Annotated in this window: 50 protein-coding genes, 1 tRNA gene and 4 pseudogenes; 15 read left to right on the top strand and 40 right to left on the bottom strand. The window is 43.3% G+C overall.

The features are described 5' to 3' along the window. Window positions 1–944: pseudogene (gene hag / locus V7126_RS08505) on the top strand (flagellin Hag); the annotation flags it as partial. A 21-nt stretch (window positions 945–965) separates the two neighbouring features. Here hag and V7126_RS08500 read toward each other — a convergent pair. Next, entirely contained in the window at window positions 966–1,469 is a 504-nt protein-coding gene (locus V7126_RS08500; RefSeq protein ID WP_175075104.1) for a MarR family winged helix-turn-helix transcriptional regulator, read from the bottom strand. Window positions 1,470–1,672: 203 nt separating this feature from the next. Between V7126_RS08500 and V7126_RS08495 the strand changes: the two genes are divergently transcribed. Further along, window positions 1,673–3,115, top strand: coding sequence for an MDR family MFS transporter (locus tag V7126_RS08495; protein WP_236809501.1), 1,443 nt, complete (start codon window positions 1,673–1,675; stop codon window positions 3,113–3,115). 43 nt (window positions 3,116–3,158) lie between these two features. Here V7126_RS08495 and V7126_RS08490 read toward each other — a convergent pair whose 3' ends face one another. The 6 genes and pseudogenes from V7126_RS08490 to abc-f all read right to left on the bottom strand — a co-directional run bounded on the left by V7126_RS08490 (window position 3,159) and on the right by abc-f (window position 11,299). Further along, a complete protein-coding gene (locus V7126_RS08490) occupies window positions 3,159–4,265 on the bottom strand; it encodes a spore germination protein (RefSeq protein WP_216898605.1) in 1,107 nt (368 codons plus the stop codon). 41 nt (window positions 4,266–4,306) lie between these two features. Further along, window positions 4,307–5,473 (bottom strand): Ger(x)C family spore germination protein, encoded by a 1,167-nt coding sequence (locus tag V7126_RS08485; RefSeq protein ID WP_175075195.1) that lies wholly within the window; start codon window positions 5,471–5,473, stop codon window positions 4,307–4,309. Then, a pseudogene (locus V7126_RS08480) lies at window positions 5,469–6,571 on the bottom strand (spore germination protein). The gene V7126_RS08485 and the pseudogene V7126_RS08480 overlap by 5 nt, the downstream one beginning before the upstream one ends. Window positions 6,572–6,607: 36 nt before the next feature. Next, window positions 6,608–7,708 (bottom strand): spore germination protein, encoded by a 1,101-nt coding sequence (locus V7126_RS08475; protein ID WP_175075101.1) that lies wholly within the window; start codon window positions 7,706–7,708, stop codon window positions 6,608–6,610. Window positions 7,709–7,732: 24 nt separating this feature from the next. Further along, window positions 7,733–9,298: a spore germination protein gene (locus V7126_RS08470; protein ID WP_335497527.1), complete on the bottom strand. Its 1,566-nt coding sequence runs from the start codon at window positions 9,296–9,298 to the stop codon at window positions 7,733–7,735. Between the two features lie 300 nt (window positions 9,299–9,598). Further along, a complete protein-coding gene (gene abc-f, locus V7126_RS08465) occupies window positions 9,599–11,299 on the bottom strand; it encodes a ribosomal protection-like ABC-F family protein (RefSeq protein ID WP_216898601.1) in 1,701 nt (566 codons plus the stop codon). 543 nt (window positions 11,300–11,842) lie between these two features. Between abc-f and bla the strand changes: the two genes are divergently transcribed. Beyond that, window positions 11,843–12,637, top strand: a complete 795-nt coding sequence (gene bla, locus V7126_RS08460; RefSeq protein ID WP_175075098.1) for a subclass B1 metallo-beta-lactamase — start codon at window positions 11,843–11,845, stop codon at window positions 12,635–12,637. Window positions 12,638–12,674: 37 nt separating this feature from the next. On the opposite strand, the gene V7126_RS08455 is transcribed toward bla, so the two are convergent. From V7126_RS08455 to V7126_RS08440, 4 genes and pseudogenes are all read right to left on the bottom strand, one after another. After that, window positions 12,675–13,181 carry a ClbS/DfsB family four-helix bundle protein gene (locus tag V7126_RS08455; protein ID WP_175075097.1) on the bottom strand — a complete coding sequence of 169 codons (507 nt, stop codon included), beginning with the start codon at window positions 13,179–13,181 and terminating at the stop codon, window positions 12,675–12,677. Window positions 13,182–13,380: 199 nt separating this feature from the next. Continuing rightward, window positions 13,381–13,920, bottom strand: a complete 540-nt coding sequence (locus V7126_RS08450) for a GNAT family N-acetyltransferase (protein ID WP_175075096.1) — start codon at window positions 13,918–13,920, stop codon at window positions 13,381–13,383. 620 nt (window positions 13,921–14,540) lie between these two features. Then, entirely contained in the window at window positions 14,541–15,443 is a 903-nt protein-coding gene (locus V7126_RS08445; RefSeq protein ID WP_335497526.1) for a helix-turn-helix transcriptional regulator, read from the bottom strand. A 2-nt stretch (window positions 15,444–15,445) separates the two neighbouring features. Beyond that, window positions 15,446–17,702: pseudogene (locus V7126_RS08440) on the bottom strand (ATP-binding cassette domain-containing protein). A gap of 273 nt (window positions 17,703–17,975) precedes the next feature. Here V7126_RS08440 and tlpB point away from each other — a divergent pair. Next, the gene (gene tlpB, locus V7126_RS08435; protein ID WP_438823799.1) at window positions 17,976–19,964 is read left to right on the top strand and encodes a methyl-accepting chemotaxis protein TlpB; all 1,989 of its coding nucleotides are present in this window, start codon (window positions 17,976–17,978) and stop codon (window positions 19,962–19,964) included. A 42-nt stretch (window positions 19,965–20,006) separates the two neighbouring features. On the opposite strand, the gene csaA is transcribed toward tlpB, so the two are convergent. Next, window positions 20,007–20,339, bottom strand: a complete 333-nt coding sequence (gene csaA / locus V7126_RS08430) for a chaperone CsaA (protein ID WP_046132895.1) — start codon at window positions 20,337–20,339, stop codon at window positions 20,007–20,009. Between the two features lie 222 nt (window positions 20,340–20,561). Between csaA and V7126_RS08425 the strand changes: the two genes are divergently transcribed. After that, on the top strand, window positions 20,562–21,890 hold the full coding sequence (locus V7126_RS08425; RefSeq protein ID WP_335497525.1) for a S8 family peptidase: 1,329 nt from the start codon (window positions 20,562–20,564) through the stop codon (window positions 21,888–21,890). Between the two features lie 58 nt (window positions 21,891–21,948). Here the strand turns inward: V7126_RS08425 and V7126_RS08420 are convergent, their stop codons facing one another. The 7 genes from V7126_RS08420 to V7126_RS08390 form a co-directional block, all read right to left on the bottom strand. Then, complete coding sequence (locus V7126_RS08420) at window positions 21,949–22,359, bottom strand: DUF5367 family protein (protein ID WP_046132893.1); 411 nt, start codon at window positions 22,357–22,359, stop codon at window positions 21,949–21,951. A gap of 10 nt (window positions 22,360–22,369) precedes the next feature. Then, window positions 22,370–22,969, bottom strand: a complete 600-nt coding sequence (locus V7126_RS08415) for a TetR/AcrR family transcriptional regulator (protein WP_046132892.1) — start codon at window positions 22,967–22,969, stop codon at window positions 22,370–22,372. A 174-nt stretch (window positions 22,970–23,143) separates the two neighbouring features. Then, window positions 23,144–23,629, bottom strand: a complete 486-nt coding sequence (locus V7126_RS08410) for a DinB family protein (RefSeq protein ID WP_046132920.1) — start codon at window positions 23,627–23,629, stop codon at window positions 23,144–23,146. 302 nt (window positions 23,630–23,931) lie between these two features. After that, on the bottom strand, window positions 23,932–24,504 hold the full coding sequence (locus V7126_RS08405) for a TetR/AcrR family transcriptional regulator (protein ID WP_335497524.1): 573 nt from the start codon (window positions 24,502–24,504) through the stop codon (window positions 23,932–23,934). Window positions 24,505–24,509: 5 nt separating this feature from the next. Next, window positions 24,510–25,226 (bottom strand): MBL fold metallo-hydrolase, encoded by a 717-nt coding sequence (locus tag V7126_RS08400; RefSeq protein ID WP_046132890.1) that lies wholly within the window; start codon window positions 25,224–25,226, stop codon window positions 24,510–24,512. Window positions 25,227–25,308: 82 nt separating this feature from the next. After that, complete coding sequence (locus V7126_RS08395) at window positions 25,309–25,764, bottom strand: GyrI-like domain-containing protein (RefSeq protein ID WP_046132889.1); 456 nt, start codon at window positions 25,762–25,764, stop codon at window positions 25,309–25,311. Further along, entirely contained in the window at window positions 25,761–26,048 is a 288-nt protein-coding gene (locus V7126_RS08390) for a zinc ribbon domain-containing protein (RefSeq protein WP_046132888.1), read from the bottom strand. Before V7126_RS08390 ends, V7126_RS08395 begins: the two co-directional genes overlap by 4 nt. 338 nt (window positions 26,049–26,386) lie before the next feature. Here V7126_RS08390 and V7126_RS08385 point away from each other — a divergent pair, with 338 nt between their 5' ends. Further along, on the top strand, window positions 26,387–26,545 hold the full coding sequence (locus V7126_RS08385; RefSeq protein ID WP_157759339.1) for a hypothetical protein: 159 nt from the start codon (window positions 26,387–26,389) through the stop codon (window positions 26,543–26,545). Between the two features lie 197 nt (window positions 26,546–26,742). Here V7126_RS08385 and V7126_RS08380 read toward each other — a convergent pair whose 3' ends face one another. Both V7126_RS08380 and V7126_RS08375 read right to left on the bottom strand, forming a co-directional pair. Continuing rightward, window positions 26,743–26,910, bottom strand: a complete 168-nt coding sequence (locus tag V7126_RS08380; protein ID WP_335497523.1) for a hypothetical protein — start codon at window positions 26,908–26,910, stop codon at window positions 26,743–26,745. Beyond that, a pseudogene (locus tag V7126_RS08375) lies at window positions 26,894–27,812 on the bottom strand (helix-turn-helix transcriptional regulator). Before V7126_RS08375 ends, V7126_RS08380 begins: the two are co-directional and overlap by 17 nt. A gap of 83 nt (window positions 27,813–27,895) precedes the next feature. On the opposite strand from V7126_RS08375, the gene V7126_RS08370 reads away from it, so the two are divergent. Then, a complete protein-coding gene (locus V7126_RS08370) occupies window positions 27,896–28,489 on the top strand; it encodes a sporulation protein (protein ID WP_231947350.1) in 594 nt (197 codons plus the stop codon). A 40-nt stretch (window positions 28,490–28,529) separates the two neighbouring features. Here V7126_RS08370 and czrA read toward each other — a convergent pair whose 3' ends face one another. Both czrA and V7126_RS08360 read right to left on the bottom strand, forming a co-directional pair. After that, a complete protein-coding gene (gene czrA / locus V7126_RS08365; RefSeq protein WP_046132918.1) occupies window positions 28,530–28,862 on the bottom strand; it encodes a Zn(II)-responsive metalloregulatory transcriptional repressor CzrA in 333 nt (110 codons plus the stop codon). 645 nt (window positions 28,863–29,507) lie between these two features. Then, a complete protein-coding gene (locus tag V7126_RS08360) occupies window positions 29,508–29,759 on the bottom strand; it encodes a YnfE family protein (protein ID WP_046132887.1) in 252 nt (83 codons plus the stop codon). 161 nt (window positions 29,760–29,920) lie between these two features. On the opposite strand from V7126_RS08360, the gene V7126_RS08355 reads away from it, so the two are divergent. Together V7126_RS08355 and V7126_RS08350 are read left to right on the top strand one after the other, a co-directional pair. Continuing rightward, window positions 29,921–31,267, top strand: coding sequence for an APC family permease (locus tag V7126_RS08355; RefSeq protein ID WP_046132886.1), 1,347 nt, complete (start codon window positions 29,921–29,923; stop codon window positions 31,265–31,267). Between the two features lie 81 nt (window positions 31,268–31,348). Beyond that, window positions 31,349–31,999: a lysozyme family protein gene (locus tag V7126_RS08350; RefSeq protein WP_046132885.1), complete on the top strand. Its 651-nt coding sequence runs from the start codon at window positions 31,349–31,351 to the stop codon at window positions 31,997–31,999. Window positions 32,000–32,135: 136 nt separating this feature from the next. On the opposite strand, the gene V7126_RS08345 is transcribed toward V7126_RS08350, so the two are convergent. The 6 genes from V7126_RS08345 to V7126_RS08320 form a co-directional block, all read right to left on the bottom strand. Beyond that, window positions 32,136–33,122 (bottom strand): polysaccharide biosynthesis protein, encoded by a 987-nt coding sequence (locus V7126_RS08345; protein WP_335497522.1) that lies wholly within the window; start codon window positions 33,120–33,122, stop codon window positions 32,136–32,138. Between the two features lie 41 nt (window positions 33,123–33,163). After that, window positions 33,164–33,802 (bottom strand): DUF1796 family putative cysteine peptidase, encoded by a 639-nt coding sequence (locus V7126_RS08340; protein ID WP_335497521.1) that lies wholly within the window; start codon window positions 33,800–33,802, stop codon window positions 33,164–33,166. Window positions 33,803–34,002: 200 nt separating this feature from the next. After that, entirely contained in the window at window positions 34,003–34,830 is an 828-nt protein-coding gene (locus V7126_RS08335; protein ID WP_335497520.1) for a hypothetical protein, read from the bottom strand. Continuing rightward, on the bottom strand, window positions 34,827–36,053 hold the full coding sequence (locus V7126_RS08330; protein ID WP_216898591.1) for a glycosyltransferase family 4 protein: 1,227 nt from the start codon (window positions 36,051–36,053) through the stop codon (window positions 34,827–34,829). The genes V7126_RS08335 and V7126_RS08330 overlap by 4 nt, the downstream gene beginning before the upstream one ends. A 153-nt stretch (window positions 36,054–36,206) precedes the next feature. Continuing rightward, complete coding sequence (locus V7126_RS08325) at window positions 36,207–36,740, bottom strand: DUF420 domain-containing protein (protein WP_175075079.1); 534 nt, start codon at window positions 36,738–36,740, stop codon at window positions 36,207–36,209. Window positions 36,741–36,888: 148 nt separating this feature from the next. Continuing rightward, window positions 36,889–37,869, bottom strand: a complete 981-nt coding sequence (locus tag V7126_RS08320) for a hypothetical protein (protein ID WP_175075078.1) — start codon at window positions 37,867–37,869, stop codon at window positions 36,889–36,891. A 256-nt stretch (window positions 37,870–38,125) separates the two neighbouring features. Here V7126_RS08320 and V7126_RS08315 point away from each other — a divergent pair, with 256 nt between their 5' ends. Continuing rightward, a complete protein-coding gene (locus tag V7126_RS08315; RefSeq protein WP_175075077.1) occupies window positions 38,126–39,088 on the top strand; it encodes a S66 family peptidase in 963 nt (320 codons plus the stop codon). Between the two features lie 95 nt (window positions 39,089–39,183). Here V7126_RS08315 and V7126_RS08310 read toward each other — a convergent pair whose 3' ends face one another. Further along, window positions 39,184–39,720, bottom strand: coding sequence for a GNAT family N-acetyltransferase (locus tag V7126_RS08310; protein WP_175075076.1), 537 nt, complete (start codon window positions 39,718–39,720; stop codon window positions 39,184–39,186). Window positions 39,721–39,918: 198 nt separating this feature from the next. On the opposite strand from V7126_RS08310, the gene V7126_RS08305 reads away from it, so the two are divergent. Then, a complete protein-coding gene (locus V7126_RS08305; protein ID WP_175075194.1) occupies window positions 39,919–40,416 on the top strand; it encodes a hypothetical protein in 498 nt (165 codons plus the stop codon). 227 nt (window positions 40,417–40,643) lie between these two features. Here V7126_RS08305 and V7126_RS08300 read toward each other — a convergent pair whose 3' ends face one another. The 4 genes from V7126_RS08300 to V7126_RS08285 all read right to left on the bottom strand — a co-directional run bounded on the left by V7126_RS08300 (window position 40,644) and on the right by V7126_RS08285 (window position 44,873). After that, a complete protein-coding gene (locus tag V7126_RS08300) occupies window positions 40,644–40,895 on the bottom strand; it encodes a hypothetical protein (protein ID WP_236809483.1) in 252 nt (83 codons plus the stop codon). A gap of 527 nt (window positions 40,896–41,422) precedes the next feature. Next, on the bottom strand, window positions 41,423–42,244 hold the full coding sequence (locus tag V7126_RS08295) for a LysM peptidoglycan-binding and 3D domain-containing protein (RefSeq protein WP_046132877.1): 822 nt from the start codon (window positions 42,242–42,244) through the stop codon (window positions 41,423–41,425). A 219-nt stretch (window positions 42,245–42,463) separates the two neighbouring features. Next, window positions 42,464–44,239, bottom strand: coding sequence for a DNA helicase RecQ (gene recQ, locus V7126_RS08290; protein WP_216898589.1), 1,776 nt, complete (start codon window positions 44,237–44,239; stop codon window positions 42,464–42,466). Between the two features lie 115 nt (window positions 44,240–44,354). Next, window positions 44,355–44,873 carry a hypothetical protein gene (locus V7126_RS08285; RefSeq protein ID WP_046132875.1) on the bottom strand — a complete coding sequence of 173 codons (519 nt, stop codon included), beginning with the start codon at window positions 44,871–44,873 and terminating at the stop codon, window positions 44,355–44,357. Window positions 44,874–44,952: 79 nt separating this feature from the next. Between V7126_RS08285 and V7126_RS08280 the strand changes: the two genes are divergently transcribed. From V7126_RS08280 to V7126_RS08265, 4 genes are all read left to right on the top strand, one after another. Then, the gene (locus V7126_RS08280; RefSeq protein WP_164918161.1) at window positions 44,953–45,099 is read left to right on the top strand and encodes a hypothetical protein; all 147 of its coding nucleotides are present in this window, start codon (window positions 44,953–44,955) and stop codon (window positions 45,097–45,099) included. Between the two features lie 154 nt (window positions 45,100–45,253). Beyond that, window positions 45,254–45,436, top strand: coding sequence for a YjfB family protein (locus V7126_RS08275; RefSeq protein WP_373687983.1), 183 nt, complete (start codon window positions 45,254–45,256; stop codon window positions 45,434–45,436). Between the two features lie 114 nt (window positions 45,437–45,550). Continuing rightward, window positions 45,551–45,624, top strand: a tRNA-Arg gene (locus V7126_RS08270). Between the two features lie 438 nt (window positions 45,625–46,062). Beyond that, a complete protein-coding gene (locus tag V7126_RS08265) occupies window positions 46,063–46,374 on the top strand; it encodes a hypothetical protein (RefSeq protein WP_175075073.1) in 312 nt (103 codons plus the stop codon). A 613-nt stretch (window positions 46,375–46,987) separates the two neighbouring features. On the opposite strand, the gene V7126_RS08260 is transcribed toward V7126_RS08265, so the two are convergent. The 6 genes from V7126_RS08260 to V7126_RS08235 all read right to left on the bottom strand — a co-directional run. Beyond that, a complete protein-coding gene (locus V7126_RS08260) occupies window positions 46,988–47,266 on the bottom strand; it encodes a hypothetical protein (protein WP_175075029.1) in 279 nt (92 codons plus the stop codon). A gap of 185 nt (window positions 47,267–47,451) precedes the next feature. After that, window positions 47,452–47,868 carry an HIT domain-containing protein gene (locus tag V7126_RS08255; RefSeq protein WP_236809500.1) on the bottom strand — a complete coding sequence of 139 codons (417 nt, stop codon included), beginning with the start codon at window positions 47,866–47,868 and terminating at the stop codon, window positions 47,452–47,454. Between the two features lie 149 nt (window positions 47,869–48,017). After that, a complete protein-coding gene (locus V7126_RS24055) occupies window positions 48,018–48,221 on the bottom strand; it encodes a Rok-like winged helix domain-containing protein (protein ID WP_419761770.1) in 204 nt (67 codons plus the stop codon). A 339-nt stretch (window positions 48,222–48,560) separates the two neighbouring features. Then, window positions 48,561–48,824, bottom strand: a complete 264-nt coding sequence (locus V7126_RS08245; protein ID WP_309245899.1) for an EndoU domain-containing protein — start codon at window positions 48,822–48,824, stop codon at window positions 48,561–48,563. 551 nt (window positions 48,825–49,375) lie between these two features. Continuing rightward, window positions 49,376–49,903 carry a hypothetical protein gene (locus tag V7126_RS08240; RefSeq protein WP_175075071.1) on the bottom strand — a complete coding sequence of 176 codons (528 nt, stop codon included), beginning with the start codon at window positions 49,901–49,903 and terminating at the stop codon, window positions 49,376–49,378. Between the two features lie 9 nt (window positions 49,904–49,912). Next, on the bottom strand, window positions 49,913–50,432 hold a 520-nt coding region (locus tag V7126_RS08235), incomplete at its 5' end, for an EndoU domain-containing protein (protein ID WP_335497519.1).

Raw genomic sequence — 50,432 nt, 5'->3', positions numbered from 1 at the left:
CGCTTAACACGCTGAACCGGTTGTCTGCAAACAGCAATGCAAGCTAAAAGAACATGGAAAAGCTTTCTTCAGGACTCCGCATCAACCGCGCCGGAGACGATGCAGCAGGACTTGCGATTTCGGAAAAAATGAGAGGACAGATCAGAGGTCTTGAAATGGCTTCTAAAAACGCTCAAGACGGGATATCTCTTATTCAAACGGCTGAAGGGGCGTTAACCGAAACCCACTCCATTCTTCAGCGCATCCGCGAGCTGACTGTTCAGGCCAACAACACCGGCACGCAAGATACGACCGATCTCAGCGCGATCCAGGACGAAATCAGCTCTTTGCTTGAAGAGATCGGCGGGACAGAAGGCGAAAATGCGAGCAAAGGGATTTCCGACCGGACGCAATTCAACGGAAAGAACCTCCTGGACGGCACGTTCAAATCTGACGGAGGAGAAAAACTGCAATTCCAAATCGGAGCGAACAGCGGGCAAACGATCAGCGTGAACATCGAGAACATGTCCGTCACTGCTTTAGGACTTGCAGACGGCACATCAAAGGATGAAGACGGGAACACGGTGACGGCTGCCGGGTTTAAAATCGCCGAAATCGATGTCACGAAATTAACCGGAAAAAATAAGGACGGTACGGATTTAAGCGAAGATGACAAGAAGAAGTACTCTTTTGAAAACCAGCTTGCAGCCATTGACGCTGCGACGAAACAAGTATCTGCACAGCGTTCGAAGCTCGGAGCCGTTCAAAACCGCCTCGAACACACGATTAACAATCTCAGTGCTTCATCTGAGAACTTAACGGCTGCCGAATCCCGGATCCGCGACGTGGACATGGCGAAAGAAATGAGCGAGTTTACAAAAAACAACATTCTTTCTCAAGCATCCCAAGCGATGCTTGCCCAAGCCAATCAGCAGCCGCAAAACGTGCTTCAGCTTCTTCGCTGAATATGAAATAAAGGCTCCGGCTCAGACGCCGGGGCCTTTTTCATTGTTATGTCCCGATTCCCTCAGCCGTTTTGCATAGTTCGCAGCAAATTCGGCGCTGTTTTTCACAAAATCGGTGATAATGCTCAGCTCTTCATCTGTATATCGCTTGAAGAACTTGACGGAAGCTTCAGTCAGGTTTTCAAATAAATTGTAAATGTCCGTCATGTTTTCCGGGATGAGCTCGATCAAAAGCCGCCTTCTGTCTGCTAAATCTCTCATCCTTTTGACATAGCCCGCCCTTTCAAGACGGTCGATGACTCCCGTGATCGCCCCGGTCGTCAAGTTGCTTTTTTCCGCCAGCTCACCGGCTGTTAACTTCCCGCTCCTTGCGATGATTTCCAAGCATTTGTGATCCGTTTCGTTCAGTTCGAATTTTTCGGCGATCGCCTGATGCATGAAAACGGTTGCCGTACTGTTGAATCTCAGCTGCCGGATCAGCTCTTTGATCAGTTCCTCTCTTTTCGTTTGATTTTTTCTTGACATCTGAAACACCCTTCATTAAAATCATAATATCTTAGCAGCTAAGATATTTACCTCCTAATATAATTTAATTATAACAGGATTGATTTTCTTATGCCAAACCTATGCTAAGGCCGAATATTTATTAAAGGAGAAAGATGATTTTGTCACATACACAGCATCAGCGATTAGGGTTTATTATAGCAGGATTGCTGCTGGCCATTCTCATGGCATCGATGGATAACACGATTGTCGTTACCGCAATGGGTACGATTGTCGGCGACCTCGGCGGACTCGACAGCTTTGTCTGGGTCGTATCTGCTTTTATGGTCGCCGAAATGGCAGGTATGCCGATTTTCGGGAAATTGTCGGATATGTACGGCCGAAAACGCTTTTTTCTCTTCGGCAGCCTCTTATTTATGGCCGGCTCTGCGCTCTGCGGTACGGCTGCGAGCATTGAACAGCTCAGCATCTACCGCGCCATTCAGGGAATAGGCGGCGGGGCTCTCATACCGATTGCCTTTACGATTATTTTTGATATCTTTCCGCCTGAAAAACGCGGCAAGATATCGGGTCTGTTCGGTGCCGTCTTCGGGCTGTCAAGCATTTTCGGGCCGCTGATCGGCGCTTATATTACAGATTACATCAGCTGGCATTGGGTGTTTTACATTAACTTGCCGCTCGGCTTTATTTCTTTCATTTTGATACTCTTATTTTATCAAGAAGCAAAGCAGCGCAAAAAGCAAAAGATCGACTGGTTCGGTGCTATTACGCTTGTGGGTGCAGTTGTATGCCTCATGTTCGCGCTTGAGCTCGGCGGTGAAACATACGATTGGAATTCAAACGTCATTCTTCTGCTCTTTGGAGGTTCAGCTTGTTTTTTCATTTGTTTCTTCCTGATTGAACGAAAGGCGGCTGAACCGATCATTTCTCTTGACATGTTTAAAAATCGTTTGTTTGCGGCGAGCACCCTTGTCGCATTATTTTACGGCGCGACCTTCATTTCGGCGACCGTCCAGATTCCGATATTTGTTCAGGGCGTATACGGAGATTCGGCCACAAATTCTGGGCTCATCCTTCTGCCGATGATGCTCGGCTCAGTCATTTCCGCGCAGATCGGCGGTTTTTTAACGACGAAAATGAGCTACAGGAACATCATGCTCATTTCAGGCTTGTTTTTAGTTGCAGGTTTTTCTTTGCTGAGTACGATGAATACCGATACTCCCCGCCTCTTGTTGACGGGGTATATGATCGTCGTCGGCCTGGGGGTTGGTTTTTCCTTCTCCGTCTTAAGCATGGCGGCCATTCATCATTTCGGTCCAAATCAGCGCGGTTCTGCGACTTCAACAAGCAACTTTCTGCGCTCGCTCGGGATGACGGTCGGCGCCAGCATTTTCGGCATGCTGCAGAAAAACAGCTTTTCAGAACAAATGTCAGATCTTTCTCAAGGTGGAGAAGTGCCGGGGGCTGCTGCCCAGCATGACGCAAATCAAATTTTATCAAGCGCGAGAGCTTCGATTCCGCCTGATGTTCTAAAGCAGATAACAGAAGCGCTGTCAAACTCTATTGTCCATACGTTTTCATGGGCGATTTTATCAGCGGCCATCGCCTTGTTTCTGGTGCTCCTTATGCCGAAGGATCGGATGAACATAAGCGCGAAAAGCAAGTAAACGAAGCCGGAGAGTATTTTCTCCGGCTTTTCTATGTCTTCCATTAAGGTGTGGCAGAGGATTTAGCTCTTTTTTTTCTTATTTTTGAGATCATAAGGAGCGGAATCGGCACCAAGACAAATAAGATAACGGCCAGCCGGCTGATGAAGTCTCCAAATTGAAATATGCCATTCAAATTCTTGGGTGTCATCGCTATTACATACATGACCGGAAGCAAGGCATACATCACCGTGTGGATATTTTTATGAAACAGCTGGGACAGGCCCAGCGATGCCGCGTAATATGAAATAGCAAACGTTGCGAACAGCTGCATAATCCAGATGGTGAGCAGCAAAGATTCAAATCTTTCAAATACCAAACCGGGAATTTCAAAGCTTCGCATCAGATCAAGCGTCGGCCAGGTCCTTGTAACGACACCGTCAACAGAAAGCGCACCGATAACAAATATGACGGTAACCAAGTAAAAAATCAGGGAAATGCTTATCCCCACCACAACGACCTTTACGCCTTTCTGAGGCTTTTTCATAAACGCCAAAAGGAACAGCATCACTTCCGCACTGGTTAAAGAAAGAACGGTTGCTTTGGTTCCTTGCAGCACCGGCATCACTCCTTTTCCCAGCACAGGCCGCAAATTATCCAGTTCAAATATTCCGCTGCTCATCAAAACAACCGTCAAAAAAATAATCACCGTTATAGGAAATATGATTTCAAACAGACGCGCAATCGCTCCCATGCCGGCTTTCACTGAATAAAGGCCGACCCACATCATCGTGATCGTGATCGCCCAGAGCGGGGTTCCTTCAAGCAAAAAAAAGCTGGTAATTTCGGCCATTATCCTTGCTTCAAATGCCGCAATCGTAATGAAATGCTCGATAAAAAACAAGCCGATCAGAATGCCCATCCATTTTCCAACAATATCGCCGCCGTATTCAAAAAATGTTTTTCCAGGGTAGCCCTGGCTTAATTTCGTCATGACTACCCCGGCTGCCATCGTAATCATCCCGCCGAATATGACAGCCAGCCAGACGTCCGGTGTTCCCATCTCTTGCACGGCTGTCCGAGGCAGACTAAGTATACCCGCCGCCAAAATATAATTCACAAAAACAACGATAGCCTGAGAAGTCGTAATTTTGTCAAATGCACTGCTCATTGAGATCAACCGCCTTGTTATCTCTTTTTTTGCGACTAATGCTATCCAAGGGTGCCGTAGTCCTTTATCGTAAACTGAACATGGATTGTAATCGGAATCTCTGTAAATGTCTCATCCCAGTTATTCTTCAGCTTATCCCAAAGCCGGGGATGTTTGATTCTCAGTTCATTTCCGAATCCTGCAAGGTCTGCTTTGTATACTGTCTGCATTTTTCGAGTCGCTTTCTCCACCAGCTTTTCAACGGTTTGGGCTGACTTTCTTTCTGTTCGCTCCAAAAATTTGTTGTCAAAAGCTTTATCAGCTGCGCTCCATTTTTCGGCAAGGTGCCCTTCAGATGTAATATGAACTTGAAATGAAATACGATTTCCTTTCACAATCGGCTTGATCTCGCTTTTGATCGATTCCACCGAAAAAGCCAGCAGCTTTTTTGTTTTTGGATCATAGCTTTTGACAGTGCCGCCTCTTCCCTGTCCGATAATCCACATCACCCCGTCTAAATCCTGTTCATTCAAAAAACCGATCAGTTTATTCGTTTTTCCGTTGATCGCAGCGGCTCCCGCGTATTTAACTTCTCCTTCTGCACTCGCCACATTTTGGATCAAATAGCTTGTTCCCGCCCTCATTTTCCCCATCATTTTGGCAAGTGTCACAGGAGGCAGAATTTTTTTCGCCCGATAGGCATTTTCAACGACTTTGCGCAGATGAAACGCCGGCATTTCGCCTGTCTCCTTTAGTTCAAGCGTATCTCTCGCCCTTCCTCTTGTAACGAGGACAATGCTGCTTGGTCTTATTTCATCATCACGGAGAGGCTGATCAAGCAGTTCATCGAAGGAATAAGTGCGCAGGAGATCAGCGGCGATGACAATTACCTTTAAATGCGAGCCGTATACGGGCCCCTTTCTTAAGGCTATTTCAGTCGTGATTTGCTGGACCGAGTCTCCTGTTTCGTATACATTAATGTAAGATTTTTGTCCCGTACCTCCGCTTCCTCCAGCTGCCTGCTCGTTTACATACTGGTAGGTTATCGTAATCCGGTCTTTTTTCGGATAGTATCCCCCTACTTTATCAAACTTCTTTTCCAGGGAGGTTTCCTTGCCTTTATCAAACCCCATTCCAAATGTTAAACCGCGCTCTTCAATTTCATGGTTGCTCCAGCATCCGGTTAAAAATAGAAGCAAAATAGCGGATAGGAAACGGATTTTTTTAATGATTTGTTTCAACTTTCCTCCTCCTCGCTTTCGAAATCAAAAGAAGCAGCAACGGGACTGTGCCGCATAAATAAATGGCGCTGTTGCCGATCACGTCTCCGATTTGAAAGACTTGGTTGACGTTTTTCGGCGCCATCGCGATCAAATAGACAATTGGGAGCAAACCGAACATAAATGGTTTAATGTCTTTTTTAAAGAGCTGTGACAGTCCTAAGGCAGCAGCATAGTAGCTGATAACCAAATTAGAGTAGATCTGCATGATCCAGATGACAAGCAGCAGAGACTCAAACCGTTCAAATATAAGGCCGGGAATTTCAAAGCTTCTCATCAGGTCGATTGTCGGCCATGTCCTTGTCACAACACCGTCGATGGAAAGCGCTCCGACCACCATGATGACCGTGATCATGTAAAACATAATCGGGAAAACCGTCTCGATGAGGACTGCTTTAAACGCCTTTTCGGGCTGTGACATAAAAGGGACGATGATCAGCATGATTTCAATACCCGTGTAAGCGAAAGTCGTGGTTTTTATCCCCTGCATAGCAGGGATAATTCCCTTCCCCAGCACAGGGCGGAGATTGTCAATTTCAAATAGCCCTATGCTCATAAAGCGACAAGCAAAAAAATAATAACCGTAATCGGAAGTATGATTTCAAACAGACGGGCAATCGGGTTGATGCCGCCCAGCAGCAAATAGAAGCCGCACCATAAAAACACCATCGCAGACGCCCAGATCGGGGTGCCTTCAAGCAAAAAGTACTGACTCACCTCTGTTACTGAGCGAATCTGAAATCCCGATATAGTAAGAAAGTAGCAAATCAGCAGCAGACTGATCAACCCGCCCGCCCATTTGCCGACGATTTCCCGGTTGTATTCATAAAACGTCTTATCCGGGTATTCCCTGCTCAATTTCACCATAATATATGACACGAGGATTGCGACCAATCCACCAAACAATACAGTGATCCAAACATCAGGCGTTTTCACTTTTTCCACCGATGTTCGCGGCAATGTCAGAATTCCTGTCCCGAGAAGAAAATTGGTGACAATAATGGCGGTTTGAGCAACGGTAATTCGGTCTTTCGCGTCGACCTTCATAATTGAACACTTCCTTCCAGCCATCTTCCTCTTTCTTTAACCCGTCCGTCTTTTCATTTTCCTCCTGATCTTTGAAATCGCGAGAAGCAGAAGCGGCAGCAAGCCGCCGAAAAAAAATCCGCTATTCCCGATAAAATCTCCGAACTCAAACAGGCCGTTGATATTGTGGGGGGCAGCCGAAATCAAATAGATCACCGGCAGCAAACCGAACATGACAGGCTGAATATTTTTCTGAAAGAGCTGTGATAACCCTAATGCAGCGCCATAATAAGAAATCACAAACGTCGTAAAAAGCTGCATGATCCAGATGACAAGCATCATGGATTCAAAGCGTTCAAAAATCAGCCCCGGCATTTCAAAGCTTCGCATCAGATCGATCGTCGGCCAAGTACGGGCTACCACTCCGTCAATCGATAATCCGCCGATGACCATGACGACGGTTATCATATAGAAGAACAAAGGAATCACGGTTCCCATTGCGACAGCTTTTATCGCCCGATCAGGATGTTTCATAAAGGGCAGCAGGAAGAGCATCACTTCAATTCCCGAAAAAGAAAGAGCCGTTACTTTCACTCCTTTCAATACCGGTAAAATCCCTTTTCCTAAAACAGGCCGCAAATTGTCCGCATCAAATATCCCGATGCTCATAAAAGTCACCAGCAAAAACAGCAACACCGTTATGGGAAGAATGATTTCGAACAAGCGCGCAATCGGATTTAAACCGCCGATGATCAAATACAGTCCCACCCACAAAAAAATCATGGTGATCGCCCAGTCCGGCGTCCCTTGCAGCAAAAAAAACTGCGTAATTTCAAGCATCGAACGAACCTGAAAGCCCGCATGCGCCAAGAAATATAAACTGAAAAACAGGCTGAGCAATCCGCCGATCGGTTTTCCCACTATCTCCCCGCAATATTGATAAAACGTTTTTTCAGGAAACTGGCGGCTTAACGCCACGATGATGATTCCCGCCGTGAGCGCAATGAGTCCCCCTAATAAAAGAGCGATCCAAACATCAGGCGTCTTCACTTCAGCCACCGATGTTCTCGGAAGCGTCAAAATTCCGGTTGCAAGCAGGAAGCTGGTGACGATAACGGCTGTTTGTGAAGTGGTTATGCGGTCTTTCGGCCTGATCATCTTAAAGATTCACTCCTTTCCAAGCTAGCTTTTGCGCGACGAATCGTTTGTTTTTATCATCTTTGGCCTGCGCCTCATCATCGAAATCGGCATTCGAATAATGAAATCCTTCCAGTCGTTTAAACGATAGGGCACAGCCGGACTGGCATAAGGAACGCCGAAGCTTTTCAGTTTCACGGCATGGCAGGAAAGCAACAGGAAAAACATGATAACCCCGTATAATCCAAACACAGCTGCGCAGAACATCGCCGCAAACCTCAGCATACGGAGTGAAATTCCGGCACCGTATTGCGGAATCGCAAATGAAGAAATTGCCGTTACCGCAACAACGATGACCATGATGGGACTGACGATCCCGGCCTGCACGGCAGCCTCGCCGATAATGAGACCGCCGACAATCCCTATCGTCTGCCCGATCGGTTTAGGCAGGCGCAGACCGGCTTCCCGCAAAATTTCAATGGCCACTTCCATAATGAGAGCTTCGATCAGGGAAGGAAACGGCACCCCTATCCTCGTCCCTGTTATGGATATCACAAGCTCGCTCGGAATCAGCCCCGGATGAAACGAAATAAAGGAAATATATAAAGCCGGCCCCAACAGTGAAATCATAGCTGCCCCAAACCTCAAGATCCGGATAAATGAACCCGGTATCCAGCGTTCATAATAATCTTCGGGTGATTGCAGCATCATGCTGAATGTAACAGGCACGATTAAAACAAAGGGCGTCCCATCCAGCAAAATCGCCACCCTTCCTTCCATCAAAGCGCTCATCACCCGGTCAGGGCGTTCAGTGCTTTGCACCTGCGGAAAAGGGCTGAGATAATTGTCTTCGATCAGCTGTTCAACATAACCTGACTCAGGGACAAGGTCGATATCAATCTTTAGGATTCTTTTTTTGACCTCTTCCACCAGATCCGGTTCAGCCACCTCTTTGATATAGGCAACAATAAGCTTTTTTGTCGCCCGTTTTCCTACCTCAAATTCAATCAGCGACAGGTTTTCATTTTTCCCCTGCTGTCTTAAAAGTGCGGTGTTTGTACCTATCGTTTCGGTAAAGCCCACCCTGGCTCCCCTGACCAAGGCCTCTGATAAAGGCTCTTCAATATTCCTCGTATTTCCCTTTGTCGTACCCAAAACGAATACTCCAGCAAAACCGTCGATAAAAAGCGCGGTTGAACCCATTAAGACTTCCGGAACCGTTTTGCCGATATGATTTGCTTCTTTTACTTCGCTTATGGGCAAAATTTGAGACTTAATCAGTCCTGGCAGATTGTTTTTTAATGAAGAAAGCTCTATTTTATATTCTTCGGAAAAATCAGCCATCAGCGATTTCATGATGTGCTTATCAATCAAGTCTTTGTCTGACATCACATCGATGAAAACAACCGCTCCTCTGACACCTGTGCGCCCGATGTCAAATTCCCGAAAATGCACATCTGAGTTATGCCCTATTTCTTCCTTGACCATTTTCAGGTCATGATCCAAATCGCCGGTGAAATATCCCGTTGATTCCTGGGACGGTTTTTCAGGGAGCTCATGCTGAACGGGCTGCTTTCGTATCCTCCGTGTTTTTGATTTCCACCATCTCATGTACTTATTCACCCTCTATTGTTGTACGAACCCAAACAAAAAACTTTGAAATGGCGTACGGGATTAAAAAGACAAAAAATGCTTGCATGATTGTCTGCCAGTCCGGAAAAAAAGAAAAGATCGTTTCCCACATGTTGATCACCTTCATTTTTACGTTTTGCTAAGTCCATCTTTTTTATCCTATTATTGCCTTGGATGACTTCTAACAATATGGTAATTTAAACCACGATTGACACAGGCTAACGAAAAAAACAGCCATCTGCGTGAGAAAACACAGATGGCTGTTTGCCTTTTCATTGTTCACTTTTTCGACAGCGATTGTTTCTTTTTCAAAAGCTTGATAAATTCCTGATCCAACTCTTGATATCTCGGGTTCTCCTCTGTGAGCTCTGACAGCTCTCCAAGAATTGCGGTCATGCGCGTTTCGATGCGCAGCCGCTCTGCCTCGTCATGATCGATTTGGGGATCTTCCTTTTTGCTCTGATAGTCCTTCAGCCCCGTTTCGATGCGCCGGATTCGTCCCTTTTCAAATACAAGAAGCTTGTCGCACAATTTTTCCATGAAATACCGGTCGTGCGAAACGATGATAATCGTCCCCTGAAAGTCGAGCAATGTGTCCTCAAGCTGTTCTCTAGTCGGCAAATCAAGGTGATTGGTCGGTTCGTCCAACACGAGGACATCGTAATCCTTGATGATCATGCCCGCCAGCTTAATCCGTGTGCGCTCACCCAGACTGAACGTCCCGATTTTCCGGTCAAACCGGTCTTCCTTTATCCCCATATTGGCCAAAATCGTGCGCGCGTGTGCCATATCGCGCCTGTCAAACAGCTGCAGCGCTTCTGCCGCGGTTTGATTTTCGTTAACATCATTGACATCCTGGCTTAAATAAGCGGTCTTGATTGACCGGCTTTTCCAAAGGGTTCCGTTTGTCGCCGGTTCTTCTTCCAGCATCATTCTGATCAAGGTCGTTTTGCCGCAGCCGTTGCTTCCGACCAGACCGATCCGCTCTCCGTGCTTGATGAAAAAGCTGCTGTCTTCAAAAAGCTTGCGGCCGCCAAACGCCTTCGTGACATTTTTCGCTTCAATAATCCGCTTTCCCCTTTTTTCGCCTGAAGAAAATTGAAACTTGACCGTCTCTTCGCCTTTCGGTTTTTCGGCTTTATTTTTTTCCAGCTCCTGTTCGAGACGCTTCAATTTGGATTTGACCTGGTTGTCGAGCTTTTTTGCTTTTACCCGGTAATATTCCTTATAGCCTTCTTTTTTGGTTGAATCCCGGTGGGCTTTCTGAGACCAATTTTGCAGATTTGCGATTTGCGATTCGATTCTTTCTTTCTGCTTCTGCTGTACTTCATATTGGTGCAGCTGTGCTTCGTATCGCCGTTTTTTCTCGCTGCGGTAAGCGGAGTAGTTTCCTTCATATGCATGCAATAGCCCATCTTCCAGCTCGAAGATTTTTGAAACGGACTGATCCAAAAAGTAGCGGTCGTGCGAAATGATCAAGACAGCCCCCTGAAACGTTTGAAGCTCTTCAATGAGCCAGCTGATTCCGTTTGCATCCAGATGGTTTGTCGGTTCATCCAAGATGAGAACATCAGGCATCGTTTGCCAGACAAAGGCAAGCGCAAGCTTCAGTTTTTCTCCGCCGCTCATATGGTGAAGCCTTTCTGTATTCCAGCTTTGAACCTTTGTGAGCCCCAATTGGCTCGCCAGCTGATACAAACCGCCGCTCTCATCACCGCCTAACATATCGCTGAAATCATTGACCGAATACGCGACAGATTGCTGCAGGTAGCCTATTTTAAGCGCGTGTTCCGTTTGAATGGAGCCCTTGTCAGCTTCCATGCGACCGGCAAGGATGTTGGCAAGCGTCGTTTTTCCAGTTCCGTTATATCCAACCAACCCGATTCGTTCATTGCGTGTCATATCAAATTCGATGTTCTGTAAAACCGTTTGGTCTCCAAAGCTCTTTTTCAAGCCTCTCACTTTCATTAAAAACGTCATAAAAAAACCTCCCGCGGGAAACCCGGAGAGGATAGCATGCCGAATGATGCATTGCCAAAACAGCATCGTCATCAGTACGACAAATAGACATACGGATGCTGAAGGCAATGCAAAAAAGGTATAAAAGGGCAGACTCATCCTATTCTCCAAGTTTCCGTTTTTTCGTATTAAAAAAACGATGGAAAATAAGATTACTGCTTCATGTCCCCTATACCTTTTCCTTTCACTGTATTTACTCAACAGTATATAAATGAAGGGAAACATTGTCAATAGGAAACATTCTTAGATTCGCCATTGTTGAACTCGCAGCGGTTTCTCATGATGAACAACCTTTCCAAATTTTATGCAGCCGGGTTAACCCGATCCTGTCAGATCCGGCAGACCCCCAAGGTCTCCTTTTTCTTGTTTTTTTACAGCAACAATAAAAACTCAGAAAAACATCGTTAAGAGGGATTTCATTCTGAATATCGTATATGTATCATAAATTGTTTTGCCAAGTACGAGCTTTTTGTGAAAATCCAATGCAGGAAAGGTGAGATTCTTTTGAAAATAAGCACGGGTATGATAGGAAAAGTTGTGTTAAGTTTGCTGCTTGCATTATCCGTTGTGATGACATCGCTTAATTCTCAAATCATTGCTCAATCTAAAACATCATCACCAACTCAGATTACCAATCCGGAAAAGACGGTTGTATTAACAAAATTGAATAACAACGTATGGGCGCATACTTCATTCAATGATTGGAATGGAACAACCTATGACCACAATGGGTTAGTTATTTCTACTTCAAAAGGGTTAGTCCTGATTGATACAGCATGGGGGGACGACCAAAAAACTGAAGAATTATTAAGATTAAGCGAAAAGCACTTAAAGAAAAAAGTTGTTCTGGCGCTGATTACCCATGCGCATGATGATAGCATTTCAGGCATCCGTGCGCTGCTGAATCAGGGAATCGATGTTCGCAGTACCCGATTGACTGCAAAGCTTGCTAAAGAATATGGGTATCCTTCGCCCAATCCGACACTCGATGCAAGGCCCGTGATGAAAGTAGGCAACACCGTAATCGAGGCCTTTTATCCCGGGGAAGGGCATTCGAAAGACAACATTACCGTTTGGCTTCCCCAATCTCAATTATTATTCGGCGGATGCTTCATTAAGTCATTAGAGGCAAAAGATCTGGGGAATCTTTCTGATGCAAATGTAGAACAATGGGATGACTCTGTTCAACAGGTAATCGACAAATATCCGAACGTCAAAACGGTCGTACCCGGGCACGGGAACTGGGGAGATCGGAGCCTGCTCTTCCACACACTTGATCTGATCAAACATCATACTTAATAAAAGCTGAACAAAGCAGCTTGCAGATCATACATTTTCAATCCAATTGATTCTTCTTCCACTTCCTTATTTTAGTCCGGAAGCTTTTGAACGGAGCTACAGAGTTGATGTGAATAAACCTTATGGCAGGCCATTTCGGGTTAGTGCCTGTCCATTTTAATGTACCTTGAGTATATAACTCTTCATTCGTAAGCGTATCAATCCAAGACTGAAACTGCGCCTCTGCTTTTTTGAATTCTTGGCGCAGTTCAGTTAACGAAAGGTGGGAATACGTTTTGTAAAAAGATTGATAGAGCGCCCCCAGTTGGTTCCATTTATAATGAGGTGAAGGCGTTATCACCGTTTTCCCTAAGCGCTCATCCTTGTCCCAGCTCATCAGAAGGTTTAACCATCCAAGTTGGTAAGCAATGATTTCTCCCGGAGTCCGGTCTACATCGTTGTCGCGCACATCTCTATATTCATCAGGGATACCGTCGAACTCACCGTCTAATAACAAATAACGCTTATGAATTTCCTCTTTTAAATGTTTTTTGGACTCGTACATACTAACCACCCCGATTACGTGATTTAAACTCTTTTGTACCCGATTTCAACTATACAAAAAAACAGCCTTCTCATTTTTAAGGAGCAAGGATGGATAATCAGCCTCGTTATTTTTCCTGAAGCTTCAGAAGGTACTTCTTAATTCTCACCCATTCGAATACAGAAAAAATGCAAACATGAGAGGACCTGGCCCTTTTCTTTTATTGCGCACTTTTTTTATATTCAATCAACCAGCAATCTTGATATCTGCCTTCATGAAATTCGTGTTTCGGAAGCATTCTCACCTTTTTAAAGCCGCATTTTTCATAGCACCTTAAAGCCCTTTCATTGGTGGCGTGAGGGCCCATCACTACCCGGTCTGCTTGATGATGCTCAATTAAATAGTGAACCATGGAAGTCACAAGCAGTGTTCCAATTCCTTTATTCCAATAATCTGTCTCGCCTATAAACTGGTCTAATCCGTAAACGGTCTCATCACGGTATCCGTATGTTTTTTTCTCTTCCTCATCCAACTGATAAAATTGGATATATCCAATTTCTCTTCCGTTGAAATCTACAATGCATTTTGTTTCATCATCTTCATCATCATAAAACACCTGCTGGACCTTGTTTACGTCAAAGGGATTGTCTCTTCCCTCATAAAATTCAAGAACTGCCGGATCAGAAAGCCATTTGGCTAGAAGGCGCTGATCACCATTTTTTAATTGACGAACCTTTACATCACCATTTTGGAACAGCATCGTATTCTCCGCTCCATTCCCTGTAAATTATTCCATCAATTCACTATACCACAAAATGCTTGTGTTAGAATGAATGACTTCATTCAGCGAGATGCACTTTTGGCTCAAAAAATATAGAGTGTTCGGATTAATTGGTGGAAGAGGGTTAAAAAACCCCCGCTTTCATAGCCTTAATCAGTGTGGAAAAATCAGCTCCATAAATTCGTAACCATCTGGAAATTGAGCAGCATTTTCCCGAACAGCCTTGAGTGAACAAAATTTTCGTTAACATGGTTCATTGACTTAATTAATTGGTACAGTTTTGATTGCTTCAGTTTCATAGATGATTAAGAATTGCTCTTTAACCCGGATGCTTGACGAAGTAGCGGAAACTTATCGGTCCATATTTGCAACTTTATTTGGTTATCGAAGAGTTTCCCGCCAATCTAATTTTTCCAGAATTCACTCTGTAAAGGATAACATTCATATACAATTACGCTGATTTTTAAATATATAAATTTGGATCATATCCCTGTCTGCCAAATGCTGAAAAAGCTTGATGCGGGATAAAAGCAAGATGCTTGCGATAATGTAATAAAGCCCCCCTTTTCCTCTCGTCAAAAAACTCAATTTTTCGTTAATTACTTGTAATCTTTGTATAATTTTTTTATTTCGTCTAAACACTTCATAAACTTTAGAATTAACTCTCTAGGATAGATAATGCGAACTTGATTTCCAAAACTTATAATTTGTGATATAGCTTTATCAATGGTGTAATAACTTTTTTTTACAATAATTGTTCCATCAGGATTATTCGCTATTTCATCTTCCTGAAAGTTATCTAATACTTGTGCCCACATCTCTCGGTTAAATTGGAGGCAAACCTCGAATGGCTTTATGCTGCTTCCCGATTTTTCTTCTTTTATATATAGATCTTGCATCGTATATGGACGCCTGGTAAAAAAGCGATTTGTGTTACATATTTCAATGATCCTTGTTAATTTAAATACTCTGAGTTCATTTCGCAATAAACAATAAGCCCATGTATACCAGTGGTAATCTTTTAAAAAAATGCCCATCGGTTCAATGTCTCGCTCTGTTTCATTTCCTTTTTGATCTACATAGCGAATCTTATTCACACTACAATTTTGAATTGATTTGTATATTGTTTGTATATATTGAGAACTGTTATTCGAATGGTTTTTATCTTGCGTGGGCGAGTCAATTAATTGATTAATTTTCGAAATCAATTCATTGATATCTTCAAACCCGGTAGCCTTTTCAATGCTTTTCAACGCCCACTGTATAGAGAGTAATTCATCTAAAGTTAGATATTTTTTATCCAATTTGAACCCATCCATTAATTCATAACCGCCCTCTTGCCCTGGAAGCGATACGATGGGAATCCCGGCACGATTAAGAGAATCGATATCTCTATATATCGTTCTCTCCGATACTTCAAAGTACCTCGATAAGTCCACAGCTTTCATTCTTTTCCTATGAATCAATAACACAATGATTCCTAATAACCGTTCGATTTTCAAGGTTAGACCCCCTGTATATCATTTCTTAGATATTGTGCGGTTAGGGAGTTACCTCTTGTTACCAAATCACGTGGCGTACCTGCGAACATGATTTCCCCCCTCTTTTTCCGCCGCTAGGTCCAAGATCAATAATCCAGTCTGCTTGTTTCATCATATCCAGATTGTGTTCAATCACAATAACGGTACTCCCGTTATCAACTAAACGATTTAAAATCGTTACTAGGCGTCTAACATCAGACATATGCAATCCAGTCGTCGGCTCGTCCAGAACGTAAATGTTGCCAGATCTGTGCAGCTCGCCGGCTAATTTAATTCTTTGACATTCTCCACCCGATAATGTGTTCAGCGGCTGGCCCAGTGTCATATAGTCTAGTCCTACTTCTGATAATGATTTTAAAGTGGAAACCACTTCTTTCTCCTGAAAAAATTGAACTGCCTCAAGTACCGTCATGTCTAATACGTCTGAAATAGATTTCCCGTTTAACTTATATTGAAGAACTTCATCTTTGAATCGTTTCCCATTACATGCTTCACAAGTCGTTCTAATACTCTCAAGAAATGCAAGATCCGTATTAATAAATCCGTTCCCCTGGCATTCTGGGCAAGCACCTTTTGAGTTAAAACTAAAAAGTGACTTACTTACTTTGTTAGCAGATGCAAAGGAATCTCGAATTGCATCCATAATGCCCGTATATGTCGCCGGGGTTGACCGAACCGAGGTGCTCACTGGCTTTTGGTCGATAACAATGGCATCTGGATGCTGTTCTAAAAACTCATCAAAAATCAATGTGCTTTTCCCCGAACCAGCTACGCCGGTAATTACAGTGAGAACACCGCAAGGAATGTAAGCAGTAACGTTCTTTAGGTTGTGTTTTGCGGCTGCGACAGTGGAAAGATATCCGTTACATTTACGGGTTTCCTTTTTTAATGATTGTTTAGTCCTCATATATCTTCCTGTTAGTGTATCAGCGTCGTATAATCCAGGAAGATTTCCTTCATAGACAATGTCGCCACCGTTTGTACCTGCCCCCGGTCCAACATCCACAACATGATCGGCGATTTTAATAACATCCTTGTCATGTTCAACCACTATCACAGTGTTTCCTTTGTCACGGAGTTTTTGCAACATCCGATTGAGTCTTTTCACGTCATGGGGGTGCAGTCCGGTACTCGGTTCGTCAAAAATATACATCATATCCGTCAGGCTGCTATTAAGATGCCGTATCATCTTTACACGCTGCGATTCGCCTCCGGACAAAGTCGATGTTTCACGGTTCAGCGTGAGATAATTTAGCCCCATGTTCACGAGTGATTGCAATCGATTCGCAAGATTTGAAATGATCGGTTTTGCGATTGGGTCCCTAATCATTTCTATAAATTTTATCAACTCCGTTACTTCCATAGCAGCCAACTGAGCAATGTTATAACCATTGATTTTACAATTTAATACTTCTTTACATAATCGAGTTCCGTTGCATGCAGAACAAGTTTTAAGGTTATAAAGTTCTTCACGTTGCTTGGTATTTGGCTGATTTCTTTTTTTAAGTATAGACGTTTAAACCGATCGACAACACCTTCAAAATACTTGACAGGTTCATTTTTCAAGGGCAGTACGATTTTCTTGTTCTTTCCGTATAATAACGTTTGCCACTCTTCATCCGTAAAATTTTTTAAGATTTTATCCGGATCAAAAATGCCTGAAACTAAATGCTTATGCCAATACCAAGTTCCCACACCGAAAGTGGAAAACAAAACGGCTCCTTCATAAAGCGATTTCAACTTATCGAATAATTTCTCTATATTCGGCTCTATTTTTCGTCCAATTCCCTGACACTTCGGACACATTCCTTTCGGATTGTTGAAAGAAAAAACATCAGATTCGCCAATAAAGGGCTTTCCAATACGAGAAAATAGCAATCGTAATAATGAATAAATATCTGTGACCGTACCAAGCGTTGAACGTACATTTCCTCCTAAGCGTCTTTGATCAATCACCACTGCGGGGGAAAGGTTCTCGACGGATAATGCGTCTGGTTGACTGTATGTTGGCAATCGGTTTTGAATATACGCCGTAAAAGTCTGGTTCAACTGGCGTTGAGCTTCCTTACTTATTGTGTCAAATACGATTGATGATTTGCCGGATCCAGAAACACCCGTAAATACAGTGATTTTCCTTTTTGGAATATGTAAGGTTACATTTTTTAAGTTATTTTCCTTTAAGCCAACAAGTTTAATAAATTGATTTTCAATCATATTCATCACTCCTGAAACGCTGACATAATCTAAAGATCATTATACAGAAGTGTCCTGACAACATGATGTCAGGGATGCAAAAAAAAAACATATGAACTCTTGTGTGTAAACACGGTTCAATAAATTGGGGCTTGAAGAACAGAGAATGTAAGTATATTGATATTTTCCGCACAATAATCCGAATGCCTAAACATAAAAACAAAATTTGGTTGTTTTCAGAATTGATTCAAAATTAAGAAATTTAACCGATATAAATGTCGAAACTAGAACAAAGGAGCTATGACTATGGGAAAAATATGGGGATGGATCAAGCGTCCGTCTATTTCAAAAAGGTTAATCATTTCATTTTTATGTATATTGACAATCCCTGTTTCAGCGCTCGCGTTTAGCTCATACAGCACCGCTGGACATTCGCTTGAAGGCGAAATCATGAGGAGCGCGAACAACAGCGTTGATCAATTAAATAAAATGATCAGCCAAAATGTCGAAAAAAAGGCGGATGCGATCGCTTATTTCAGTGAAACGATTCGCAAAAAAGCATATGAGGAAAAAGGCCAGACTTCCCTCAGAGAAAAATTTGAACAATACGCAAAACAAAACAAGGATGTCGAGGCTGTTTTTACCGGTTCAAAAGACAGCGTTTATGTCCAGTATCCTTATACAAAAATGCCGGATGATTATGATCCCGTTAAAAGGGGCTGGTATCAAGAAGCCTTTGAGAAAAAAGGCGAAGTGATTGTAACTGAGCCCTATCAGTCGGCCGCCACAGGCAATACCGTCATCACCATCGCCAAACAAAATGAAGATGGATCAGGAGTTGCCGCGCTCAGCTTAAATATCGACGAGCTGATTAAAGCGACGAAGGCCGTCAAAATCGGAAAAAACGGTTTTGCATTTATTTTAAGCTCGGAAAAGACATACATCGCCCATCCGAAGATCGCCGCAGGCACTGAAGGTGAAGGAGGCTGGGTGAAAGAAGCGTACGGCAAGGAAAAAGGCAAACTGCACTACGTCTCCGAAGGCAAAGACGGACAGATGGTCTTTGCAACAAACAAATTAACCGGTTGGAAAATCGCCGGTACGATCTTTGGGGATGAAATGACAGATGCTTCAAAGCCGGTCCTTCATATGGCCGTCGTCATTCTCGCCGGCGCGATGATTCTCGGAGGCATGGCCGTCTTTTTTATCATACGGGCGATCAGCAAGCCTTTGAGACAGCTTGTTTCATCTGCAAAAAGCATCAGCAGCGGCGATCTGACGCAAACCATCGACGTCCGTTCCAAAGACGAATTCGGGCAGCTCGGCACAAGCTTTAACGAGATGGCTGAATCGCTCCGCACATTGATCGGCACCATCCAAGAATCTGTGGATAATGTCGCTTCCTCCTCCGAGCAGCTGACAGCAAGCGCCGATCAGACGAGCAAGGCGACGGAACACATCACTCTGGCCATCGAGCAGTTCTCAAACGGGGCGGAAAACCAAAATGAAAAAGTGGAAACAAGCTCGAAACAGCTCGGTCAAATGAACAGCAAATTGCTTGAAATGGCGAAAGTGACGGAATCGATTACAGACTCGTCAAGCAAATCAACGAAGATTGCCGAATCTGGAGGAGAGCTCGTTCAAAAGACGGTCGGCCAGATGAATTCAATCGATCGCTCAGTCAAACAGGCTGAAGGGGTCGTCAAAGGGCTTGAAGCCAAATCAAAGGATATTACGGCAATCCTGCGCGTCATCAACGGCATCGCCGATCAGACGAATTTGCTGGCGCTGAACGCAGCGATCGAAGCCGCGCGTGCCGGGGAGTCGGGCCGCGGATTTTCCGTCGTTGCCGAGGAGGTGCGGAAGCTCGCCGCCCAATCGGCAGGCTCGGCAAAGGAGATTGAAGACTTGATTCAGGACATCGTTAAAGAAATCGACAATTCGCTGAAAATGTTTCAGTCGGTCAATGATGAGGTAATGTCAGGGCTGAAAATCACCGAAGAAACCGAGGCCAGCTTCAAACATATTTATGGCATGACAAATGAGATTGCCGGCAAGCTGCAAACGATGAATACAGCGGTCGAACAGCTGTCAAAAGGGTCGCAGGACGTCTCGGAAGCAGTCGGGGATATTGCCGAAGTCTCAAGAGAAAGCACAGCCGGCATTCAGGACATCGCCGCATCTGCGGAGGAACAGCTGGCATCGATGGAAGAAATCAGCTCGTCTGCCGCAACGCTTGAACAAATGGCTGAGGAGCTAAGGGATTTAACGAAAAAATTCAAGCTCTAATCATGCAAAGAGGCTCTCTGGGTATCCCTGAGAGCCTCTTTTTCACCCGATTCTTGTTCCGTTCGGCGCTTCTTCATCAGGCGTTAATAGGATCACATCGCCTTTTTCAGGCACGCCCCCCAGGACGAGCACCTCTGATTTAAACCCGGCAATCCGCCGCGGCGGAAAATTGACAACTGCTACGACCTGCCTCCCCTCCAGCATTTCCGGTGCGTAGCGTTTCGTAATTTGCGCGCTCGACTGCTTGATGCCGACCTCTTCTCCAAAATCGACCTCGAGCTTGATCGCCGGCACCCTCGCCTCCGGAAAATGTTCCGCTTTTACAATCGTTCCGATCCGGATATCAAGCTTTAAAAAGTCTTCGATCACTGCCATTTAGATCACCCCTTGTTTTACCAAATACAAGAACAGAATAGCATGTATTTTGTTCGAATGAAACTTGTAACCGTAGCCGGGCCGTTCCGATCCAAAGGATGCAGAAAGATCATCAATAGTGAACCGGCCCCTTTTCCCTTTCATGTGGACAGCCATCTTTACGGATTCAGCCTCTGATTCATAGATTATAAGAAAGAATAATTGATAATGAGGTGGATGCTGATGTTCGGTTCCTACATGGTTCAAATGGTTCGCAACAACGCCCACAAATTGGACCGGCCGCTGAGAGAAAAGGTGTTAAGGCTCTATAAACCTTTTAAATGGACGCCTTGTTTTTTGCACGGCCTGTTTGAAAAAATGTTGATGAAACGAAAAAAGATGTCGGTGATTATCGAATTTGAAGGAGTTTGTCATCATCGTGGCTACCAATTTGTAAACGAGATGACAGGCAAGGAAAGACGAAATAAAATGAAGCATAATTTTCCGAAAATCAATTGCTGCAGCGCCGAAGTCACGCCTGCTGTCCTGAACTCCCTTCTTACAGAGTGCGGAGACATCCGCAAAATTTATTTAAACCGGAAAGTCACAGCTTTGCTTGATGTCGCCGTCGAGTCAAGCCATGCCAAGGAAGTCGTCAGAAACAACCGGACGCTGACGGGAAAAGGCGTCACAGTGGCTGTCGTGGACACAGGAATTTATCCGCATTCTGATCTTGAAGGAAGGATCAGGGCGTTTACCGACTTTGTCAACCAAAGAACAGAACCTTATGATGACAATGGACACGGGACACACTGCGCCGGCGATGTAGCAGGAAACGGACTGGCTTCTTCCGGAAAATACAGCGGCCCGGCGCCCGAGGCTGAGCTGATCGGAGTAAAAGTATTGGACAAAATGGGGGCTGGATCGCTGGAAACCGTGATTCGCGGGATCGACTGGTGCATACAATTTAATGAAGAGAATCCCGATCGCCCGATTGATATCATCTCAATGTCTCTCGGTTCAGATGCGCTTCCATACGAAAATGAACAGGAAGATCCGGTCGTCAAAGCCGTAGATGCAGCGTGGGACGCGGGGATTGTCGTCTGTGTTGCAGCCGGCAACTCCGGACCTGATGCCAAAACGATAGCAAGCCCCGGCGTCAGCGGAAAAGTCATTACCGTCGGCGCGCTCGATGACCGCGATACGGTAAGCAGAGACGATGACGATGTGGCTTCTTTTTCGAGCAGAGGACCGACGATATACGGCAAGGTAAAGCCGGATATTTTAGCGCCGGGAACCAATATCGTTTCGCTTCGTTCACCGGGTTCTTTTCTGGATAAGCTGCAAAAATCAAGCCGCGTCGGCACAGACTATATGACGATGTCCGGTACATCGATGGCCACTCCGATTTGCGCGGGAATCGCCGCACTCGTTCTCCAGCAAACACCGGGTGCCGCACCGGATGAAGTCAAAAGGCTCTTGATGGAAGGTGCCGATCTGTGGAAGGATAGAGACGCCAACATCTACGGCGCAGGCTATATCAATGCCGAAAATTCAATCCCCTCCGCCTAAAAATGAAACATTCGCCCGTTTCGAATATTGAAAACGGGCGAACGCTACATAACACCGACTATGGCGAGTCTTGCTTTTCCTTCCTTGTCAGGATGAGCGGGATCATAAGATACATTGCATAGGCACATACCATCCAAATCGCGAAGGCAATCACCTGGCCTTGTGACAGCTTTGGGAAGATCAGAGAATGGTTCCACAATGAAAACGTGTCAATGAACAATCCGGCCGCCGAACCCCAAATTCCGAGCTTGACCGCCGCATAGCGTGATCTGTCAAGCTTTTGATACAAAGACAAGACCGCGTATAGAATGACAAACGTTCCCGCTTCAAGAAGCAGAAAATTAACGAAAAAACGCTGTTCGCCGGGGTCTGCGAGAACCTGTTCCCCAAACAGTACAAAAAACATCGTCGCCCCCAGCCAGACGAGAAACGAAAAAAGAAGCGCGAGGCCTATTCTTTCCGTAAACATATGTCCCCTCCTATTCCTTTCTATCAGGTTGGCCGGCTTTTTCGGTCAAATGCTGTAAAACAAGCTCAAGTTCCCCATATATTTCTTCAGATGAAAAGCCGGGAGAAATCACTGACTGCAGCGCAAGACCGTCAATCAATGCGTTTAAAAGAATCCCCCATGTCTTGAAAGAAACCCCTTCTACCGGGGAACGCTTCCATATCTCAGAAAGCTGCTCCGTCAGAAACGTATTTTCATCGTCTGTCAGTTTGCTTATTTGGCTGTTCACCTTTTCATTGCGAAACCCAGAAACGACCAGCTCCAAAAATAGCCGATGATAATACGAATCCTCACCCGTTCTTGACTTGGCAGAAAGCAGGCCTTCCTTGACCTTTTCCTCCGCCGGCTTCCGCCCTGTCTTTAACTGTTCCCACGACGTGTAGCACACGTCCTGCACCACCTCGAATACAAGCTGCTCTTTCGTGCGGAAGTGATAATAGACGGTACCCTGCGTCACCTTCGCTTTTTCGGCGACCGCTTTGAGCGTCAAATGTTCCAGCCCTTCATCCGCAATGCACCTTTTGGCAGCATCAATCAGCATTTTTTTTGATGTGACATTAGGTCTTGCCATATCCTCACCTTCTTAGTTATTTAAATAACTAACTCTTATAAGAAAAATATAATATAGAAAGGAATATTTGTCAATTCAAATTGAAGATACTCCCTTTCAGTTTACATAATATTTTTATGGTTTCTTAATTTTATTTGAGCGCCCGGACAGCGGTTTTATCCGAGCGCTTGAACGTCAGTTTACACCTTTTGCAGGATCCCAGCTTTTCTGCTGCTTTCTTATCGTCACGATCTGCCCCAAATGATAGGTGTTATGGAGAATGAGAAGGGATAGAATTTCCGACCAGGTGTGTTTCGGATCATGTTCTGCCGGCTTGGTCAGCTTCGTTTCGTCGCAAGAGGCAAGCGCTTCTATCCATTCGGAATAAATGCGGTCCAGATCCTTTCTGCTCTCTTCCCACCCAAGTCCGCTTTTGTTGATGAACGTATCATCGATGGTATAGTCAAACGCCGGGACGGGAATTCCTTTAAACCGCTTTAAATACCGTTCATTATAAAAAATTAAATGATTGGTGATTTCCATAATCGAATTTTCTGTGCCTTCGCCTTTTTGCTTTGCCTGACTCTCGGTCAGGCCTTCAGCGGCCGTTTGAAAACAAACAAACCAAGTCGTTTCGTTATAGCATGCTTTCAATTGATTCAGAAAAACATTTTTCAGCATAACAACCCTCCTGCCCGTTTTCAGAGCCTTTTTCGCCTTTTCCATCTGCCTGTTGCACCAAGGCTGCTCTGTTTTTTTATTTTCTCTGTCCAAGCCCCGTAATCCTTTTTTTAAAAATTGACGGTTCGGTTACGGCAAAAAAATCCTTGGCTTTCGCCAAGGCAGGAAGGTGGCTGGTTAAGCCATATAATACCTACGACTCAGAAATGCTTCTTGAGTCTTAATCCCATGATACTAAACTTTCAGGAAAAAGTAAACAATTTGGAATTTTCTAAATCCATTTTCTCAGGATGCCTTTCCCCTCATTTGATCCGGCTGGCGTCAAGACCCGCCAAAAAAGCCCGGACCGTCATCTTCAGACTGTCTTCAATATCGTACGGAAGCCCGAAAGCGCGAATTTGCATAAGTGTTGCAAATCCATGCATAATGCTCCTCAAGCCCCTCACTGCATGAATGGCTGACACGTCGTCTAATTGGTAATCCTTTAATACCGAGAGGGCCAGGTTGACGATTCTCTCGCCGGCCTCTTCGATCCGTTTGTCTTCATCCGCCGGTTTCAACAGAGTCGCTTCATACAGCCCGGGGCGGTTTCTGGCGAATGCAACATAAGCTCTGGCCATATTGCAGACAGCCTCGCCTTTTTCGGCATCCTGAACCGCTGTAGCCATTTCCTCATAAAGGCTCCTCAGTCCCAACACAGCCAGCTCTTTACGGATGCCGGCAAGACCTTCAACATGATTATATAAAGACGGCGGTCGCACATTCAGTTTTTTTGAAAGTGATGCCAATGTTACCGCGTGAATCCCTTCCTGGTCTGCCAATGTCGCGGCTGTTTCCAATATTGTCTGCATGTTCAGCCCTATTCTCGGAGACATCTTTTTCACCCTTTCCTTTTCAGCGAAGCTTCAGCTTCCCCGATCGCCTTTTTCATGCCTTCCAGTGGATCTATTGCCATGTTGCCGTGGCCTGTGGCAAGCACTTTAGGCTTGATGTCTAATAATTTCTTCGCGCTTTTTAAAGCTTCTTCCTTATTCCAAGTGGCAAGCGCGGGAAAAGGAAAAGAAAGCTTCAAACGTCCCGATACCGTGATCCCGCTTCTTGTGTGGTAAGCATCGCCTGCGATCAGAACCCCGTTTTTTTCATCAAAAAAAGACAGGCTTCCCGGCGTATGCCCCGGTGTTGCAATCACAAGCAATGATCCGACGTGGTCGCTGTCATACAAAAACTGATCCGGCTTTGTCCGGATGTTTTTCGGGACATCTCCCTTTATCGGTGTTTGTGCTTCGCCTTCCAAGAGCGATTTGTCCCCTCTCAACAAGCGCGAATCGCGTTCAGAAATCAAGACCTTTACACCGGGGATCGCTTGTTTGAGCGTATCAAGCGATCCAACATGATCGCCGTGTGCATGAGTCAGCACAATTCTTTTGATCGGTTTGCCAAGACCTTCAGCGGCCTCCATTATTCCTTTTTTGCTTACGGGAAGTCCGGCATCGACAAGCGTTAAACCGTCTTCTTCCTCGGCCAAATAGCAATTGACGGGAAATATAGACGGAAAAAATGTCAGCTGGTAAATCGAATCATAGCGGGTCAGTCTCAAAAGCTCCACCTCTTTAAATAAAATAAAAAACTAATGACGTTAGTTTCATTATAAAACTAATATCATTAGTTTTTCAAGATATTTATTTTTTAACGGCCACATATATGGTAACCTGAGCATTTCCTATATCGGCGGCCCTTTCATCGTAAACCTCGAAATCCCCGGTATACGTACGCAATCCTTTCTCTTTCCATGACCAAATCTCTTGCCACGTTTCAAAAACGACCTCTTCAAACCTTCCCCGCTGCGATGTGAAGACGGCGTATAAGGAAGCCGGGAGAGTGATGACGTCCTGACCGTCCCTGCATTGTTCAGCAAACGTTCCGATGGAATACGAATATGTTCCGTGCTCGTCTGTTTCATACTGTGAATAAAGCGCGATGACCTCAGACTTTGGCGGAATGGCATTTTGCTTGCTGAACAATTCCCACATTGCCGCAATTTTGCCCTTCCCTGACGCTTCCTCCGCGTTGCTCGTTACAGTCGATATCCCGGTGAACCGTTTTTTGTCCAAATATTCAAAATGCGAAAAGCTCATGACCGCCTCTCCTTCCTGTTTATCAATGTTGATTTCCAGCGCTTCAGATGCGGCAATGTGCTTTCTAAGAGCCTCCTCGCTTCCTCCTCTGTCCTGCCTCCCTCTATTAAATGCGGCACGCATATCTTAATCATATCTTCAAGGGTTGCATCAGGCTGTTTAAACTCGCCATTCTTATAGCAATACATACAATAATCGCGGCTTTTACCGCCATCCTTTTCCGTGCCGCCCAGAGCCTCCCCTGCCATCGGCATAGAGCAGCTTTGACATACCAAAGTTTCCATGTTCATTCCTCCTTTACCTAGATCATATAAAATGTAATATGACAGCATTGTGTCAAGTTTTCAGAAATTGAGGTTACATTTTGTTCGATTCCAGCCGCTTAATCAATCGCGGTCTTTTCCCCCTTCTCATTCCTTCAAAATCTCAATTTTAAAAATAGTATTATTCGTAAAACAAACGATTTCATTCCAGACTTCCTGTTTTTGATAAGCTTCCAAATAGCTGATTTACATATTCAAGATACAATTTCTATTACTTGGTTATGAAAGGGCAAGACACTGCAGATGATGGCAACGTTTTTCCTCATGTAAAAATAATGCTTTTTGGAGGATGTAGAGAGATGAAGAAATTAGCAGAATTGATATTGATGGCAGGCTTTCTACCGCAAATGCTTCAGCCGCCGGAAAGAATCATACATATAACGGAAAATCTAAGCATTTCAAGGCTGGTTCGGAAATTGGAGACGGCATCAAAGAGAAGACCAAAAACTGCTGTTTAAGGAGGAAGACGGGGCCGCGTCGTACTTGACGCACCGGCTGCTGACGGTTTACACATTTACGGAAATGTGAATATTAAAACTGTCGTTTGGAATGTGCAGGCGAAAATGGACTGACGGCGGATGTACGCATCTTAAATCAGATAAAATTTTTCAAATCCATCACCCGAGTCCATTTCGGTAAAACACTTCACCGCTGATCAGGGAGGCAAGTTCAGTCGCCCCATCATAAACATGAAAGAAGTCATTTTCAAAACGGGCAGCTTTTCAAGTTCAGTGACGATGACAGACACGAAAATGATGTCGGAAAAAGTGAATGCGAATGCACCCCCGGCTTCTGTGCGGGGTGCTTCACGTCTTATATACATCTACAACCTGCTTCGCCAACTCTTTTACCTTTTGGCGGATGTGAGGAGGATGCAGGACTTCGATATGGGTGCCAAAGTGAAGCAAAAATCGAAATAGCCAGTCATCCTCCGGATATGTTACAGAGACGATGCACGTCCCATTTTTATATGCAAGGGATTCAGCGCCGAACCATTCCCTTGCCAAAGGCTCTCCGGACGGGTTGACGAGAAGCGTGATCTCCGTCATGTTGTCAGGCTGATGCCACGTTCTCTCCCATGGGAGCTCAGAGAGGTTGATTTCCCTTCTTTTATATGAATCAGAAAGAACGGTCACGTCTTTCATTCGAATCAGCTTAAAGAAACGGAACGCTTGCTTTTCCAGGCAAAAAGCATACAAATACCAATGGCCTGCCTTTAACACAAGGGTGTGGGGTTCTGTGAGCCGTTTGCCCGTTTGTCCTTTCTTGTTTGCATATATAAAAGATACGATATTTGAGCTGTCGATCGCTTGATTCAACAGCTGCATCTTTTCCTTTATGATCCTCTTTTCTCCCCATGGAGAAATATCGAAAAACCATTTTTCCGTTTTTTCCCGAAACTCATGCAGTTCTTCCTCTGATACGAGCTGGCGGATCTTCTGCAGGGCCGCCCCTTGATGAAACGATTCATAGGTCGATGAGACGCTTTCGAGCGCCGTCGAGATGGCAAAGAAGCTTGTTTTCCAGACGGAACCGCTCCATTATGCTGATCCCGCCTCCTGCTCCCTGAGACGTAACGATCGGGATGCCGGCCTGATTGATCGTTTCAATATCCCGGTAAATCGTTCTGACAGACACCTCGAACATGTCGGCAAGCTCCTTCGCCTGAACCTGCCTTTTGCCGACGAGCAGAACGACAATCGCCAGAAGGCGGTCAATTTTCATAAGTACATCCTCCCGTTAGCCTCTCTTATTCTTCTACTATAGCACAGAAGCATTTTAGCATTAAATAACAAAAACAAGAACTCATGGCCTATTTTGAACTTGAAAATCGGATTTCACGGTACGATTTTTCAAGTTTGTACATATACTCGGTTAGAAGGGAGGTTGAAAGCATCGCCGTATATTTTGCGCAGTTTTTTGCCATTTGTCTGATCGTTTATATAAAAGTAAAGCGCTCCATCGGTTTTCAGCCATTAAAAAAAGCGCGGATGATATTCAGAATCGTTCTTTTTTCGGGAGTATTCATTACACTGTTGACGATGAGCTCCCTGCATCCGCTGTCATACCTTTACGATTTGATCGGCATTCTGCTCGGGCTATTGCTTACGATCTATGCGCTCAAGCATCTATCTATCGAGAACCGCGAGGGGGTGATCTATTTTCGGACTCATTTATGGGTTGAACTGATTGTCCTTTGCTTATTTTTATACCGTTTTCTATCGCGCCTTATCGAAATCAATCGCCTGCAAACGATTCAAAGCGGAGGATCTGCGTACGGAACGTTTTTTGCGCAGGATCCGGCCACAATGATCGGCTTTTTTGTACTTGCCGTTTATTATGTCGGCTTCTCTTTTTTTATTTTGAAAAAAGGAAAAGTTGCAGAAAACCGTTCAATATAAAAGGCAAACTCTAAAAGATTAGGGTTTGCCTTTTATCCTGTCAGTCATGCTGCGTATGATCGATCATTTGCTGAAGAACATCAAGCACGTGCTGATCCTCAGGCGAATAAAAAATAGAGGTTCCCGCCCTTCTCGATTTCACGAGGCGAAGATTTTTTAAAAATCTCAGCTGATGGGATACGGTTGACTGAAGAAGGCTCAGCTTTTCTGCAATTTCATTCACCGAATGCTCCCCCTGTGACAGCAGATGGAGAATTTTAATTCTCGTAGGATCTGAGAGCGCTTTAAACGTCTGTGAGACGAGAAATAAAGTTTCTTCATCTAATGCAAACAGATCTTGTTCTTCTTGTATGTCTTGATTTTGCTCTTTCATATTTTCACCTTTTCCGCACGTCATTTTCCCTTATTTATCATATACCAAAACACAGCGGATTGAAAAGTTTTCAGAACGATTCAGGTTACAGTCTAGCGCTGTATTTAACAGTATCACTTCAGCAGACTCACCGACAGCGGTCGATGGCACTTGCGTCCCGTCCAACATGACGCACTGCTGCAGGTAACCCTCCAGTTAGCAGCGCTCCACCCTCCGAACGGTTTTCTGCGGCAGGATCGCCTCCGTGCCGCCTAAAAAACTCCTTTGTGAAAAGGTCAACCCTAATCCGCTGCCTCCGGTTAAACGACTTCTTGATCCTTCACCGCGATATAAAAGTTCGAAAACGCGTTACAGTTCTTCCGCGGAGAAGCCCGGCCCCGTATCGAGCATTGCCAACTTTTATTGCAGCGATCCGTAATGTTACCTTGGGAGGATGGGTGTCTGGCAGCGTTATCCAATAAATTGTTCATGGTGCGCTCCAATAAGTGCGATTCGCCATTCAGGATGCAATCGTATGCCGGGCCGGCGGGATTGATATACTGTCATTCCCGCCGGCGGCGCCATGGTTTTTATATTGAATACCGCAAGTTGTCCATATATATTTTTTCCAATGGCATAAAAAGAACATCCAGGAAGCCCCGGATGCTAGATGCTTTTCTCCTCATAGACATGTTCCAGCTGTGAAAAAGGAATGTCTCCCGCCGCATAATCAACGGCGGCGCTCACGATTCGGTCAAATGCCTCGGCTGATATGCTCTGCTCTTTCAACAGCCGTTCATACCTTTCGATTTCTTCCTGCTGTCTTCTCAAATCGTCTTCTTTCCCGTCATAATCGGCTGCATTCATCGTTTCCATATTCCTCTTAACGGCTTCTACATATCCTTTTAATTCTTCCATATGTTACATTCTCCTCGCTTTTTGAAGATCAGTCAAAAGCATTTGCCTAACCGTGAGTTTTTATACGAAAAAAAGGCGTTTTATACGGTTGCTAGCATGGCAAAAAACATTTAAAATATGTCTTAATTTACAATTAACATCATAAGGAGTTTTATAAGTCATTGAAAAACGAAACTGCGCTTAAACGAAGCCTTACCCTCCTCCCGCTTGTCGTCATTGGGCTGGCATATATGGACCCGCTCGTCGTATTTGATTCATACGGGGTAGTTGCCCAAATGACAAAGGGACATGTTCCGGCGGCATATATTTTCACGGTTGCCGCTTTACTATTGACCGCATTAAGCTATGGCAAAATGGTCAAAGCCTATCCGAAAGCCGGATCGGCTTATACGTATGCGTTTGAAAGCATCCATCCCCGCGCGGGATTTATCGCGGGCTGGACGATTATGCTCGATTATCTGTTTTTGCCAATGGTTAACTTCGCGATCGGCAGCGCCTATTTGTCAGCAGCCTTTCCAGAGGTTCCCCACGGCTTTTGGGTGATTCTGCTCGCTTCGGCGATCACGGCCGTCAATATTTTGGGCATCAAATTGACAGCGAGCATTACAGCCTTGTTTGTCACCTTCCAAGTGATCGTCGCTTTAACATTTGCGGGTTTTATGATCACAGGGCTTTCAAGCGGCCTCGGTTCAGGCGAACTTGTATCAGCGGCCCCGTTTTATCAGCCGGATATGGAGCCTTCTCTTATCGTCTCGGGGGCGACGATTTTATGTTTTTCCTTTTTGGGATTTGACGCAATTTCGACGATGTCAGAAGAGACGATTCAGCCGAAAAAGAATATTCCTCTGGCTATCTTCTTAACGGTAGCGATCGGAGGAATGCTGTTTACCGCCATCAGTTATTTGATGCAGCAAATCTATCCGCATTATGAAAGGTTCCGCCATGCCGATTCGGCATCGCTGGAAATTGCTTATTATGCGGGAGGCGCTTTTTTGCGTTCTTTCTTTTTGGCGGGCACTATGGTAGCGGTCATTTCTTCCTCCCTTTCGTCGCATGCGAGCGCTTCAAGGCTTTTGTACGCGATGGGCCGCGACAGCTCTTTGCCGAAGCGTTTCTTCGGATATATTCATCCGACACTGAAAACCCCGGTTTTTAATATCGTCTTTATCGGGCTGATTTCGCTGACGGCCATGATAGGAGAATTGGAGGTTATTTATTCGTTCATCAGTTTTGGCGCTTTGATCGGCTTTATATTTGTTCACCTGTCTGTCATTGCCCATTACTATATCCGCCGGAGGCAAAAAGGCGTTTTAAACACGCTGCGCTATTTGATCCTCCCTTTTTTAGGCGCCGCCTTTTGCGGCTGGCTGCTTTTGAGCATCAGCAAGAACGCGTTGATCATCGGCGCTGTCTGGCTGATTGCCGGATTTTTGTATTTCTGGTTCAGGGTTCGGTCACTTCCGGACATCACGTTTGGATTTGACAGAGATTATCATCAGAAGCGCTGATAAAATCGCTTGGTCTTAAGATCAAGATGTGTCATAATAAAAAGGCTGTGTACTGATTAGGGCTTTACAGAGGTGAAACCGTTGAAAAGAAAGAAATCAGGGTGTTTTGCCGGAGCTGGCTGTTTGTGTTTTTTTGTGCTCGTTCCCTTGATCCTGTTCTTGGCCCTCAACGGTCAGGAACAGCTGAAATGGCTTCCTCTTGACACTGAGACCAATATTATGGAGAGATTAACAGATTACAAGCCTCTTGTACAAAAAGAGCTTGAGAAAGAGGGACTGGAACAATACACCTCTCTCTTGTTAGGAATGATCTATCAAGAGTCGAAAGGCAGAGGCAAAGATCCGATGCAATCGTCAGAATCTCTCGGCTTGAAAAGAAATGAAATTAACGACCCGGAGACAAGCATCAAACAAGGTGTGCACCATTTTTCCGTTATGTACAAAACGGGACAGAAAAAAGGAGTCGATTTAGCAACGATCATCCAAAGCTATAATATGGGATCAGGCTACATTGATTACGTCTCAAAACACGGCGGAAAACACACTGAGAAACTGGCAAAGGAATTTTCCGAAAAGCAAGTAAAACAGAACCCCGATCTGTATAACTGCGGCGGAAATAAAAACAACTTCCGCTACCCATACTGCTACGGGGATTACTCTTATACGGAAAAAGTAATGGAACGAACGAAAAAAGTAGAAGAAAAAATCGAAGGTTTAACACTTAGACAGTAAAACAATTACGGACTGGGCGTTTTTTAAAGCGGCGCCCGGTTCGCCATTTATGAACCAGCGAACATAAGCATCGCCTGCAAAATGCATGCCATGCTTTTTAAAGTCCGCACATGATGAATGACTTACTCACCCGTCATCATGATAAAAATCCGCCCTCTTTTAACATCTCTTTTACTTCATCTTTTGAGATTAAAAAGTCTTTCGAGCTTAATTTTTCCGTTTGCAGAGATCTGTAGCCGGCGTAATGTGTACTTAATTCCGGAATTTGGATCGAAGGCAGCACGACTGAAAGATCATCTGTCAGCGAAACGGCATGCTGGTGTTCGTGCCCGGAAATCAGCAGTTCATGAAGCTTTTCCCCAGGTCTTGCGCCGCTTTCGACGATTGACGTATTTTTATCTCCGTATGTCTCGATCAATACTTCCGCCATATCCAAAATTCTGCACGCAGGCGAATTCATGATGAAAATCTCTCCGCCTTTTCCTTGAACTGCAGCCTGTAATAAAAGCTGGATCGTTTTTTCTTTTGTTAAGAAGAAGCGGGTCATTCTTTTATCCGTGATGCTCACTTCGTTCTTTTGCTTAATTTGGTCTTTAAAAAGCTGAAGGACGCTTCCGCTGCTTCCGAGCACATTCCCTCCCCTGACGCAGATAAAGGCCGTGTCTGAATGCAAATGGTTGGCATAAATAATGAGCTTTTCGCCGATCGCTTTCGTCATGCCGTAGAAATTGACGGGATCTGCCGCTTTGTCAGTTGAAACATTGATTACTTTTTTCACGCCGTTTTCAATTGCTGCTTCAATGACGTTTTCGGTTCCCGTCACATTCGTTTTCAATGCTTCAAGCGGCTGTTCCTCGCAGACGGGCACATGCTTCAGCGCCGCTAAATGAAAGACGTAATCGACTCCTTTAAGTCCGGCGACCAGCGCTTTTCGATCGCGGATGTCCCCGATGAAAAACGAAAGCCTCGGATCTTCGATCAGCCTTCTCATCTGTACTTGTCTCTCTTCATTTCTAGAAAATACAATGATTTTTTTCGGATTTAAAGATAATAATTGAAGGATAAGCTCATGGCCCCATGAGCCTGTTCCCCCGGTAATGAAAACGACTTTATTCTCAAACATCCCTTTTCCTCCTTGAGTATACTTGAATGAAACATAGCTGGTTAAACGAGTGTGATTCCTTCAAACAGCTCTGACCATAAAGCATTATTGCCCTCCCATATTTCCGTATCAGGCAATTCTACAGCGCAAATTTTCTCAAGCGGCCAATCAATTTCGACAATGCCGGTGACGTCTGTATGCCGCACGAAAAGGACGCTAAAGTCATGCTGAACCAATTCCGATAAAACGAGTTCAAGCTCCTGCGCCTCTTCAAGGCTTCCTTCCGTTCTGACGAAAAGAATGCGATTGCTCTCCGACATTTGTTCCATAAAGCGGTTGATCCTTCTGTTGTACTTTTCCATCACCTCAGGATACGTCATTAAATCATCGAGTGTATTTTGATCTGCATCAAAATCGTGAACGAATTCAACACCATAATAGTCATCTCTTACATAGATCGTAGAACCTTCTTCTTTTTCACCGGTGTTATAGCCTAACACCCTTAGATTTACTGGTCTCATAAAATCGGAAAACCGATTTCGAAGAAGGCGGTTGACGTCTGCCAAGGAATGAGACGTCATCCAGTCAATAGGACCTGCAAACGGCCTCAAATTATTTTTTCTAAGCTGGATGGCCGACAGACAAAGGTGCCCTATGCTAAAAACGGCATCATATTGACCCTTCATTTCTTGCAAATTCATATTTCCAACTCCCCTTTCCTCCTGTTACACGGCTGCTTGTAATAGGAAATCGCGAAGCTGTCTCATATGGTCACTTTTTAGTATTGTATGCTTCATGATAGAGAAAGGTAAAAGACAACCACCTACTTTAGGAAGGTTTGGGATAAGGGGATTGAAAGCCGGAAAAATAAAAAGCCTCCGTTTTCCGAAGGCTGATTATTTTACGATTCGTCGCCGTTTCTCTGAGCTTCTTTAAGAACATTAACCGTTTCAGGACTTGGTAGAGTATGATCTTCCGGCAGCGATTCTTTTAGCGTTTCCGCTATGTTGCGGTCGATATTTTTCATGGCATTTACCGTTTCAGAAACGTTTGGCTGCGATTCAATGCTCTCTTCGACATTTTCTTGATTTATATTTTGTAAAGCGTCTGCCGCTTTGGAAACATTCGGCAACGATCCAGTGTTATTTCCCAATGTGTTCCCTTTCGCTCCGTTAGGAGAGTTTGCCGGAATAGAACCTTTTGTCAATGATCCAATGCTATTACTTAAAGTATTTCCGTTTCCCCCGATAAAAGAGTTCGACGGCTGAGAATTTATCGGCGATGATTCGGTGTTATTTCCTAAAGAATTCCCCTTCGCTCCATTAAAAGAGTTTACCGGACTAGACACCGATGCAGGGTACAAAGATCCGCGATTTATACTAAGAGTGTCTGCCATACCAGGAACTTGCGGCAATGAACGAATGACCTGTTCTAACGCTGCACGATCCATCCCTTGGACAGCCGCCGTTTGAATGTCTTGTAAAATCCTATTATTATTTTCTAAAATCTGATTGTTCATATGATCAAAGATGGAATGCAAATCTTGGATCAACGGTCTAAGGTTTTCATCAACCAAATCTAATTCTGATTCTTCTGTTGAAGCCTCTTCACTTTCCTGTGCACGCTGTTCAGCTAATTGAAACAGCAGATCCAAATACGTCGCCCACCACTCACCATCCAGCTCTTTATTGATGCTGTCGAGCAAATGATTAATAATTAACGTTTTCATTCAACATCACTCCTTGTGTCTGTAATCGTTTGATAAATATTTACAATCTTGTCAACGGCTTGATCCATATCCCAATGTTCTTTTGCAAACTCCCTTACGTTTACTCCCAATGTGCGTCTGAATTCGTCATCTCCCAACAACCGATCCAGATAGCTGCACAATGTTTCCGAATCCCCTTTAGGCGCTACAAGTCCCGTCACTTCATGTTCCACCATTTCCGGCAGCCCCCCGGCATCGGTGACAATCGCAGGCACCCCGGCTATTTGAGATTCAATTAATGATAAAGGCTGATTCTCCAACAGGCTCGGTAAAACATAAATGTCGGCGAGTGAAAGCAAATAAGGAATATCTTCGCGCTTTTTCAAAAAGACTACATCATCTTCCAGACCAAGCTCCCTGCTTTGAAGTCTGAGCGGGGCAAGCTTCTCTCCTTCACCTGCGATCCAGCATACCCAGTCTTCGCGGATATTCTTTAGTTCAGCAAGTGCAGCGATTAAATGGTGAACACCTTTAATTTCGGTAAGCCTTCCGGTGAACAGGATGACTTTTTTGTCTGTCACAGGAGTTTTGCTTCCTTCTGTTTCAAGCCTGTTTAAGAAACCATTGACGTCATAACCGTACTGGTAGACTTCGATTTGCTCTGCCGGCACTTGAAATTCGTCCGTCAGAATGTTCTTCAGCCAGTTGTTGGCAACGATCGTCTTCTGGGCGGACGTTGCACCCGTTTGTTCAAGATGATCATAGTAAGGTCTCGCCAGATAAGAGGTTGAAGATCTGTGAATCGTATTGAGCTGCTGCCTGATTTCGTGTGCGACACAGCCGTGAAGGGTCGTAACAAGCGGAATATCGTTTGGAAGCACTCTTTTCAGGCTCGTGCTTGACACAATATCCTGGGCGTGAACAATATCATACTTATCGAGCCCTAAATAAGCTGCACCAAGCTCATACGCATAACGCTGCTGTTCGGTATAACCGACCAGCTGATTTGCATAGATTTCCGGAAACAGGTCTTTGTTCACGACTGTTTTAATGAAAGGAAGCAGCTTTTCTTTGTCAATGCTTCGATTTTCATTTGCAACATGAACGATTTTGCTCTCTTTCCCATACCCAAGCAAATCTACTTCATGACCTAAAGACTCAAGTTTCTCTTTCAATTGGACCATGTATGTCCATACACCACCAACATGGGGAATATCCCAATAAGTAGCCAGAAGTATTTTCATAAGCATCTCCCTTTTTCTTTTCTATCCAATGCTCTAATTATTTATATTGGTCATGTTCACTTCTTGTGTAGTACGTTTATCTAATTTGGACGGATTAATTTCGAAAAAGGAATAGTTGGGGATAAAACAAAAAAAGCCGGTTGTCCGGCTTTTTTAATAGTAAGGGGAAATCAAGATATAAACGAGAACGCCCGTCAGGCTGACATACAGCCAAAGCGGCATCGTCCATCGTGCGATTTTGCGGTGGCGTTCAACCTGCATGCTGAGCCCCCTGAACAATGTAAACAAGGCAAGAGGAACGATAACGGCTGACAACACAATGTGCGTGATCAAGATAAAAAAGTAGATGGGCCTTATGATGCCTTGTCCTCCAAAATGGGTATCAGGCATCAGCGAATGATAGGTCAGATAAGACACAAGGAAGATTGCCGTCGTTGTAAAAGCGGCAAAAACAAACCGTTTATGGGCTTTAATATTTTTCTGCTTGATCATGATAAGCGCCGCAACCAGAAAAATAAAAGTAAAACTATTACAGACGGCGTTAAGCAGCGGCAAGAACGTCAGATCCAAATGGCTGAACTTGTCGCCTTTCGGGAGGAAAAACAGCAATGCGATGACACCGTTGATGATGATCGTCAGCGCAACAACGATGCCTGTAAAATTTTTATTCTTTTCTTTATGAGTCATATGCAATAATCTCTCCTATTTGTCCAAGCTATCAAAATCGTATTCAATCTTACGGGTATTGTCAACGTTTTCGCATCGTTCGTCAGAAATTAGACATAGAAAACGCAAAAATTCCCTCCGGTCGAAACCCGGAGGGAATTTGTCGGACTTAGAAATTCAGTGCATCGTTTGCCATTAGGTTTTGCGCTTCTTCTTCTGTCACGATATCAGATTTTTTCGGTTTATGGCTGAATGTCACTTCACCGTCAATTTCTTTAAAAGAAGAATCAGTCGTAATGGCGATTGATTTAGGGAAATCCTTTATGTCAAAGTCGATGGACACATCGGCTTTTTGAGAAAGGATATTTTTCTTGTCATCAAGGGTTGTTGTCACATTGTACTTTTTGAAAGTCAAATCTTTCAAGCCGTCTTTTACATTGTTCAAATCATCTTTAGACAACGTTTTTTCTGAAGCATCGCCGATGATTTTGATGACGTTCATCACGACTTGTTTCACTTCTTCGTCTTTCAGGCTGAATGTGATTTTTTCTGATGCGCCTTTTTCTTTTTCTTTATCAGTCAAATCTTCTGTTTTAAACTGGTCTGCGGACAGGTTATCCGCGCCTTTTTGGATGGAATCCATCAGTTTCTTTTGAATGTCTTCCGCCTCTTTTGATGATGACTGATCGTCTTCAAGCGGGAATTCCAAATACTTTCCTTTCAGACTGTCAAAGTTCATTCCCGTTGTTCCAAGGAACAATCCGAAATTGTCTAAGACGCTGTCAAGCTTGATGTACCCAACTTGTTTTTTCTCATCCATAAACACCGGAACATCGAAATTCATCGTCATGTTTTGGACTTTCATTTGGCCTTTTAGCACGACTTCAGACTGTTTTGTCTTCGAATCTGTTTTTCCGCTGACCGTTAATTTTAGATTGTTCAACACTTCGGCAATCTGCTTATCTTCCGCACCCATATTGGACGCATCAACTTTCAGGCCGATATCAGCTGAAAAATCGTACTTTTCTGCTTCGGCTAACTTTTTGTAAGCGGCCGCGTACGATCCTTTTGGATCAGCTTGCTGGCATGCAGCTAATGCAAGTACAAAAGCCGAAATAATCAAAAATAAAAACCAGTTTCTCTTCTTCAAATCGAACGCTCCTTTTGTCATGGTTTTTCTGGGCTCAGACAAAATATGTACCAGATGACATAAGCATTCTATCACAAAAAAGGGAAAGGAAGTTGAAAAATTTGCTTAACATTACATTAAAACTTATTTTGGAAATAGATTCACAAATTGAATTTTTTTACAAGATTGGATTTCAGTGATGAATATTATAAAAAACATTTCAACACTGCTGATGATATGGTTAAATGGAATTAAACCAAGCAAAAGGATGTTGTATATGTTTCCTTCAAAATTAAAAGCCGGAGACCTCTTAAGAATCGTTGCTCCTTCTAGGAGTATGTCCCTTTTAGAAAAAGAGCAAGCGGAAAGGGCAACGCGCGTGTTAGAACAGATCGGGTTTCGAATTTCGGTTTCGGCCCATGCCGATGAACTCGATGCATGTTCTTCATCAAGCATTGAATCAAGAGTCAGCGACCTTCACGAAGCCTTCTTAGACCCGGACGTAAAAGGGATTCTGACAGTGCTCGGAGGCTACAACAGCAATCAGCTTCTTTCCTATTTGGACTATGAATTGATCAAGTCCCATCCAAAGATGTTCTGCGGTTTTTCGGACATTACGGCTCTCGCCTCCGCAATTTATAAAAAGACGGGCATTGTGACCTATTCCGGCCCTCATTTTTCTAGCTTTTCTATGAAACAGGGGTTAGAGTATACAAAAGATTATTTTGTGAAATGCTGTCTGTCGGAAGAACCGTACGAAATCGAACCGTCTAACTTCTGGTGCGAGGAGATTGCGGAAGAGCGTCCCTATCCAAATCGCGGTCCGGTCATCTTAAACGAAGGAACTGCGGAAGGCAGGATGCTCGGGGGAAACTTATGTACGCTGAATCTTCTTCAGGGAACGGAATATTTCCCTGACATAAAAGATGCCGTATTATTTTTGGAAGATGATTTTGAATCTTCGGCCGCTTTTTTCGACCGCGATTTGCAATCGTTGCTCCACCTTCCGGATTTCTCATTTGTCAAAGCTGTTGTTATCGGCCGCTTTCAGAAAAAATCAGGCGTACCGATCGACCTTCTCAAAACGATCATTCAAACAAAAAAAGAGCTTTCATCGATTCCGGTCATCGCCAATATGGATTTCGGCCATACGACTCCATTTTTTACGTTTCCCATAGGAGGAAGGTGCCGGATAAAAGCGCTAAACGGCAAGGTCCGTCTCACCATCACGGAGCATTAACAGGCAGAGGAACTGCGATTTCCTCTGCCTGATTACGGGTGAGCTGACTTGCAGGCCGCTGCCGCAGGAAGACATTGTGTTAAAATTCAGGAAGTTCAGCAACCCGCAGCGCCTAAAATAGAGTATACATATGTATCATGCAAAACGCCGTTTTGATACATATAATTTCTTAATACTCCTTCTTTTTGAAAACCCAATTTTGTTAATACCTGATTAGACCCTTCATTTTGAATAAAAACAACCGCACCAATACGAGTTAATCCCATATCTCCAGATCCATACTCTACAATTCTAGCAATCGCTTCTGTTGCATAGCCTTTTCTCCAATATTTAGGATTCAATTCATATCCTATTTCCGCCCGTTTATGTTTAGGCGACCAAGCATTAAATCCAATTGTGCCGATTAGTTTTTCTTCTCCTTTTATTTGAATTCCCCATCTAATTCCCCTGTTTTCAACATAATTCTGCTTAAAAAGAGCAATTAAATGTCTTGCTTGCTCTTTGGTTTCAAATGTATCTTGTCCATAATAGCGGGTAACTTTTTCATTGGAAAAACAATCGAATACGCTTTCTGTATCCAGATCAGTTATTTCTCTTAATACAAGCCTATCTGTTTCAATCTCCGGAAACATATTTGCCCTCCTTACCAGCATTCTTTCGTAAGTATTCTATAAGGCAAAACTATTTTCCTTGCCATGCTTCTTCAATATATTCCAGAAAGCTGGATGAGCGGGGATGCCGCTTTTCAAGCATTTTTATGCACGGATGAATTTCGGGCGCAGAGATCGGTTAAACTATTTCCGGATTTGGAGGTGATTCGATTGAACAGAATGTTAAAAAGCTTGCTGCCGCTTCTAGCCCTGTTCTTGCCTCATGCGGTAACAGCTAAGGCCCAGACTACGGCCCAGATATCCTATCCATGCAGCGTCGTTCTTCATCCGGTCAGGGTTATACCCAATGCTCTAGGAACCGCTTTAATTGCAAAAGTTAAAAAACCGTATACAGATATGCCGACGAGTCCTGTGAGAGAACGACAGAGCATTGGCATCTATGCTGATTGGATGCCTCCTCCTTCTTCATTCGGAGATTACGACCGATACGAAGGGTTGGCCCAAATACCCGGGGAAATCAGTTGGCGGTTTAAGATGTATTCCGTTAATGAAGATATGCCAAGCTGGGCCGGGGGAGCTCCCTGGTCAGGAAAATTTGACCAAATATCTTCAGAGCTTCCTGTGAATACACGGGTCGAGATACGCCTTTCCAACTCGAAAATGAATAGATTAGGTCCTGCTATTTTGCAAAACACCTTATCCGGATGCCGTAAATAGCAGGTTGATTCCCGCGAACGGCGAAACAACTTTGCGTTCGCCGAACCGCTGCCTCCAGATACATTGCAGCTGTCGGCCATCCGGGCGGCTCATAATTTTAAAAACAGCACAACGCCAGCTTCCGGTGTTTTTCTCCCGACGCGTTGCTAAGATGGACCGGAATGTCTGGCGTTTTCGCATGAATCAGCAGCTGAACGTTTGTCCCCCCGGGGCCTACTTTCGGCCGCTTATTCCTGGTGGATAAACAGATATTTTTCAGGGCTGGACAGAACAGAAAACATCACCGTGAAAACCTTCCATCCCCGGATCGGACTTCCGCATCTAAACTTCGACACTTCTCCTTTATGTAAAGCAAACTTCAATAATTGGCTTATGCACCAATCAGCTTTCACTTGAATAAAATGTTCGCCAGGCTGCAAATCAATTCGCGCCCTTACTCCATCTTTGATTTTTCCCATCTCAGCACCGTCAATCAACACAGAAAAATTTCTCATTTTATTGATATACTGCGATGTTCTGCTAATTTCAATGCAGGCCGCCCCACTATGCGTGCCTGCCGCGAACCTCTACGGCTCGATGGATTTGCATCACTTCTCGTTTACACATATTGACTCAGTTTGTTAAAGAGAATAGTGACAGTTCGGCTGTTGATGTATCCTTTTTCTCAAGCTTCAAGATTCAACGTATTTGTTCAATTTTCCTAATACACCTTTACTTGTTATTTCGATAAAAGCAAGTAGCGGCTACCTGCTTTTGAGGTAATACATATAGCAAGCCAATAGGGAATGACATTCCCTCCTTTAGTCCGCCGCTTAAACCCGTATCAATCGTCTGGCTAACAATTGATAGGTTGCGCACTAAACTATTCAGGGGGCTGTAATTTGTTAAATATGGTGCAATGAAATGATCGATATCACTGTTAGTGAGGATCTGTGCTGCTTGTTCATGAACATAAAAAAAGACACTGACCATCAACTATGTTCAGTGTCAAGGCGAAAATCGCTCTTTATTTTAATACTTTTACTTTAACGGTTTTGACGCCCCAATTTCTTGCGTCAGATTTGCTTGGAACAAATACGTCAATTTTGTTTCCTTTAATGGCTCCGCCGGTATCTCCCGCAGTCGCTACACCATAGCCTTCAACGTGAACTTTTGAGCCCAGAGGAATCACGTTAGGATCGACGGCGATGACTTTGGCGTTCTTGTTGGCTTTCAAATTGATTCCTGTAGCTGTGATACCGGACATTCCGCCGTCATTAGCAGTATAAGCCGTTGCAGTAACTGTCAGCTCTTTTACCGCGTTTTGAGATGTATTTGATTGAGAAACTGTTTCTTTTTTAGCGGCCGGTTTTTGAACTGGTTCAGCCGGTTTTTGAGCTGGCTCAGCCTGTTCGGTTTTCGGTTTATGTTGAACCGCAGTTTTGGTTTCCGCAGCTTTTACTTCAGTCTGAACAGTTGCCTGCCCATCGACAGCAATTGTTGTATTCGGATAAATTATATCTGATTTGATGTCGTTCCAATTTTTGAGATCATTCACTGTAACGCCGAATTTTTGGGCGATTTTCCAGAGTGTGTCTCCCGCTTTAATTGTATATTGTTTCTTTTCTGTTGTTTTTTCTGAAACGTTCAGCTTCTGGCCTGGAATAATAACATCAGAAGCAAGCTGGTTCCAATCTTTTAGATCCTTCAGGCTGACACCTTGTTTCTGCGAGATTCCCCAAAGTGTATCACCTTTTTGGACTGTTACTTCTTTTGCAGAGGCACTCGCTCCGAATGCAGTTGACGACAGCGCCGCAACCGCAACAAAGGACATAAACGTCTTCTTCATAAGTAAATCCTCCCTTGTTAGCTTTTTATTGTCCGGCTAACAGGAGCAATCGTAACATATGAAAATGTCAATTCAATAACAAAACAATTTGTTTTTGATTACAGTTCTTTTACAAGAAACATTTTCCACGCCTGTCTAAGTCGTTATAAACCCAGTCATATCAACGGTTCTCCCGATCTTTCACTTTTCTAATAAAGAGATTTACCAAATACATTTTTATCATTCATTTTCGGCTTTATAGGCTTTTAGCTCCTGTAAAAATAAAGCGCCGTATTTTTGTCTTTTCTGCTCCCCTACTCCTTTGACATCCATTAATTCATCCTCGGTCAACGGCATTTTGCCGCTCATCTCCTTCAATGTTTCATCAGAAAAAACGACGAATGGAGGCACTCCCTGCTCCTGTGCAAGCTTGCGGCGCAGCGTTCTTAAACGCTCGAACAACCGGTCATCCTGAACAATTTGGGCGGTTTTCATCTTTTCTTTTCGGGTGACCTCTTCCCTTCCAAGCAATACGTTCCGCCCCTTATTTGTCACAAAAAGAACGGGGTATGTTCCGTCAGACATCCTTATGTATTCATCGGCAATCAAAAATTCTATAAAATCGCTGATCTCAAGAATGGTCTGATGCTTTAAAATACCGTACGTCGATAAATGCTGAAAGCCGTTTTCGATGACTTTTTTATTTTTAGACCCAGAAAGAACCTGTGCGACCATAGTTTTCCCGAACCTTTCGCCCATTCTCATCATGCAGGATAATACCATCTGCGCTTCTTTTGTGACGTCTGTTGCGTTTCTCGTATCAAGGCAGCTGCCGCACCTCCCGCAGTCTTCGGTCTGTTTTTCGCCGAAGTAACCGAGAATGAACCGTTCAAGACAGCCTTCTGTATGGCAAAAATCAACCATCTGTCTCAGCTTTTTCATTTCCTGCGCCTGCATGTCTTCATCGTCTGTAGACTGCTCGATTAAAAAACGCTGCAGCCGGATATCCTGAGGTGAAAACAACAGAATGCACTCACTGTCAAGACCGTCGCGTCCGGCGCGTCCCGCTTCCTGATAATAGCTCTCCATGTTCTTTGGGATCTGATAGTGGATTACATACCTGATATTTGTTTTATTGATGCCCATTCCGAATGCGGAAGTGGCTGCCATTACGCTGATGCTGTCATTTAAAAAAAGGTCCTGCTGGCGCTCCCGCTCTTCATCATTCATTCCTCCGTGGTAGCACCCGGCGGCTATCCCTTTTTTCAAGAGATTTCCGGAAATTCTTTCAGCCTCGCGTCTAGTCGCAGTATAAATAATCCCCGCTTCAGAGCGGTTTTTTTCGATATAGGATTCGATGAACCGGTCCCTGTTTTCACCTTTTACGATTTTAAACGTCAGATTGTCTCTGGAAAATCCGGTGTAAACGGTGTTTTCTTTTTGGATGCCGAGCTGTTCGCAAATATCTTCATGAACTTCAGGCGTTGCGGTCGCCGTTAGTGCAAGCACGACGGGACGGCTTACGAGCGAGCCTAAAAAGCTTTCAATATTCCTGTAGCTCGGCCTGAAATCGTGCCCCCACTGCGAGATACAGTGGGCTTCATCTATCGCCGCAAGCGGAATATGAAGATTGGAAATCACACGGATGAATTCCGGGGAAGTTAAGCGCTCCGGTGTGACGTAAAACAGCTTGTACCCGCCCTCTCTTAAGATGGAAAGACGTTCCTCAACCTTGCGGGTATCGAGTGAGCTGTTGACGTATGAAGCTTTGATCCCAAGCTCGTTTAAGGCATCCACCTGGTCTTTCATCAGTGAAATTAAAGGGGAGATCACCAGTGTCGTACCTTCCAAAAGCAGAGCGGGAATCTGATAGCAAATCGATTTGCCTCCCCCTGTCGGCATAATGCACGCCGTATCCCGCTCTTCTAAAACGGATTGAATGGCTTCCCGCTGTCCCGGCCGCAATGACGGATAGCCAAAATAACGCTGTAATAATGATTCGGCTTTCTCTAACATTCAACTGAAAACCTCTCTTTTGCTAGTCTTCTTCATGTGCCTCCATCATATCATATTTGTGACGGCAGATAATCATCCTGGGAAAAATCGCAAAATGAAGAACGAAAAAGATATTTTAAAAGGTTGAAGCCATTTTACTCGCTGATCTGAGGGTTTCAGCCGCTTCGCTGCAAAGGCTTCTGTATTCTAAAGCACTGTCGGAACTGATCTCGCCTGTAGCCATAAATCTCAAATTCCACAGCTCTCTTAATTCCGACACCGCTTCTTTCGTGATCCCTCCTTGTTCATAAAGCGTATCGATGACATGCAGCACACCCTGACTGCCGGAATCCGATTCCAGTCTTTTGGCGGCCTCACGCAGCGCCTCCTCAACCTCGGCCCATGCGCTTTCGACCACGGCTTGCGGCGGATTATCGGCCTTTATCGACACCAGAGCACGGTTTCTTTTGCCGCGTGCCGAAGCCAGCGCCTGAACACGCATGCCGAATTCCAATTCGAAATCTTTATATTTTAATTTGATAAGTTCCTTCAGCCGTTCGGATACAGGTTCCTTTAAGAGCCATACGATCGTTGCCAATGTAACGGGCCACGCTAACGACTGGACCATCGAAGATACAAACTCAAGCCAATCCATGAATCAGCCTCCCATATCGTTTTTTTTTAAAAACAGACGAAATTTTGCGAAAGAAGAAAAAGAATACGGAGTGTTTTGCATGTGGATCTTCATTGTACTGCTCATCATGTTGACCGGATTCTCCGGAACGATGATCACGATACTGAGAACAATGGTGAAACAAAACAATAGAATCATTGAGTTGTTGGAGGAAAAAATGAAACGGCCGGATGAGAAAAGGCGCTAGACGGTACATTTGCGAGATCTGACTGCTGTTTCAGCAAGTCCGCCAGCGCTTTTCCAAATCTATACTATCATGCCGCATCAAAAAATTGAATATTCAAACGATTAAATGTGAATTAAGACCTCCCTTCATTCAACCGATATTACATGGTAAGGAGGTGGTTTTGTTGGATATCGCAGCTTTATCGGTGGCTATGAGTCAATCCTCGCTGGCCCAAAACGTGAATATTTCACTAACGAAAACAGCTATGGATACCGCCAAGCAAAATGCGGAACAATTGATCGACGCAATACAAGCGCCCCACCCTGTTTCAGGACATCATATTGATCTGAAAGGCTAAGGTGGAAAAGCATGCATTCAGTCAGGCTGGATGCACGCTTTCTTCTGAAAAACGAAAAAAATTGGATTTTCCCCCTTTATTTTTTCATTGCTTTATACTATAATATTGTTCTGTGTCCCAGTAGCTCAGGTGGATAGAGCAACAGCCTCCTAAGCTGTGTGTCGGGAGTTCGAATCTCTCCTGGGACGTATTCAAAGATGAGAGTCAAATCCTTGGTATTTAAGGGTTTGGCTTTTTTTATTTGTGATTTCGGTCGGGTTATCATGGATCTTTGATCATTTTGGCAGCGGATTTATTTCAGAAAGTAAATAAATTACTCGTTTTAAACAACATTTTTCGAGAACAATTGTTTCCATTCGATTTTTTATCCCCATAAGTTTTTTATAAGCGCTGCTTCTTTTTTTTTCATTTTTTAACGAACGCTACCCTGTCAAAGTAGTTAATGCTTCTAAACAAATATATTCGATTCCGATAACCTCCTTTACTTCATTGTTGTTTTCCTTTAAGGAGAAGTTCACACATCTTTCATTGGTTAACTTTCCGTTTCACAAACTCTCCACACGTTTCAAATATTTAACATGCTAAACTAGACTTGAAAGCAAAATGAAAACCCAGGAGGGTAAATGATGAAAAAACTTATTAAAAGTTTATTGGCATTATCATTGATTTTAGGAATCGTCATTTCTCCGGCTCTTGCTCTTAACGCCCCTGCCAAAGCAGCGTCAGTCAAATCTTACGGTGTAACCTACACTACAATGAAGGTTGGCGATTCTAACGTATTTATGGGAGGAGACCGGTATCAAGTCCTCAATGGTCAGGGCGTTCTTGAGATTAATCAATATGGTATGGTTACAGCCATAGGTCCTGGTAAAGCGACTGTTGTTGTTTATAAAAACGGTGTTATTTATTGGGTGCATTATGTAACTGTTGTCAGATGATTAAGAACGGATTATCTGCTCTTCAGGCTGTCATATTTTTTCGATGGCCTGAAGAGCGCCAGTAAATAGTGAGAATCGATTTTTTTGCTGGGCACACTTTTGCTGAAATATTCTTTTAAAAACGGTCCACACCAAAGAAGCTCCCTTTGCCACCAATCGTCTGATCCGGGATATACTCACTTAAGTGAGTATATAAAAACAGCATCTTACAGCGACAGGCTCAATGTTTCAATACACAAGTGAAAACGATTCCCCATGCAAGCGGGATCCTGCCGCTTGCGTTCCCCACGCTCAATACTGTGAAGCTGACAAACATCATCATCGATATATCTGGGTGCACACTTGATAAGGAATAAGTTCGTCTCCCATTCCGATTATTAAAAAAGCGGCCGTCAATCTGCTGCAAAAACCATATGCAAAAGATCATCGACGGCAGGCTCTCCGTCTTGGACTCAGGTATACGTTCGTTTTCTTGTATCTTTCGTATAACAAAGCGTAAAAGAAAAAGCCCCCCATTTTATCAGATTTTCCTTGGATTTGAACATAAAAAAACCCTAAAAGGCAATAGCCAATCAGGGTTAAAAATAAATATTATTTACTCAAAGTCTTCAAACTAACAATTGAAAAATTGTACTTTTTCATCGAAAAAGACTGTATCTACATCATTAACATCAGAAACGGCAGAAACATTCCCTTTATCCCAATACCATTTGTTAGATATAGATGCGAGTATTGCTTCTGCTTTTTTTATATCAAGAATACTTGGCATTTCTATAGAACATACAATCTTAAACCAACCACCGATTTTCCAATAAGGTTCGTCCTTGTCGTAACATCCGTTAATATCAATACTTTTCTTCCTAGCTTCTATCTCTAATAATCCTCTCCTCATTCAAATCTCCTCTATTCACCTTCTCTTTCAAGCATTTTAAGATTAACACTCCCTCTTTGCTGCTCAAAAAGTTAAAAAACGCCTTGTCGCTACAGTCTTTTATTTGCTTCTATCACCTCATTAAGATAACTGCATTCTTCAGTTTCAATACAATATGATAAACAAAAAGAGATGATCATTTGTGATCATCTCCGCACAATATTTTTCCATACTGAAAGTAAGTTGTTCTTCTTAGCGGCCGTATAGTCAGTATCTAATTTTAATTCAAACTTTTCATTCATGTATCTCGGTATTATATGAAAATGTAGATGTTTAATATCTTGTTGAGCAAAATGTCCGTTATCCGATAGTATAGTATAATCTTTACAAATACCTGAGTTAATTAAAATTTGAGGTACATTTATAAGAGAATTCATTAAAGCATTTGAAAGTGACGGATCGTTTATTTGATCTAATCTTTCAATATGAAGATTAGGGATAATTAGTGTATGACCACATGATATAGGATTTATATCGAGAAATGCTGTTACAAAGTCATTTTTGTATATCTCAAAACAAGAAACTTTTTGACTAACTATATCACAAAATATACATTTGTCCATCTCATACTTCATACTTTGTTAAGTGACCCTCTCTTTCTGACATTGTTTTCGCACATAACAAAAAATAAAACTCTCAACACCTTCAAATCGAATGTATGCTCCCTATGCATTATACATTTTTAACCGATTTCTAAACAAAAAACCCTCATTCAGAAAGGACTTTCATCACTGTCATTCCCTGTTTCTTTTTTAATAACATAACGACCACGGTATATCTTTTCTACTTCAGGGTAATGCTTCATTAATCCCTTCATAAAAGTCGTCATATTGTGGATCGACATTCCTGTTTCTTTTTGAATCTCATAACATCGTATTTCACCTTTATGATTCCTTAAAATCTTTAATGATGCCACACGAAGTTTTGAGTTTTCGCCCCAGGCTTAGTTTTCTTCTAGGATTTGAGGAAGACACAACTGGCGGATTTGTTTTCTCTGGTTTGTTTTTTAAAAGGACTGCCGTTTTAATTTGCTAACTCTAATAAGGATTTTTTGTGGATCATGTTTGCATCGGTTACTTCGACTGGATTGTTTTGATTATCTAATTCACGCAGCTTTGAATAAATTTCATTGCGCTCTTCCCGTTGTTGACGCAGCAAATTAATCTCAGCATCATTAAGTTACTCAAGCCTTAAACGTAATGTAAACATAACCCTATCTCCTAAAAAACATTATTTGATTATAGTTTATAGGACTTCATATGTTTAACAATTGATTTTTAATTAATTTCAAACAACAAATTCTTTTTAGAAAAACCTCCCCTATAGCATCCAAAACTCGGCTTCGATCCCATTCTTTTGGGAAAAAGGTTGATATTCCAATTTTTTTAACCCCATCAACTTCAATTTCTGCCTTATAGACACCATTTTTATCAGGCTTAGTTTCAGTGCCAGGTATAATCTTCCCTCCACCCATCATACTTTCATGATGATAGCCTACAGCTTTTCCACGCCTATTTATTTCCCCATGATAAATGTGTGTATCATGGTACCTAAATTGTATTTCCTGTTACCTTTAGTTAAATCAGAGACTTTCTTTGCAAACTGAATAAACTTTTCTTTTATCTTCTCACCATTGAGCACATTATAAGGAACTTTCCCTATTCCTGCAAACTCGACCTGCGGCTCAAAAGGATTGTGCATTTGAATCCCTTTTTTAGTTTGAATAATAAAAACCTTGAGTAGCAACTGCCTTTCAAGGTTTTTTTTGAAATGAATTAAATTTTTGGAACATCAACCACATGTCCTGGTGACTGTATTATAAAGCAACTCTTCGAGGAAATTAATATTTTTCTTATCCATTACTTTATTACCTCCTAACACACATACTACATAACTTTGTTTGACATGGTTTAGGTCTGATCAATCTCATCCACAGTCCATAAGAAAAAGCTCTCTTTCCAGAGAGCCTTTGTACCCCTTTAAAATTTCTTTCAGAATAATATGCAGTTTATGACCAACATCTTTCGGACAAACCACCAAAACACTTATCTAATTTATGGGAGGTGTATTTTAAATATCAGCAAGGAATTTTTTTCTCAAAGACTCAATCATATCAATTTCACCATTATAATCTACGTTATTAACATAAGATTCATTCATTTTTTCAAAAAAATAGTCCGCCCCTTCAATTAATGCAAGAAGGAAGTCTCTTTTAGGTACGGCAGCTTTAACTTGAGTAGGAGCATCTAATTCAAAAAGTAATAAATCATTAGATAATGATCGCATACTTAAACGTAACGGCTGATCTGGAAAGTAAGTTTCACCATATCCTGTATTCAAAACATTCTCGATTACATTTAATAAATATGCCCACAAATCATCAACTAAATCCCATGTGGTTACATCCATCAAAATTTGATCATTAAATTTTATTATTATTGCGCCTTCAAGATAGTCAAAATCCAATATATGTTCAATACTTTTTAAATCATTCATGTTATTAATATCTACAAAATAATCATTTTGCTTTGATTTCAATATCGATAAATCAGTAATTGTTTTATCTGGTCTACGAATTAATGTATTAATATAAAACAAAATTTTCACCTACTCTACTGGATAGAATTGACCTATTCGTCCTTTTTTAAAACCAACTACATATTTTACTCCGTTATACGTTCCTGTTATTTGCTGCTTACCTGTTGTTCCCCTAAAGTCTTTTTCAGTCAAAACCCCTCGGTTTTGTTTTAAAATAGATTCTATAGCGTTAGCTATCTCTTCTATAGACAAATCCTTCTTGAAAAAAGACTGTGTGGTTTTAACTGATCCGTCCCAATATTCAGGATGATGTCTTTCCAAAATATGCTTCATCCCTTTTTTATCTAGTAAGAACCGTTGATTTCCAAATGTCATTTTTCTGCTTTTGAAACTAGACAAGGCATTAACGACTTTTTCGGAAGTAGCTTTATTTATTCTGATATCGCCTTTCTCAACATCAGCAAGTTCCCTTATACGCCGAATAAGGTTGTCTCTAAAGTTTTCACCATCAATAGCATTATAAGGTACTTTCCCCCCACCAGCCAACTGAACTTGAGGTGCAAAAGGATTGTGCATTTGAATCCCTTTT

Origin of the sequence: Bacillus sp. JJ675 (assembly GCF_036963165.1) — a bacterium.
GTDB lineage: Bacteria > Bacillota > Bacilli > Bacillales > Bacillaceae > Bacillus > Bacillus glycinifermentans.
This window is presented reverse-complemented; position numbering and strand designations above follow the sequence as displayed.

Bases quoted from the DNA above. Each gene is read 5' to 3' on its own strand.
- V7126_RS08295 (WP_046132877.1), bottom strand. From the start codon at position 42,244: ATGAAGAAGACGTTTATGTCCTTTGTTGCGGTTGCGGCGCTGTCGTCA.
- V7126_RS08280 (WP_164918161.1), top strand. From the start codon at position 44,953: ATGTGGATCTTCATTGTACTGCTCATCATGTTGACCGGATTCTCCGGA.
- V7126_RS08345 (WP_335497522.1), bottom strand. From the start codon at position 33,122: ATGTTTGAGAATAAAGTCGTTTTCATTACCGGGGGAACAGGCTCATGG.
- V7126_RS08450 (WP_175075096.1), bottom strand. From the start codon at position 13,920: ATGCTGTTCCAAAATGGTGATGTAAAGGTTCGTCAATTAAAAAATGGT.
- V7126_RS08310 (WP_175075076.1), bottom strand. From the start codon at position 39,720: ATGTTTCCGGAGATTGAAACAGATAGGCTTGTATTAAGAGAAATAACT.
- V7126_RS08470 (WP_335497527.1), bottom strand. From the start codon at position 9,298: ATGAGATGGTGGAAATCAAAAACACGGAGGATACGAAAGCAGCCCGTT.
- V7126_RS08495 (WP_236809501.1), top strand. From the start codon at position 1,673: ATGGCATCGATGGATAACACGATTGTCGTTACCGCAATGGGTACGATT.
- V7126_RS08380 (WP_335497523.1), bottom strand. From the start codon at position 26,910: ATGTATATAAGACGTGAAGCACCCCGCACAGAAGCCGGGGGTGCATTC.
- V7126_RS08395 (WP_046132889.1), bottom strand. From the start codon at position 25,764: ATGAGCTTTTCGCATTTTGAATATTTGGACAAAAAACGGTTCACCGGG.
- V7126_RS08455 (WP_175075097.1), bottom strand. From the start codon at position 13,181: ATGTACGAGTCCAAAAAACATTTAAAAGAGGAAATTCATAAGCGTTAT.
- tlpB (WP_438823799.1), top strand. From the start codon at position 17,976: ATGACTATGGGAAAAATATGGGGATGGATCAAGCGTCCGTCTATTTCA.
- V7126_RS08390 (WP_046132888.1), bottom strand. From the start codon at position 26,048: ATGGAAACTTTGGTATGTCAAAGCTGCTCTATGCCGATGGCAGGGGAG.
- V7126_RS08330 (WP_216898591.1), bottom strand. From the start codon at position 36,053: ATGAAAATACTTCTGGCTACTTATTGGGATATTCCCCATGTTGGTGGT.
- V7126_RS08315 (WP_175075077.1), top strand. From the start codon at position 38,126: ATGTTTCCTTCAAAATTAAAAGCCGGAGACCTCTTAAGAATCGTTGCT.
- V7126_RS08405 (WP_335497524.1), bottom strand. From the start codon at position 24,504: ATGTCTCCGAGAATAGGGCTGAACATGCAGACAATATTGGAAACAGCC.
- recQ (WP_216898589.1), bottom strand. From the start codon at position 44,239: ATGTTAGAGAAAGCCGAATCATTATTACAGCGTTATTTTGGCTATCCG.
- V7126_RS08415 (WP_046132892.1), bottom strand. From the start codon at position 22,969: ATGGCAAGACCTAATGTCACATCAAAAAAAATGCTGATTGATGCTGCC.
- V7126_RS08305 (WP_175075194.1), top strand. From the start codon at position 39,919: ATGTTAAAAAGCTTGCTGCCGCTTCTAGCCCTGTTCTTGCCTCATGCG.
- V7126_RS08370 (WP_231947350.1), top strand. From the start codon at position 27,896: ATGGCCTATTTTGAACTTGAAAATCGGATTTCACGGTACGATTTTTCA.
- czrA (WP_046132918.1), bottom strand. From the start codon at position 28,862: ATGAAAGAGCAAAATCAAGACATACAAGAAGAACAAGATCTGTTTGCA.
- csaA (WP_046132895.1), bottom strand. From the start codon at position 20,339: ATGGCAGTGATCGAAGACTTTTTAAAGCTTGATATCCGGATCGGAACG.
- V7126_RS08325 (WP_175075079.1), bottom strand. From the start codon at position 36,740: ATGACTCATAAAGAAAAGAATAAAAATTTTACAGGCATCGTTGTTGCG.
- V7126_RS08340 (WP_335497521.1), bottom strand. From the start codon at position 33,802: ATGAATTTGCAAGAAATGAAGGGTCAATATGATGCCGTTTTTAGCATA.
- V7126_RS08360 (WP_046132887.1), bottom strand. From the start codon at position 29,759: ATGGAAGAATTAAAAGGATATGTAGAAGCCGTTAAGAGGAATATGGAA.
- V7126_RS08475 (WP_175075101.1), bottom strand. From the start codon at position 7,708: ATGATCAGGCCGAAAGACCGCATAACCACTTCACAAACAGCCGTTATC.
- V7126_RS08265 (WP_175075073.1), top strand. From the start codon at position 46,063: ATGAAAAAACTTATTAAAAGTTTATTGGCATTATCATTGATTTTAGGA.
- V7126_RS08420 (WP_046132893.1), bottom strand. From the start codon at position 22,359: ATGTTTACGGAAAGAATAGGCCTCGCGCTTCTTTTTTCGTTTCTCGTC.
- V7126_RS08255 (WP_236809500.1), bottom strand. From the start codon at position 47,868: ATGGACAAATGTATATTTTGTGATATAGTTAGTCAAAAAGTTTCTTGT.
- V7126_RS08385 (WP_157759339.1), top strand. From the start codon at position 26,387: ATGAAGAAATTAGCAGAATTGATATTGATGGCAGGCTTTCTACCGCAA.
- V7126_RS08410 (WP_046132920.1), bottom strand. From the start codon at position 23,629: ATGCTGAAAAATGTTTTTCTGAATCAATTGAAAGCATGCTATAACGAA.
- V7126_RS08335 (WP_335497520.1), bottom strand. From the start codon at position 34,830: ATGAAAACGTTAATTATTAATCATTTGCTCGACAGCATCAATAAAGAG.
- V7126_RS08500 (WP_175075104.1), bottom strand. From the start codon at position 1,469: ATGTCAAGAAAAAATCAAACGAAAAGAGAGGAACTGATCAAAGAGCTG.
- abc-f (WP_216898601.1), bottom strand. From the start codon at position 11,299: ATGACGTTTTTAATGAAAGTGAGAGGCTTGAAAAAGAGCTTTGGAGAC.
- V7126_RS08425 (WP_335497525.1), top strand. From the start codon at position 20,562: ATGTTCGGTTCCTACATGGTTCAAATGGTTCGCAACAACGCCCACAAA.
- V7126_RS08490 (WP_216898605.1), bottom strand. From the start codon at position 4,265: ATGAGCAGTGCATTTGACAAAATTACGACTTCTCAGGCTATCGTTGTT.
- V7126_RS08260 (WP_175075029.1), bottom strand. From the start codon at position 47,266: ATGAGGAGAGGATTATTAGAGATAGAAGCTAGGAAGAAAAGTATTGAT.
- V7126_RS08285 (WP_046132875.1), bottom strand. From the start codon at position 44,873: ATGGATTGGCTTGAGTTTGTATCTTCGATGGTCCAGTCGTTAGCGTGG.